This is a genomic window from Bradyrhizobium sp. B097 (assembly GCF_038957035.1).
Lineage (GTDB): Bacteria > Pseudomonadota > Alphaproteobacteria > Rhizobiales > Xanthobacteraceae > Bradyrhizobium.
Map to the genome: position 1 here is coordinate 2,356,875 of NZ_CP152412.1, position 56,547 is coordinate 2,413,421.

At 65.2% G+C, this 56,547-nt stretch carries 52 protein-coding genes (2 of these 52 running past the window's edge); 24 read left to right on the plus strand and 28 right to left on the minus strand.

Annotated features, from left to right (window positions below):
• Positions 1-513 carry the 3' portion of a phosphonate metabolism protein/1,5-bisphosphokinase (PRPP-forming) PhnN gene (phnN, locus tag AAFG07_RS10930; protein ID WP_342727274.1) on the plus strand. Its footprint begins 81 nt before the window's first position, so only the last 513 of its 594 coding nucleotides appear in the window; its start codon lies beyond the left edge, outside the window; its stop codon occupies positions 511-513.
• A gap of 35 nt (positions 514-548) precedes the next feature.
• A complete protein-coding gene (locus tag AAFG07_RS10935; RefSeq protein ID WP_212311518.1) occupies positions 549-1,160 on the plus strand; it encodes a pyridoxamine 5'-phosphate oxidase family protein in 612 nt (203 codons plus the stop codon).
• 188 nt (positions 1,161-1,348) lie between these two features.
• Here AAFG07_RS10935 and AAFG07_RS10940 read toward each other — a convergent pair whose 3' ends face one another.
• Entirely contained in the window at positions 1,349-1,948 is a 600-nt protein-coding gene (locus AAFG07_RS10940; protein WP_342727276.1) for a TetR/AcrR family transcriptional regulator, read from the minus strand.
• Between the two features lie 204 nt (positions 1,949-2,152).
• Here AAFG07_RS10940 and AAFG07_RS10945 point away from each other — a divergent pair, with 204 nt between their 5' ends.
• Positions 2,153-3,397, plus strand: a complete 1,245-nt coding sequence (locus tag AAFG07_RS10945) for an efflux RND transporter periplasmic adaptor subunit (protein WP_342727277.1) — start codon at positions 2,153-2,155, stop codon at positions 3,395-3,397.
• Positions 3,398-3,420: 23 nt separating this feature from the next.
• Positions 3,421-6,603, plus strand: a complete 3,183-nt coding sequence (locus AAFG07_RS10950; RefSeq protein ID WP_342727278.1) for a multidrug efflux RND transporter permease subunit — start codon at positions 3,421-3,423, stop codon at positions 6,601-6,603.
• Positions 6,604-6,642: 39 nt separating this feature from the next.
• On the opposite strand, the gene AAFG07_RS10955 is transcribed toward AAFG07_RS10950, so the two are convergent.
• From AAFG07_RS10955 to AAFG07_RS10970, 4 genes are all read right to left on the minus strand, one after another.
• Complete coding sequence (locus tag AAFG07_RS10955; protein WP_028334528.1) at positions 6,643-6,861, minus strand: hypothetical protein; 219 nt, start codon at positions 6,859-6,861, stop codon at positions 6,643-6,645.
• 243 nt (positions 6,862-7,104) lie between these two features.
• Positions 7,105-7,905: an SDR family NAD(P)-dependent oxidoreductase gene (locus tag AAFG07_RS10960; RefSeq protein WP_342727279.1), complete on the minus strand. Its 801-nt coding sequence runs from the start codon at positions 7,903-7,905 to the stop codon at positions 7,105-7,107.
• Position 7,906: 1 nt separating this feature from the next.
• A complete protein-coding gene (locus tag AAFG07_RS10965; protein ID WP_342727280.1) occupies positions 7,907-8,461 on the minus strand; it encodes a carboxymuconolactone decarboxylase family protein in 555 nt (184 codons plus the stop codon).
• 46 nt (positions 8,462-8,507) lie between these two features.
• On the minus strand, positions 8,508-9,458 hold the full coding sequence (locus tag AAFG07_RS10970; RefSeq protein WP_342727281.1) for a hypothetical protein: 951 nt from the start codon (positions 9,456-9,458) through the stop codon (positions 8,508-8,510).
• 220 nt (positions 9,459-9,678) lie between these two features.
• On the opposite strand from AAFG07_RS10970, the gene AAFG07_RS10975 reads away from it, so the two are divergent.
• The 4 genes from AAFG07_RS10975 (at position 9,679) to AAFG07_RS10990 (ending at position 16,709) form a co-directional block, all read left to right on the plus strand.
• Positions 9,679-13,152 (plus strand): indolepyruvate ferredoxin oxidoreductase family protein, encoded by a 3,474-nt coding sequence (locus tag AAFG07_RS10975; RefSeq protein ID WP_342727282.1) that lies wholly within the window; start codon positions 9,679-9,681, stop codon positions 13,150-13,152.
• Positions 13,153-13,389: 237 nt separating this feature from the next.
• Positions 13,390-13,821, plus strand: a complete 432-nt coding sequence (locus AAFG07_RS10980) for a hypothetical protein (protein ID WP_342727283.1) — start codon at positions 13,390-13,392, stop codon at positions 13,819-13,821.
• A gap of 324 nt (positions 13,822-14,145) precedes the next feature.
• Positions 14,146-15,726 (plus strand): alkaline phosphatase D family protein, encoded by a 1,581-nt coding sequence (locus AAFG07_RS10985; protein WP_342727284.1) that lies wholly within the window; start codon positions 14,146-14,148, stop codon positions 15,724-15,726.
• Between the two features lie 164 nt (positions 15,727-15,890).
• Positions 15,891-16,709, plus strand: coding sequence for an aldo/keto reductase (locus AAFG07_RS10990; RefSeq protein WP_342727285.1), 819 nt, complete (start codon positions 15,891-15,893; stop codon positions 16,707-16,709).
• A gap of 92 nt (positions 16,710-16,801) precedes the next feature.
• On the opposite strand, the gene AAFG07_RS10995 is transcribed toward AAFG07_RS10990, so the two are convergent.
• The gene (locus AAFG07_RS10995) at positions 16,802-17,017 is read right to left on the minus strand and encodes a hypothetical protein (RefSeq protein ID WP_342727286.1); all 216 of its coding nucleotides are present in this window, start codon (positions 17,015-17,017) and stop codon (positions 16,802-16,804) included.
• A gap of 232 nt (positions 17,018-17,249) precedes the next feature.
• Here AAFG07_RS10995 and AAFG07_RS11000 point away from each other — a divergent pair, with 232 nt between their 5' ends.
• On the plus strand, positions 17,250-18,530 hold the full coding sequence (locus AAFG07_RS11000; protein WP_342727287.1) for an amidohydrolase/deacetylase family metallohydrolase: 1,281 nt from the start codon (positions 17,250-17,252) through the stop codon (positions 18,528-18,530).
• A 179-nt stretch (positions 18,531-18,709) separates the two neighbouring features.
• Here AAFG07_RS11000 and AAFG07_RS11005 read toward each other — a convergent pair whose 3' ends face one another.
• On the minus strand, positions 18,710-19,948 hold the full coding sequence (locus tag AAFG07_RS11005; protein ID WP_342727288.1) for a PLP-dependent aminotransferase family protein: 1,239 nt from the start codon (positions 19,946-19,948) through the stop codon (positions 18,710-18,712).
• Positions 19,949-20,009: 61 nt separating this feature from the next.
• Complete coding sequence (locus tag AAFG07_RS11010) at positions 20,010-20,552, minus strand: DUF3124 domain-containing protein (RefSeq protein ID WP_342727289.1); 543 nt, start codon at positions 20,550-20,552, stop codon at positions 20,010-20,012.
• Between the two features lie 59 nt (positions 20,553-20,611).
• Here AAFG07_RS11010 and AAFG07_RS11015 point away from each other — a divergent pair, with 59 nt between their 5' ends.
• From AAFG07_RS11015 to AAFG07_RS11030, 4 genes are all read left to right on the plus strand, one after another.
• On the plus strand, positions 20,612-22,348 hold the full coding sequence (locus AAFG07_RS11015) for a cation:proton antiporter (RefSeq protein WP_342727290.1): 1,737 nt from the start codon (positions 20,612-20,614) through the stop codon (positions 22,346-22,348).
• 218 nt (positions 22,349-22,566) lie between these two features.
• The gene (gene ribB, locus AAFG07_RS11020; RefSeq protein ID WP_173641389.1) at positions 22,567-23,643 is read left to right on the plus strand and encodes a 3,4-dihydroxy-2-butanone-4-phosphate synthase; all 1,077 of its coding nucleotides are present in this window, start codon (positions 22,567-22,569) and stop codon (positions 23,641-23,643) included.
• 163 nt (positions 23,644-23,806) lie between these two features.
• Positions 23,807-25,021 (plus strand): acyl-CoA dehydrogenase, encoded by a 1,215-nt coding sequence (locus AAFG07_RS11025; RefSeq protein WP_097670230.1) that lies wholly within the window; start codon positions 23,807-23,809, stop codon positions 25,019-25,021.
• 131 nt (positions 25,022-25,152) lie between these two features.
• Positions 25,153-26,070 carry an MBL fold metallo-hydrolase gene (locus tag AAFG07_RS11030; protein WP_342729122.1) on the plus strand — a complete coding sequence of 306 codons (918 nt, stop codon included), beginning with the start codon at positions 25,153-25,155 and terminating at the stop codon, positions 26,068-26,070.
• Between the two features lie 106 nt (positions 26,071-26,176).
• On the opposite strand, the gene AAFG07_RS11035 is transcribed toward AAFG07_RS11030, so the two are convergent.
• Positions 26,177-27,034 carry a DUF1499 domain-containing protein gene (locus tag AAFG07_RS11035; RefSeq protein ID WP_342727291.1) on the minus strand — a complete coding sequence of 286 codons (858 nt, stop codon included), beginning with the start codon at positions 27,032-27,034 and terminating at the stop codon, positions 26,177-26,179.
• Positions 27,035-27,301: 267 nt separating this feature from the next.
• A complete protein-coding gene (locus AAFG07_RS11040; RefSeq protein WP_342727292.1) occupies positions 27,302-28,930 on the minus strand; it encodes a fatty-acid--CoA ligase in 1,629 nt (542 codons plus the stop codon).
• Positions 28,931-29,075: 145 nt separating this feature from the next.
• Between AAFG07_RS11040 and AAFG07_RS11045 the strand changes: the two genes are divergently transcribed.
• Positions 29,076-30,215 (plus strand): extensin family protein, encoded by a 1,140-nt coding sequence (locus AAFG07_RS11045; protein ID WP_342727293.1) that lies wholly within the window; start codon positions 29,076-29,078, stop codon positions 30,213-30,215.
• Positions 30,216-30,238: 23 nt separating this feature from the next.
• Here the strand turns inward: AAFG07_RS11045 and AAFG07_RS11050 are convergent, their stop codons facing one another.
• Positions 30,239-30,916, minus strand: coding sequence for a L,D-transpeptidase (locus tag AAFG07_RS11050; RefSeq protein ID WP_342727294.1), 678 nt, complete (start codon positions 30,914-30,916; stop codon positions 30,239-30,241).
• A gap of 365 nt (positions 30,917-31,281) precedes the next feature.
• Between AAFG07_RS11050 and AAFG07_RS11055 the strand changes: the two genes are divergently transcribed.
• Together AAFG07_RS11055 and AAFG07_RS11060 are read left to right on the plus strand one after the other, a co-directional pair.
• The gene (locus tag AAFG07_RS11055; RefSeq protein ID WP_342727295.1) at positions 31,282-32,259 is read left to right on the plus strand and encodes a magnesium transporter CorA family protein; all 978 of its coding nucleotides are present in this window, start codon (positions 31,282-31,284) and stop codon (positions 32,257-32,259) included.
• A 131-nt stretch (positions 32,260-32,390) separates the two neighbouring features.
• On the plus strand, positions 32,391-32,612 hold the full coding sequence (locus AAFG07_RS11060; RefSeq protein WP_176532935.1) for a hypothetical protein: 222 nt from the start codon (positions 32,391-32,393) through the stop codon (positions 32,610-32,612).
• Between the two features lie 136 nt (positions 32,613-32,748).
• Here AAFG07_RS11060 and AAFG07_RS11065 read toward each other — a convergent pair whose 3' ends face one another.
• Entirely contained in the window at positions 32,749-33,501 is a 753-nt protein-coding gene (locus AAFG07_RS11065) for an SDR family oxidoreductase (protein ID WP_092124720.1), read from the minus strand.
• A 37-nt stretch (positions 33,502-33,538) separates the two neighbouring features.
• Positions 33,539-34,180 (minus strand): pyridoxamine 5'-phosphate oxidase, encoded by a 642-nt coding sequence (gene pdxH, locus AAFG07_RS11070; protein WP_342727296.1) that lies wholly within the window; start codon positions 34,178-34,180, stop codon positions 33,539-33,541.
• A 108-nt stretch (positions 34,181-34,288) separates the two neighbouring features.
• Here pdxH and AAFG07_RS11075 point away from each other — a divergent pair, with 108 nt between their 5' ends.
• Together AAFG07_RS11075 and AAFG07_RS11080 are read left to right on the plus strand one after the other, a co-directional pair.
• On the plus strand, positions 34,289-34,696 hold the full coding sequence (locus AAFG07_RS11075) for an RT0821/Lpp0805 family surface protein (RefSeq protein ID WP_342727297.1): 408 nt from the start codon (positions 34,289-34,291) through the stop codon (positions 34,694-34,696).
• A 124-nt stretch (positions 34,697-34,820) separates the two neighbouring features.
• Positions 34,821-35,792: a J domain-containing protein gene (locus tag AAFG07_RS11080; protein WP_342727298.1), complete on the plus strand. Its 972-nt coding sequence runs from the start codon at positions 34,821-34,823 to the stop codon at positions 35,790-35,792.
• A 390-nt stretch (positions 35,793-36,182) separates the two neighbouring features.
• Here AAFG07_RS11080 and AAFG07_RS11085 read toward each other — a convergent pair whose 3' ends face one another.
• Together AAFG07_RS11085 and AAFG07_RS11090 are read right to left on the minus strand one after the other, a co-directional pair.
• Positions 36,183-36,947: an anti-sigma factor gene (locus AAFG07_RS11085; RefSeq protein ID WP_229166222.1), complete on the minus strand. Its 765-nt coding sequence runs from the start codon at positions 36,945-36,947 to the stop codon at positions 36,183-36,185.
• A 67-nt stretch (positions 36,948-37,014) separates the two neighbouring features.
• The gene (locus AAFG07_RS11090) at positions 37,015-37,503 is read right to left on the minus strand and encodes a sigma-70 family RNA polymerase sigma factor (protein WP_338831213.1); all 489 of its coding nucleotides are present in this window, start codon (positions 37,501-37,503) and stop codon (positions 37,015-37,017) included.
• A 174-nt stretch (positions 37,504-37,677) separates the two neighbouring features.
• Here AAFG07_RS11090 and AAFG07_RS11095 point away from each other — a divergent pair, with 174 nt between their 5' ends.
• The 4 genes from AAFG07_RS11095 (at position 37,678) to AAFG07_RS11110 (ending at position 41,704) form a co-directional block, all read left to right on the plus strand.
• A complete protein-coding gene (locus tag AAFG07_RS11095) occupies positions 37,678-38,277 on the plus strand; it encodes a histidine phosphatase family protein (protein ID WP_342727299.1) in 600 nt (199 codons plus the stop codon).
• 197 nt (positions 38,278-38,474) lie between these two features.
• Positions 38,475-39,563, plus strand: a complete 1,089-nt coding sequence (gene aroC / locus AAFG07_RS11100; protein WP_342727300.1) for a chorismate synthase — start codon at positions 38,475-38,477, stop codon at positions 39,561-39,563.
• Positions 39,564-39,610: 47 nt separating this feature from the next.
• Positions 39,611-40,804, plus strand: a complete 1,194-nt coding sequence (locus AAFG07_RS11105; RefSeq protein WP_342727301.1) for an adenylate/guanylate cyclase domain-containing protein — start codon at positions 39,611-39,613, stop codon at positions 40,802-40,804.
• Positions 40,805-40,816: 12 nt separating this feature from the next.
• Complete coding sequence (locus AAFG07_RS11110; protein WP_342727302.1) at positions 40,817-41,704, plus strand: DMT family transporter; 888 nt, start codon at positions 40,817-40,819, stop codon at positions 41,702-41,704.
• 6 nt (positions 41,705-41,710) lie between these two features.
• Here AAFG07_RS11110 and clpS read toward each other — a convergent pair whose 3' ends face one another.
• Complete coding sequence (gene clpS, locus AAFG07_RS11115; protein ID WP_021076758.1) at positions 41,711-42,016, minus strand: ATP-dependent Clp protease adapter ClpS; 306 nt, start codon at positions 42,014-42,016, stop codon at positions 41,711-41,713.
• Positions 42,017-42,279: 263 nt separating this feature from the next.
• Between clpS and AAFG07_RS11120 the strand changes: the two genes are divergently transcribed.
• On the plus strand, positions 42,280-43,128 hold the full coding sequence (locus AAFG07_RS11120; protein ID WP_173641407.1) for a DUF1194 domain-containing protein: 849 nt from the start codon (positions 42,280-42,282) through the stop codon (positions 43,126-43,128).
• A 61-nt stretch (positions 43,129-43,189) separates the two neighbouring features.
• Here the strand turns inward: AAFG07_RS11120 and AAFG07_RS11125 are convergent, their stop codons facing one another.
• From AAFG07_RS11125 to AAFG07_RS11180, 12 genes are all read right to left on the minus strand, one after another.
• Positions 43,190-44,035 carry a nucleotidyltransferase domain-containing protein gene (locus tag AAFG07_RS11125; protein ID WP_342727303.1) on the minus strand — a complete coding sequence of 282 codons (846 nt, stop codon included), beginning with the start codon at positions 44,033-44,035 and terminating at the stop codon, positions 43,190-43,192.
• A gap of 53 nt (positions 44,036-44,088) precedes the next feature.
• Positions 44,089-45,330, minus strand: coding sequence for a methyltransferase (locus AAFG07_RS11130; protein WP_342727304.1), 1,242 nt, complete (start codon positions 45,328-45,330; stop codon positions 44,089-44,091).
• The gene (locus AAFG07_RS11135) at positions 45,323-46,096 is read right to left on the minus strand and encodes a TlyA family RNA methyltransferase (protein WP_342727305.1); all 774 of its coding nucleotides are present in this window, start codon (positions 46,094-46,096) and stop codon (positions 45,323-45,325) included. Before AAFG07_RS11135 ends, AAFG07_RS11130 begins: the two co-directional genes overlap by 8 nt.
• Positions 46,093-46,656, minus strand: a complete 564-nt coding sequence (locus tag AAFG07_RS11140) for a nucleoside 2-deoxyribosyltransferase (protein WP_212311488.1) — start codon at positions 46,654-46,656, stop codon at positions 46,093-46,095. Before AAFG07_RS11140 ends, AAFG07_RS11135 begins: the two co-directional genes overlap by 4 nt.
• 136 nt (positions 46,657-46,792) lie before the next feature.
• Positions 46,793-48,721 carry a 1-deoxy-D-xylulose-5-phosphate synthase gene (gene dxs / locus AAFG07_RS11145; protein WP_342727306.1) on the minus strand — a complete coding sequence of 643 codons (1,929 nt, stop codon included), beginning with the start codon at positions 48,719-48,721 and terminating at the stop codon, positions 46,793-46,795.
• Positions 48,722-49,265: 544 nt separating this feature from the next.
• Positions 49,266-49,517, minus strand: coding sequence for an exodeoxyribonuclease VII small subunit (locus AAFG07_RS11150; RefSeq protein ID WP_092124735.1), 252 nt, complete (start codon positions 49,515-49,517; stop codon positions 49,266-49,268).
• A 125-nt stretch (positions 49,518-49,642) separates the two neighbouring features.
• On the minus strand, positions 49,643-50,569 hold the full coding sequence (locus tag AAFG07_RS11155) for a histone deacetylase family protein (RefSeq protein WP_342727307.1): 927 nt from the start codon (positions 50,567-50,569) through the stop codon (positions 49,643-49,645).
• A 108-nt stretch (positions 50,570-50,677) separates the two neighbouring features.
• On the minus strand, positions 50,678-52,363 hold the full coding sequence (locus AAFG07_RS11160; protein WP_342727308.1) for a bifunctional metallophosphatase/5'-nucleotidase: 1,686 nt from the start codon (positions 52,361-52,363) through the stop codon (positions 50,678-50,680).
• Positions 52,364-52,439: 76 nt separating this feature from the next.
• A complete protein-coding gene (locus AAFG07_RS11165; protein ID WP_342727309.1) occupies positions 52,440-53,201 on the minus strand; it encodes a crotonase/enoyl-CoA hydratase family protein in 762 nt (253 codons plus the stop codon).
• 240 nt (positions 53,202-53,441) lie between these two features.
• Positions 53,442-54,170, minus strand: coding sequence for an alpha/beta hydrolase (locus AAFG07_RS11170; protein WP_342727310.1), 729 nt, complete (start codon positions 54,168-54,170; stop codon positions 53,442-53,444).
• Positions 54,171-54,283: 113 nt separating this feature from the next.
• Positions 54,284-54,847: a DinB family protein gene (locus AAFG07_RS11175; protein WP_342727311.1), complete on the minus strand. Its 564-nt coding sequence runs from the start codon at positions 54,845-54,847 to the stop codon at positions 54,284-54,286.
• Between the two features lie 25 nt (positions 54,848-54,872).
• Positions 54,873-55,763 (minus strand): LysR substrate-binding domain-containing protein, encoded by an 891-nt coding sequence (locus tag AAFG07_RS11180; RefSeq protein ID WP_342727312.1) that lies wholly within the window; start codon positions 55,761-55,763, stop codon positions 54,873-54,875.
• 187 nt (positions 55,764-55,950) lie between these two features.
• Between AAFG07_RS11180 and AAFG07_RS11185 the strand changes: the two genes are divergently transcribed.
• On the plus strand, positions 55,951-56,547 hold the 5' portion of the coding sequence (locus AAFG07_RS11185) for a hypothetical protein (protein WP_342727313.1). 72 nt of this gene lie beyond the right edge of the window; 597 of the gene's 669 nt are visible here — the first part of the coding sequence; the start codon lies at positions 55,951-55,953; the stop codon falls past the right edge of the window.

Genomic DNA, 56,547 nt, shown 5'->3' on the forward strand with positions numbered 1-56,547 from the left:
GCCGGCAAGGATACGCTGCTGGGACTGGCGAAGGCGGCCTGCGCCGACGATCGCGACATCGTGTTTCCCCGCCGCCTGATCACACGTCAGGCCTCGGCCTCGGAAGATAATGAAGAGGTCAGTGCGGAGGCCTTCCAGCGCGCGGCCGCCGCCGGCGACTACGCCATGCATTGGGAAGCGCACGGCCATCGCTATGCGCTGTCGCGCGCGATCAATGATGAGATTCGCGCCGGGCGCACCGTGATCGCGAACGTCTCCCGCACGGTGATCGCAGCAGCGCGCCGCCACTACGCCAATGCCGTGGTTGTCTCGATCACGGCGCCGCCGGATGTGCTGGCCGCGCGGCTGGCTGCGCGGGCACGCAGCAGCGACGGCCTTCTCGCGCAGCGGCTGGCCCGCACCGTCGACGAAAGCACGTCGACGCCCGATTTCACCATCGTCAATTCCGGCACCGCCGAATATCACGCGCGACAGCTTGTCCGCATCATCAAGGGCGAGCGCTGGGACGAATAGCAAGAGACGAGTAGCCACAAAGGAGAACAGCACGAATGTCGGTGATCTCTACGATCGAGCAGCTTGAGGCGATCTACGGCTTCCCGAACGACGCGTCGACCGTGAAGGTCGCTGATCACGTGACGCCGCTCTACCGTGTGCTCATCGAGAAGTCGCCGTTCGTGTCGCTTGCGACGTCGGGGCCCGAGGGGCTCGATTGCTCGCCGCGCGGCGACTTGCCGGGCTTCGTGCGTATCCATGATGCGAAGACGCTGATGATGCCGGATCGCCGCGGCAACAATCGCTGCGACTCGCTGCGCAACATCGTTCGCGATCCTCGCGTGGGGCTGTTGTTCCTGATTCCGGGCTCGGGCAGCACGCTGCGCGTCAACGGCCGGGCCTACGTCACGGCCGAGCCGGAACTCCTGGCCTCCTTCAAGATGGAAGGCAAGGCGCCGCGCACGGTGATCGTGATGAATGTAGACGAGATCTACTTCCAGTGCGCCCGCGCGATCGTGCGCTCCGACCTCTGGAATCCGGACAAGCGGGTCGATCCGAAGGCCTTGCCGACACCGGGCCAGATCCTCGCCGAGATGAGCGAGCACACGGTCGGCGGCGAAAAATACGATCGCGAATGGCCAGAGCGCGCGCGGCAAACGATGTGGTGACGTCTCTTCTCCCTCGCCCCGCTCTTGCGGGGAGAGGGTTGGGGTGAGGGGGCGTCCCGCGATAATGCTGATAGTTGTGCACGCGGCAGCTCCCCCTCACCCGAATTCGAGCTTTGCTCGAATTCGACCTCTCCCCGCAAGCGGGGCGAGGTAACTTCCGATGGCTGCGTCGAAGTTGGTCTTGCGGCTCAGGCCTTCGCCTGCTCATCGAACGCCTTCAGCGACACCGCCGCGATCTCGCGGAGCGCGTTGCGGTCGGCGCCCGAGGAAGCCATCACGCACATGCCGGATGTGACCGCGGAGAGATAGCGGGCAAGCATGGCCGGATCGGCGTTTTCGTCCAAATCGCGTTCGGCCTTGGCGCGGACAAAGCGTTCGCGCAACTGATCTTCGGTGTGGGTGCGGCGCGCCGCCAGTTCGAATGGAACGTTTGCCGAGCCGGTGCCGCAGGCAAGGCCACCTTGGACCAGCAGACAGCCGGGCGGGTTGGCGGGATCGGTCTGGGCGTCCGCGTGCTCCATCAGAAATCGTTCGGCCACCTCGCGGGCGGTTGAGGCGCCCAAAACCTTTTCCATCCAGGCGTCGCGCTTTTCAGAGTAGCGGTCGAGCGCAGCCTTCAGCAGGCCTTCCTTGCTGCCAAAGGCGGCGTAGAGGCTCGGCGGATTGATGCTCATCGCCTCGGTGAGCTGCGCGATCGTGGTGCCCTCGTAACCGTGGCGCCAGAATACGTCCATGGCCCGGTCCAAAGCAGCATCCGCGTCGAAGGCGCGGGGGCGTCCCATTCCCATTTTCAGTTACTCCGTAAGCCCGGCGCCGTTTCTGTGACGGCTTGTCTCTGGCTTATCCTATTGTTGCACGTGATGTTTTTCCGCGTCTTCCCATTTCCCCACGAATGAGATAATAAATTCATAGTGCTCGATACATAAGTATCTTGCGAACCGGCGTCCAGCTCCACATCTGTAGCGAACACTACAGATATCTGGAGCGCGTGAATGCCCTCGTCAACCCAAAATCCCCGTTCCGGCCGTTTCCGACGAATCGTCGGCGGTGTCGTGATCCTTGGCGCCCTCGCGGTGGCCGGTTCGATCGCGACCGGCCACTATTTCCACGCTGCGCAGGCGACCGCGGCCGCCGCCGCCCCTGAACCGGCGGTGCCGGTGACCGTTTCTGTGATCCAGCCGCGGCCGACCACCCTGTTCGATGACTTCTCGGGCCGGCTCGAAGCCGTCGACCGCGTCCAGCTGCGGCCGCGGGTGGCCGGCGCGATCCTTTCGACCAACTTCACCGAGGGCGCGCTGGTGAAGTCCGGCGACATCCTGTTCAAGATCGACCCCGCGCCTTACGCGGCCGAGGTCGACCGGGCCCAGGCGCAGCTCGAGGCGGCCAAGGCCCGCGTCGTGTTCACCACGAGTGAAGTCGAGCGCGGTGCACAGCTGGTCGGCAACAACATCGTCACCAAGCGCGATTTCGATCAGCGCGACAACGCCAATCGCGAGGCGATCGCCAACGTCAAGGCCGCCGAAGCCGCGCTGCAGACCGCAAGGCTCAATCTCGACTACACCGAGGTCCGCGCACCGGTCGATGGCCGGGTCGGCCGGATCGAGATCACGGTCGGCAATCTCGTCGCGGCAGGTACATCATCGCCGGTCCTGACCTCGCTGGTCTCGGTCAATCCGATCTATGCGAGCTTCGATGCCGATGAGGAGGTCGTGCTGCGCGCGCTGAACTCGATCGCGGACGCGTCCGGCAAGCGCGGCAATCTCGATCAGATCCCGGTCGACATGGTGACGTCGGGCGGCCTCAGCGCCAAGGGGCACATCCAGCTGATCGACAACCAGGTCAATGGGCAGAGCGGCACCATCCGCGTCCGCGCCGTGTTCAAGAACGAAGACGGCCGGCTGATCCCGGGCCAGTTCGCCCGCGTGCGCATGGGCCAGCCCCAGCAGCAGACGCTGGTGCTGGTCGACGAGCGCGCCGTCGGCACCGACCAGGACAAGAAGTTCGTCATGCTGGTCGGCGACGACAGCCGCGCGGTCTATCGCTCCGTCACGCTCGGCGGCGCGGTCGACGGCCTGCGGATCGTGACCGCGGGCCTGAAATCCGGCGACCGCATCGTCGTCAACGGCCTGCAGCGCGTGCGTCCCGGCGCACTCCTGAAGATGGAAGTCGCCGAGATGGGCGCGCGCGGCATGCAACAGGCATCCTCTGAAATCAACCAGCACGTCGTGCAGCGCTAGGCGCTGCACGCGGGGGCGGAGCCATGAATCTCTCAAAATTCTTCATCGACCGGCCGATCTTCGCCGGCGTGCTATCGATCCTGATCTTCCTGGCCGGCCTGATCTCGCTGCTGGCAATGCCGATCTCGGAATATCCCGACGTGGTGCCGCCGTCGGTCGTGGTGCGGGCGACCTATCCCGGCGCCAATCCGAAGGTGATCGCCGAGACGGTGGCAACCCCGATCGAGGAGCAGATCAACGGCGTTGAGGGCATGCTCTATATGTCGAGCCAGGCGACCACCGACGGCGCGATGACGCTGACGGTGACGTTCCGGCTCGGCACCGACCCCGACAAGGCGACCCAGCTGGTGCAGAACCGCGTGCAGCAGGCCGAGCCGCGCCTGCCGGCCGTGGTGCGCCAGCTCGGCATCATCACCAAGAAGAGCTCGCCCGACCTCACCATGGTCGTGCATCTGCTGTCGCCGAACAACCGCTACGACATGACGTATCTGCGCAACTACGCAGTGCTCAACGTCAAGGACCGGCTGGCGCGGATCGACGGCGTCGGCGACGTCCAGCTCTATGGCGCCGGCGACTATTCGATGCGGGTCTGGGTCGATCCGCAGAAGGCCGCCGAACATGCGCTGACCGCAAGCGACGTGGTGCGCGCAATCCAGGCGCAGAACGTCGAGGCCGCGGCCGGCGTGGTCGGCTCCTCGCCCAGCGTCAAGGGCCTCGACCTCCAGCTCTCTGTCAACGCCGAGGGACGGCTGTCGACCGAGGAGCAGTTCGGCGACATCGTGGTGAAGACCGGTTCGGCCGGCGAGGTGGTGCGGCTGCGCGACGTCGCGCGGATCGAGCTCGGCGCCTCCGAATACGGCCTGCGCTCGCTGCTCGACAACAAGCAGGCGGTCGCGATCCCGATCTTCCAGGCGCCGGGTTCGAACGCGCTGGAGATCTCCGACCACGTCCGCGCCACCATGGCCGAGATCAAGAAGAACATGCCGGAAGGGGTGTCGTATCAGATCGTCTACGATCCGACGCAATTCGTGCGGTCGTCGATCGAGGCCGTCATCCACACGCTGCTCGAGGCGATCGCGCTCGTCGTGCTGGTGGTGATCCTCTTCCTGCAGACCTGGCGCGCTTCGATCATTCCCTTGATCGCAGTTCCTGTGTCGATCGTCGGCACCTTCGCGGTGATGCATGTGTTCGGCTTCTCGATCAACGCGCTCAGCCTGTTCGGCCTGGTGCTGGCGATCGGCATCGTGGTCGACGACGCCATCGTCGTGGTCGAGAATGTCGAGCGCAACATCGAATCCGGCCTGTCGCCGCGCGATGCCACCAACCAGGCGATGCGCGAGGTGTCGGGCCCGATCATCGCGATCGCGCTGGTGCTGATCGCGGTGTTCGTGCCGCTCGCGTTCATCTCCGGCCTCACCGGGCAGTGCTACAAGCAGTTTGCGCTGACGATTGCGATATCGACCGTGATCTCGGCGATCAACTCGCTGACGCTGTCGCCGGCGCTGTCGGCGCTGCTGCTGAAGGGACATGACGAGCCGAAGGATTGGCTGACGAGGGGTATGGAAAAGTCGCTGGGCTGGTTCTTCCGCGGCTTCAACAAGGTCTTCACGAAGTCTTCGGAGAACTACGGCCGTACCGTCACCAAGGTGATCTACGGCAAGGCCGTGGTGATCGGCCTCTACGTGCTGCTGATCGGCCTGACCGGCGTGCTGTTCAAGCAGGTGCCGAGCGGCTTCGTGCCGGGCCAGGACAAGCAGTATCTGGTCGGTTTCGCACGGCTGCCTGACGGCGCGACGCTCGACCGCACCGAGGAAGTCATCCGCAAGATGAGCGACATCGCGCTGACCCAGCCTGGTGTCGAAAGTTCGGTGGCGTTTCCCGGCCTGTCGATCTCCGGCTTCACCAACTCGTCCAACGCCGGCATCGTGTTCTCGACCCTGAAGCCGTTCGACGAGCGCAAGGATCCGTCGCTGAGCGGTCCGGCGATCGCGGCGGCGCTGAACAAGAAGTATGCCGGCATCCAGGATGCCTTCATCGCGATGTTCCCGCCGCCGCCGGTCAACGGCCTCGGCACCATCGGCGGCTTCAAGCTGCAGATCGAGGACCGCGCAGGCCTTGGCTATGAGGCGCTGAACGACGCGACCAAGGCGTTCATGGGCGCGCTCCAGAAGGCGCCGGAGATCGCCGGTGCGTTCTCGAGCTTCCAGGTCAATGTCCCACAGCTGTTCGCCGACATCGACCGCACCAAGGCGTTGCAGCTCGGCGTGCCGGTCACGGAGGTCTTCAATACGCTGCAGATCTATCTCGGCTCTTATTATGTCAACGACTTCAACAAATTCGGCCGCACCTATTCGGTCTATGTGCAGGCTGACGCACCGTTCCGCGCGCGCGCCGACGACATCAGGCAGCTCAAGGTGCGCTCGTCGTCGGGCGACATGGTGCCTTTGTCGGCCTTGCTGAAGGTCCGGCAGAGCGCAGGTCCGGAGCGTGCGATCCGCTACAACGGCTTCTTGTCGTCGGACATCAACGCCGCTGCGGCGCCGGGCTTTTCGTCCGGCCAGGCGCAAGAGGTGGCGACACGGATCGCGGCCGAAACGCTGCCGCCGGGCTTTGCCTTCGAATGGACCGACCTGACCTATCAGGAGTTCATCGCCGGCAACTCCGGAATCTGGGTGTTTCCGCTCGCGATCCTCCTGGTGTTCCTGGTGCTCGCCGCGCTCTATGAGAGCCTGGCGCTGCCGCTCTCGATCATCATGATCGTGCCGATGGGCCTCTTGGCCGCGATGTTCGGCGTCTGGCTGTCGAAGGGCGACAACAACGTCTTCACCCAGATCGGCCTGATCGTGCTGGTCGGATTGTCGGCCAAGAACGCCATCTTGATCGTCGAATTCGCGCGCGAGCTCGAATTCGCCGGGCGCTCCCCGATCCGCGCTGCGATCGAGGCCAGCCGATTGCGGCTGCGGCCGATCCTGATGACGTCGATGGCGTTCATCATGGGCGTGTTGCCGCTGGTGTTGTCGACCGGCGCGGGCTCGGAGATGCGGCGCGCGATGGGCGTCGCGGTGTTCTCCGGCATGATCGGCGTCACCGTCTTCGGCCTGTTCCTGACGCCGGTATTCTATGTGCTGCTGCGCACGCTCACCGGCATGAAGCCGCTGACGCAGCACGGCGAGGCGACCATCCCTGGAAAAGCACACGCGGCATGATGCCGCGTGTGTGTAAGCCTCGTGTCAGTTTGAAGAGGATCAAGCTGCGATATCGAGCAGCAGAAGTGACGAACCGCGGACCAGCACCTTGCGGCCCGCGGGCGTCAGTTCGAACGAATCTCCACGCACCGCAACATAACCGAGCGTGATCAGGCTTTCGACGGCGAACCGGTTCAGCCGTGAAGGGTTTGCTGCGGGAGCCCGCAACGCTTTCAGCGCATCCCACTGATCGGGTCTGAGTTCGAATTCTTCGCTCATTGGTCCAGGCACTCCAGAAGTTCTTGGGGTGCGAGATACAGAGCGCAGATGAATTTCGTGCGACCACAACGAGTCAGGATTTCGATTTATGTGGACGCGCCGTCACATCGCCGTGTCATTGGAATACTTCAAGTTTTTCGAATCATTGCGGCGCATTGACGCGTGATGCCGTCACAGTGATTAACCGCACATCGTCACACAGGTTAATCAGCAGGATTAACCTGCCGAATTCCTCGCTATTCGTTAACCGCGCCGCACGCTGGCGCCGCCATCGACCGGCAACGTCACACCGGTGACGAAATTCGCCTCATCCGAGGCGAGGAACAGCGCGGCATTGGCGACATCCCAGCCGGTGCCCATCTTGTGACGCAGCGGCACCTTGCTGTCTCGCTCGGCCTCGACTTCCGCGCGGCTCTTCTTGAATTCGCGTGCGCGCGTGTCCACCGCCATCGGCGTGTTCATCAACCCCGGCAGGATCACGTTGGCGCGAATGCCATATTGCGCATTCTGGTAGGCGAGCTGTTCGGTGAACGCGATCATCGCCGATTTGGTCGCCTTGTAGGCGACGTAAGGATAGGTCGTGATCGCGGCCATCGACGAGATGTTGATGATCGAGCCGCGTTGTTGCTGGCGCATGATCGGGATCACGTGCTTGGCGGCCAGGATGCAGCTCTTCAGGTTGATGGCGACGCAGCGGTCGAACGCTTCCTCGGTGATGTCGAGCAGCTCGGCATCGCCGCCGGAGAGGCTGACGCCGACATTGTTGTGCAGGATATCGATGCTGCCCCAGCGGCCATGCGCATCCGCCACCATCGCCTTGATGTCGGCATTCTTGGTGACGTCGCCCTTGAAGGCGACAGCAGTGCCGCCGTTGGCCGCGATCAGCTCGACGGTTTCCTGCGCCGACGCCAGATTGTGATCGACGCACAGCACCTTGGCGCCTTCGCGCGCGAAGGTCAGCGCGGTGGCGCGGCCGTTGCCGATGCCTTCGCCGGGGCTCTGGCCGGCGCCGACAACGATGGCGACGCGATCTTGCAGGCGCATGTCACTTCACTCCCGGGATCGGGTACTGCTGCAGTACCTCTTTGTAGGTTGGCTCGTTGTCGATCTGCATGGTGGCGAGCACGCGCACCACGGCGCAGTAGAACGCGATCGTCAGCACCAGATCGGTCATGTGCTCGTCGGAGAGATGCTGCTTGATCTCGGCGAAGGTCGCCTCCGACATCGCGAGCTCGCGCACCATTTCGCGGGCACCCTTGAGGATCGCCTTCGCCAGCGGTTCGAGCTTGGACGGCTTGCCCGCTGTCTCGGCGATCAGGCCCTGGATGTCCTCGTCGGTCACGCCGAACTCCTTGCCGATCTTCACGTGATGGGTGAACTCGTACTCGGATTTCTCGAGCCAGCCGACCTGCAGGATCGCGAGTTCGCGCAGCCGTGGGTCGAGCTTGCTCTTGAAGCGGATGTAGCCGCCGATGCCGTTGAAGGCGCGCGCCATGTCCGGCGAGTTCACCAAGAGCTTGTGCAGATTGGTGTTGCGCTTGAGCATGTCGCGATATTCGGGGGCGACCTGGTCGGCTTCGAGATAGGGCAGGCGGGCCATTGTTGTTGTCCTTGGTTCGGCGGCTTGCGAGGAGGCGGCTGTTGCTTCAGCCGTAGAGTGCTTTGTGCTCTTGCTCGTAGTTGGCGTAGGAGTCCTTCATGCTGGCGCCGTTGAGCAGCATGGTCGCGACCACGGCGTTGTCGGCATCGAACACGGTCGAGCGCACCCACATGCTCTCGGTGCGCTTGCTGCCCGAGAGCGCGACGACCTCGCGCTCGACCCAATAGGTCTCGCCCGGGAACAGCGGCCCGCGCAGCAGCCGGATCTCCTGATCGGCGAACAGCCCGACGGCCGGGCCGCGGACCGGCAGCCGGTCCTCGCGCGCGCGGTACTGGAACAGCACGCTCAGCATCTCCATCGGGATGATGGCGCGGCCCCAGGGATTGTACTCCAGCGAATAATAATCCGACGGCTCGGTGATCACCTTGAGCTTGTCGGCCAGCGAGAACGGATAGAGATCGCCCATGTTCTGGTCGAAATCCATCCTGATCGCCTGCCGCGGCGTCTTCATGCCGACCTTGATGTCGGCGAGGATCACGGGATCGGTCAGCGGCTTCAATTCGCCAAGCCGGTTGCTCAGCGCGGTCTCTGTGCCGTTGCCGTCGATCGATGCGGTGCCGCGCAGGATCTCGGTGCCGTCGGGCTTGATCATCCCGATCGTGCAAACGGTCTGGCCCGGCTTCGGCTTCTCGATCTGGGCCTGCACCTCTTCGCCCTCGAACACCGGATTGCGGTAATGCGCGGACAGGCACCCGGTCATGAACCAGGCGCGGCCCCAGATCCGCTCGCACAGCGGCGCGAACTGGCTGAAATGGGTCGGTCCCTCGATCGTGCCGCCGCGGAAGCCGAGCTTCTGCGCGGTTGCATCGTCGTGAATCGAAGCGTGGGCGTCGTAGGTCTGGGCCTGAAGCATCTGCTTCGGGCTGCGCCAGGGACCCACCAGCAGATTGCCGTTCTCCACGATTTCCGTCGTGAATGCGGATTCGACTTTAATCATCCTTGGTCTCCCTTTGCGCGCCACCGTTTCAAAGAAGCCGGGGTTCGGCAAGCCTCGCAGAGCGACAAGGCCTCGCATGCGCAACATGAGATATGTGCTGCGGCCATGGAACGGGGCTGTTCATGCATAGCAAAATCAGTTCATGCTGATGCATGATCAAGCGCAGAATAATGAGACCGGTTCGGACCGGCGCGACGTAACCGGCGGGGAGCCTTTACTGATGGCGTTGATGGAAGTTGGACTGGACGACAAGTACCGGTTGGATACCAAACGAATCTTCCTCTCCGGTACCCAGGCTCTGGTCCGATTGCCGATGTTGCAGCGCGAACGCGACCGCGCGCACGGGCTGAACACCGCAGGTTTCATCTCCGGTTACCGCGGTTCGCCGCTCGGCATGTACGACCATGCGCTGTGGCGGGCGAAGTCCTTTCTGAAAGAGCATGACATCGCCTTCGTTCCCGGCCTCAACGAGGACCTGGCGGCGACCGCGGTGTGGGGCAGCCAGCAGGTCGGCATGTTCCCCGGGGCCAAGGTCGATGGCGTGTTCGGCATCTGGTACGGCAAAGGCCCCGGCGTCGACCGCTCGCTCGACGCGCTCAAGCACGCCAATTCCGCCGGCACCTCGCCGAATGGCGGCGTGATTGCGCTGGCCGGCGACGACCATGGCTGCCAGTCCTCCACGCTCGCACACCAGAGCGAGCAGGTGTTCGCCTCGGCGCTGATGCCGGTGGTCAATCCGGCGACGCTGCAGGATTATCTCGATCTCGGCATCCTCGGCTTCGCGCTGTCGCGCTATTCCAGCTGCTGGGTCGGCTTCAAGGCGATCTCGGAGACCGTCGAAAGCTCGGCTTCGATCGTCAGCGATCCCGATCGCATCAAGATCATCATGCCGGATGATTTCGAGATGCCGCCGGGCGGGCTGTCGATCCGCTGGCCCGATCCGCCGCTCGAGGCCGAGCGCAGGCTGCACGGGCCCAAGATGGAGGCGGTCGCGGCCTTCGCCCGCGCCAACCGGTTCGACCGCATCGTGCTGGATTCGAAGCCGGCGCGGCTCGGCATCATGGCGACCGGCAAGGCCTATCTCGATCTGCGCCAGGCGCTCGCCGATCTCGGCCTCACCGATGCCGAGGCGCAGGCGCTGGGCCTGCGCATCTACAAGGTGGCGCTGACCTGGCCGCTCGAAGCGCGCGGCGCGCGCGACTTCGCCGAAGGTCTGCAGGATGTGCTCGTGGTCGAGGAGAAGCGCGGCTTCATCGAGGACCAGCTGGTCCGCATCCTCTACAACACGGACGCCTCCAGGCGCCCCTCGGTGGTCGGCAAGCGCGACGAGAGCGGCGCGCCGCTGCTGCCGAGCGAGGGCGAGCTGACGCCGACCATGGTGGCGGCCGCCGTCGTCGCGCGTCTGCGCAAGCTCGGCCACCGCAGCCCGCTGCTGGAGCAGAGGCTGGCAAAACTTGAGGCGTTCGATCGCCCGGCCGAGGGCACGGGCACCGCGAAGCTGCAGCGTACGCCGTATTTCTGCTCGGGCTGCCCGCACAACTCGTCGACCAAGATTCCGGAAGGCAGCCGCGCCATGGCCGGCATCGGCTGCCACGGCATGGCGCTGTCGGTGCCGAACCGCAACACCCAGACCATCTCGCATATGGGCGCCGAGGGCGTGAGCTGGATCGGGCAGGCGCCATTCACCAGCGAACAGCATGTGTTCCAGAATCTCGGTGACGGCACCTACACGCATTCCGGCTTGCTGGCGTTGCGCGCGGCGGCCGCGGCCGGCGTCAACATCACCTACAAGATCCTCTACAACGACGCGGTGGCGATGACCGGCGGCCAGCCGGCCGAAGGCGGCTTCACGGTGGCGCAAATCGCACACCAGGTGGCGGCCGAGGGCACCAAGCGGCTCGCGATCGTCTCCGACGATCCCGACAAATATCCCGCCAACTATTTCCCGTCCGGCGCCACCATCCATCATCGACGCGAGCTCGACGCCGTGCAGCGCACCTTGCGCGAGATCGAGGGCCTCACCGTCCTGATCTACGACCAGACCTGCGCCGCCGAGAAGCGTCGTCGCCGCAAGCGCGGACTGTTTCCCGATCCAGCCAAGCGCGTCTTCATCAATGAGCGGGTCTGCGAAGGCTGCGGCGACTGTTCGGTCGCGTCGAACTGCGTCTCGGTGCAGCCGCTGGAGACCGAGCTCGGCCGCAAGCGCCGCATCGACCAGTCGAACTGCAACAAGGATTTCTCCTGCATCGAGGGCTTCTGCCCGAGCTTCGTGATGGTGCAGGATCCCAAGCTGCGCAAGGCCGACCGCACTGCCGCCGATCCCAAGGCGCTGTTTGCGGACCTGCCGGCGCCGCCCGCGGCCGCGTTGAGCAGCCCCTACAACATCCTGATCACCGGCATCGGCGGCACGGGCGTCATCACCATCGGTGCGCTGCTCGGCATGGCGGCGCATGTCGAGGGGCTCGCCTGCTCGACGCTCGACTTCACCGGCCTGTCGCAGAAGAACGGCGCGGTCATGAGCCATGTCCGGCTCGCGCCCGCGTCCGACATGCTGACCACGGTCCGCATCGCGCCCGGCAATGCCAATTTGATCCTCGGCTGCGACCTGGTCGTGGCCACCAGTGTGCCGGCGCTGAGCCGCGCCGAGCGCGGCGTCACCCGCGCCGTCGTCAACGCCGACCTGCTGCCGACCGCGAGCTTCGTGATCGATCCCGATATCGACTTCGAGGCCAGCTCGATGCGCGATGCGCTGAACGGCGCGGTGAGACCTGACGATCTCGACATCCTCGATGCCACGGGCCTAGCCACCGCGCTGATGGGCGACAGCATCGCCACCAACGCCTTCATGCTCGGCTTCGCGTTCCAGCGTGGCGCGATCCCGCTGTCGCTCGAGGCCATCCTGAAGGCGATCGAGCTCAACGGCGCCGCGATCGAGATGAACAAGACCGCGTTCTCGTGGGGCCGGCTCGCCGCGCATGATCTACCGCGCGTGGTCAGCGCCGCGCGCTTCAAGAACGCAGGCGCAGCTCCTGCGAAGAAGACGCTCGACGAGGCGATTGCGTTCCGCACCAAATTTCTCACCGACTATCAGGACGCGGCCTATGCCAAGCGCTATCTCGACGACGTCGCGCGCGTCCGCTCCGCCGAAACTGCGGCAGCGCCGGGCTCGCAGGACCTGACCGAGGCCTTTGCAAAGGGCCTGTTCAAGCTGATGGCCTACAAGGACGAATACGAGGTCGCGCGGCTCTATTCCGATGGCGAGTTCAGCAAGGCCTTGAGGGAGCAGTTCGAGGGCAATTCCGGCTTGAAGGTCTTGCTGGCGCCGCCGTTGCTGGCGCAGCGCGATCCCGTCACCGGGCGTTTGCAGAAGCGCGAGTTCGGGCCGTGGATCTTCAAGGCGTTCGGCCTGCTGGCGGGGCTGAAGGGCCTGCGCGGCACCGCGTTCGACATCTTCGGCTACACCGCCGAGCGCAAGATGGAGCGCGCATTGCCGGTCGAGTATTCGTCGATGATCCTGCGTCACCTCGACGGCAAGAAGCCGCTCGATTTGCCGCGCCTGGTGGCGCTGGCGAAGGCCGCGGATCTCGTGCGCGGCTACGGCCACATCAAGGAAGGCAACGTCGCCCGCTACCGCACCGAATGCGCGCGGCTGGAGCGCGCGATCGGCCAGCCGTTGGCGCAGGCCGCCGAGTAGGCTGGAGCGTTTTCGAGCGAAGTGGCTAACGGTTCGCGTGAAGAAAACGCGTTCAAAACACCAACCTAGAAACCCGCTCCGATACCATCGGAACGGCGTTCCAGGTGGTAGGCAGCGGGAACTTTCCACGGCCGCATTGGTTGACCGGTAACCCTGCCCGCGAGCCGCGGCTGGATTCGCGCGGTCGGGCTCCTACATGATGGCTGTTCTGTTCGAGTGATTTCAGGAGGCCCATTTATGGTCCTGAAAACTGCTTTTGTTGCAACTGTTTGCACTGCGTGCCTGGCATTGGGTGGCGTGGCGTTGGCTGACGACTACCGCCCAAGCGAGTTCTTCAGCCTCGATCTCTCGCGGGCCGTGCTCTCGCCGAAGCCGCTCGGCCCGCCGGCGCAGTTCGAGCCGGTTCCGGTCGAGGCGAAGACCGACCACGGACCTGATCAGCGCGCCAACGTCGAACCGAAGGTCGAGCAGCCGAAAGTCGAGCCGCAGAAGGCCGTGCGGACCAGCAGGGCAACGGCACCGCGTGAACGCAAGCGCGCAGTGGCGCAGGTTCCCGCCCGCGCCAAGCTCGCGCGCCGGCATTCGAACCCGCTCGATGCGGAAGCCCGCGATACCAGGATCCAGACCTGGCCGTGCCGCACCGGCGGCATCTGCAACTGGCAGCGGTGAGGGCGGTTCGGCGGTTTCACGCCGGCTTGCGCGCGTTCGCACCAATACCAAACCCGTCATCCTGAGGAGCGCGCTCTTGCGCGCGTCTCGAAGGATCGACGGCCCGTCTGTGGCCGATTCATCCTTCGAGACGGCGCTACGCGCCTTCTCAGGATGACGGGTGTGGCGATTGAGCGCTTGGCGCCTGACGACACAGTTCCGATCTAGATCTCCCCCCGAGTCACACCGCCGTCGCAAAACCGTCGGCGCAGAGTCAAGAAACCGTAAGGGCGGAGTCAAACAGCGCAGGCAAAACCTTCGTTGCGATTCGACGAAGGTTATTCGATGCCGACAGCGATCTCCGCGAGGGGGCGAGGCCTCACCAGGCGTCAGCTTCTGGTGCGCTCGGCATCGACGGCCGCGCTGGCAGGATTGGGCTCGCTGGCAAGGCCCTATCTGAGCCGCGCTGCGGATCGGCCCGCGATCGCGGGCATCCAGTCCGGCGACGTCGCCAGCGATTCCGCGGTCATCTGGGCCCGCGCCAATCGCGCCGCGCGGATGCAGATCGAATGCGCCGCGGTCGAAAGCTTCGCCACTATCCTGCGCACCGCGTTCGCCGACGCGCTGCCCGAGCGCGACTTCACCGCAAAGCTGCTGCTCGATGGGCTGCCGCCGGGACAGGACCTGTTCTACCGGATCCACTTCGAGGATCGGGACGGCGTCGCCGGTGAAAGCCGCATTGGGCACTTCCGCACCGCGCCGGTCGACCGCCGCTCGGTCTCCTTCGTCTGGTCCGGCGACGTCGTCGGGCAGGGCTGGGGCATCGACCCCGCGCGCGGCGGCCTGCGCAGTTACCGCACCATGCTGAACGAACGCCCGGATTTCTTCATCCACTCCGGCGATCACATCTATGCGGATTGCACCGTGCCGTCGGAGCAGACCCTGCCGAACGGCGAGGTCTGGCGCAACATCGTCACCGAAGAGAAATCGGTCGTCGCGCACAGCCTCGACGAGTTTCGCGGCAACTACAAATACAACTGGCTCGACGAGAATTTTCGCGCCTTCCACGCCGAGGTGCCTGTCTTCGCGCAGTGGGACGACCACGAGGTGGCCGACGACTGGTCGCCGATCGGCACCGCCGATGCGACCGGCTACGATACGGACGGCACCTCGCGCCTGGTGGCGCGGGCGCGCCGCGCCTTCCATGAATTCATGCCGATGCGGCTGATGCCGGAGCGCGACGGCCGGGTCTATCGCAAGATCGCCTACGGGCCGTTGCTCGACGTCTTCATCATCGACATGCGCTCCTACCGCGATTCCAGCTGGAACAAGCAGGGCGATCCGGACCAGGCGTTCATCCTCGGTCGGGATCAGCTCGCCTGGCTGAAGCGGGAGCTGGTGGCCTCGGATGCCACCTGGAAGGTGATCGCCGCAGATCTGCCGATCGGCCTCGTCAGCCTGGACGCCGTCGCGCTCGGCGACGGCCCGCCGCAGCGGCGCGAGCACGAGATCGCCGATCTCTTGTCCTTCATGAGGCGCGCCGGCATCCGCAACACGGTGTGGCTCACCGCCGACATGCACTACACCGCCGCGCATCATTATGATCCGAACCGCGCCGTGTTTCAGGAGTTCGAGCCGTTCTGGGAATTCGTCTCCGGCCCGCTGCATGCCGGCACGTGGTCGCCGGGCGAGCTCGACAACACCTTTGGCCCGAAGGCGATGTACCAGAAGGGCTGCTCGGCCGAGCAGGGCGACAATCTCGCGCCGTGCTTCGGCCTGCAATTCTTCGGCCGCGTCGACATCGACGGCAGGACCAGCGTGATGAGAGTGACGTTGAAGGACGTCGACAACCACGATCTCTGGTCGGTCGACATCGAGCCGCGGCCGGACGCGCGGCCCGGCCAGATCATGGCGCAACACATCTAGGCTCGCGAAAGCCGTCGCGACATCTTGATTGCGGGCGCCTTGCCCGAAGGGCCGGTTTGCGGGCAGACTGCGTGCTGGCATTTCTGCCAATTTCATTCCCACCAGACGATTTGCTGGCGTGACGTCGTCGATGACATCGGCGTCCCACGCGTCAGGAGCTATCCATGGACAATCTGCAGACACAGGGCATCAGCCTGCCGCAGCTCGGGCTCGGCACCTTCCGCATGCAGGGCGATGACTGCCGCGCGGCGGTCGAGAGCGCGCTTGGGCTCGGTTACCGGCATATCGACACCGCCGAGATGTACGGCAATGAGGAGGCGATCGGGGCGGCGATCGCAGACGCGAAGGTCGCGCGCACGGACCTGCACGTGACCACCAAGGTTTGGCACGAGAATTTGGCGCCGGATGCGATCCGGAGATCGTTCGACACCAGCCTGGAGAAGCTGCGGCTCGATCACGTCGACCTCTATCTGGTGCACTGGCCGTCGCGGAACATGAAGCTGTCTGCCGTCTTCGAGACGCTGATGCGGCTGAAGCAGGAAGGCCGCACCCGCGCGATCGGCGTCGCCAATTTCACCACCGCGCTGCTCAAGACCGTGGTCGAGGACATCAAGGCGCCGATCGCCTGCAACCAGATCGAATATCACGCCATGCTGGACCAGACGCCGTTGCGGAAATATCTCGCGGCGAAATCGATCCCGCTGGTGGCCTATTGCCCGCTCGCCCAGGGCCGTTTCGCGACCGACGAGACGCTGGCGAAAATCGGCAGCAAGCATGATGCGACCGCAGCGCAGGTGGCGCTGAAATGGTTGCTCGACCAGGAGGGCGTTGCGGCGATCCCGAAGGCCTCGCGCGCCGAAAGCCAAAAGGCCAATCTCGACGCGCTGAAGGTCAGGCTCGACGATGATGACCGCAAGGCGATCGCTGCGCTGCGCAAGGACATGCGCTGCGTCAACCCGGGCTTTGCTCCGGCGTGGGACTGAGTCCTGCGAGCACCCGATGAGGACGTAGAACAAAAAAATGGCTCCGCGAGGAGCCATTTTCCGTTGTGTCGGTCTATCGTATGTGTCGGCGCTTAATAGCGGTCCCGCCTGATCACCACCGTGCGGTCATGGTCGTGATGCCAGCCGCGATGCCAACCACGGTCGTGGCGCATTTCGGCCCGCGAGCCCCAGCCACGATCCCAGTGATGATGGCCGCGCTTGATCACGACGGTCTCGGCGCTCGCGATCGACGGAATGGCCACTGCAAGGGCACCAATCGCCGCAAGAACAAAACCAATCTTTTTCATCTCATCCTCCTCAAATGATGCGTGGGGGCAACCGTGCAGGCATCGGAACGTTCCTCTGGAACCGGAGGAGCTTTCTGAACACCTGTTCAGCAACGGTCCCAGCGCAACGTTCGCCGCGCGTTCGCTGCACATCCGATGCGTGAGCGTGGCTGCATCTTTCGGTGGCCTTGCCTAACCCCGGCGTCCGACGCATCATCGCGCCATAAATATCAATGTTCGGGGGGACGTTGCCGTGGGTGAATTTTCACGCCGGGATTTTTTGAAAGGTACGGGATCGGCCGCTGCTGCTGTGATCGCAGGGCCGGCCGCTGCGGCGATGGGGCCGGACGACAAATTCGACCTCGTGATCAAGAGCGGCGACGTGATCGATCCCAGCCAGTCGCTGCGCGGCAAGCGCGACATCGGCATCCGCTGGGGTCTGATCGAGGCGATCGAGGACGAGATCCCGGCCGCGCGCGCCAGCAAGACCATCGACGCCTCGGGCAAGCTCGTGATGCCGGGCCTCGTCGATCTGCACTGCCACGTCTACCCCTATGGATCGGCGATCGGCATTCCCGCCGACGAGCTGGTGCAATTCCAGGGCACCACGACGGTGGTCTCGGCCGGCGATGCCGGCGTCAACAATCTCGCGGCGCTGCGGCGCTTCATCGTGGCGCAGTCGCGGGCGCGGATCTACGCCTTCGTCCATATCGCCAATAACGGCCTGTCGGCCTTCCCGGTGGCCGAGCTCTACAACATCGACAACGCCCAGGTCGAAGCCTGCGCCATGGCGCTCGCCGAGAACCCGGACTTCCTGATCGGGGTCAAGGTGCGGATGTCGGAGAACATCATCTTCAAGCATGGCATCGAGCCGCTGAAGCGCGGCATCCAGGCCTGCGAGATGTGCGGCTGGCCGGCGCGGATGATGGTGCATATCGGCGGCGTCGAGACCAGGGAGTTGATGTCAGACATCCTCGATCTGCTGCGGCCGGGCGATATCCTCACCCATGCTTATTCCGGCGCGCCGAACATGTCCGGCGCCTTCACCAACATCGTGCAGGACGGCAAGCTGCTGCCGGCGGCGCTCGCGGCCAAGCAGCGCGGCGTGCTGTTCGATGTCGGCCATGGCGGCGGCAGCTTCGATTTCACGGTGGCCGAGATCGCGATCCCCGCCGGCTGCACGCCCGATACGATCTCCTCCGACATCCACGTCTTCTCCGGCAATTCGCCCGGCATCCCGTTCCTGCCGAATGTGATGAGCAAGTTCCTGGCGATGGGCTCCTCGCTGGATCAGGTGGTGGCGATGGCGACCTCGGTGCCGGCGCGGATCATCAACCGCGCCCCCAAGATCGGCACGCTGCAGCGCGGCGCCCCCGCAGACGTCGCGATCATGGACCTGATCGAAGGCCCGGTCTCCTTCGTCGACACTCGCAACAACAAGCGCGACGGCAATCTGCAACTGAAGCCGGCGCAGACCGTGGTCAACGGCGTGCCGTTCGGCCGGCCCTATCAGGCGCCGTTTTCGGTGCGGTGACTCAGTCTCACGATCACCTCTCCCCACCGGGGAGAGGTCGGCGCGGAGCGCCGGGTGAGGGGGGCAGGTTCCACGAGAGAGCGCAACCCCTCACCCGGATTGTATCTGATGATACAATCCGACCTCTCGCACAAGGGGAGAGGTGGATTGCCAATGCCGCGGGAGCCGCAAGCGGGCGCTTACGCCCGCTTCTCCACATTGCTGCTGCGCGCCGGCACGCCGAACTCCTTGCGGCACACTTCGGCCAGCACCGCGACGCCTTCGCGGATCTGCTGGTGCGAGGGGCTGGCGAAGCAGAGGCGCAGCCGGCTGCCGGAATGCGCCTTGCTGGTCGACCATTCCGGTCCCGGATTGATCGAGACCCCGGCGGCGAGCGCCGCCTGATAGAGCTTCATGGTGTCGACATGATCGGGCAGCTTGACCCAGAGGAAGATGCCGCCCTTCGGCGCCTCGAATTCGGCCGACGTGCCGAACTGCTCGTTCAGCGCCTCCATCAGCGTGTCGAGCTTGGCGCGCAGGCCACGGGTCAGCCGCGGCACATGGGTCGCAAAATGCGGCGCGCAATATTCCGACAGCACCATCTGCTCCAGCGCGCCGGAGCCGGCGTCGGTCTTCAGCGGCAGCATCCGCGACATGATTGCCCAGGGCGCGACGATGAAGCCGACCCGCAGCGCCGGCGCGATCGACTTCGAGAACGAGCCGATATGGATCACGCCGCCATGCTGGCTCATGGCGTAGATCGCGGGCGGCCGCTCGCCGCTCCAGATCAGATCGGCATAGCAATCGTCCTCGAAGATCGGCACGCCGTATTCCCTGGACAGCTTCAGCATTTCGGCGCGGCGGGTTTCGGGGAGGATCGAGCCGGTCGGGTTCTGCACCGTCGGGATGGTGTAGATGTATTTCGGCGTGATGCCGCGCCGCTTGTGATCGGCGAGCGCTGCGGCCAGCGCATCGATCCTGATGCCGTCACCGTCGAGCGGAATGCCGACCGCGTTGACGCCGAGCCGGGTTAGCCGGTTCAGCGAGCCCTGATAGGTCTCCTGTTCGATCAGCACGGTGTCGCCCTTGGCGAGCAGCGTGTGATTGACGAGGTCGAGCGCCTGCAGCGAGCCGGAGACGATCATGATCTCGTCCGGCGTGCAGGCAATCCCGGCATCGCGCTTCAGCTTCTCGGTCAGGAACTGGCGCAGCGGCAAATAGCCCTGCGGTCCGTGCGCGAGGTTATAGGTCGCGAGATTCCTGCCCTCGCGCTTCAGCACCGCATTGACCGCCTCCAGCAGTCCGTCGACCGGGACCTGGTCCGGGTCATTGTTGCCGCCGACGAAGCTGTATTTGGCAAGCCCGGTCCAGCGCGCGGCCGGCGCAGGCAGGCCGGCAGGAAGCAGCGGTGCAAAGTCGAACTGGGCTGAGGTGGACATGGACGTTTCGCTCCGTGTTGTTGTCGTTGAGAAGGCCTGTGGGAGGCGGCCTTCCATGAAGTCAGTTCTTGCTGGTCAGCCTGATCGGGCGGCCCTGGCTGATGAAGGCATAGTGCCCGGCGCCGACGCTGCCGACCATCAATGCCTCGACCGCCGGTTCCGCGATCTCGCCGGCCGCCGCCCAATCGACCACGAAATTCGCACCGGTGCCGCCGCGGGTATCGGTCGTGGCGATCGAGACCTCGACGGTCGCAAACGGTTTTAGCGCGACCGGCGACTTGAGGTAGCTCTCCACCATCCTGCCTGATGTGTCGAAATAGGCGATCCGCTTCAGCACCAGCGGCCTCGTCTCGGAGGCATTGTGCACGCTCAGCGTCACCGAGAAATCGGCCCTCAGCTTGCCCTGGCTCATCGACACGCTGGAATAGACCGGCACGTAGAATGCACCGGAGGCCGTGAGGCCTTCCGATGGCACCGCGGTCAGCGAGTTCGCAAAATTTTGTTCAATACTTGCCGAGGATTGTGCTAGCGCGTCAGCCATGCGCACGGTGAGCAGGCAGAGCAAAACTGCCAGAAAAATGCCGCCTGCGCGGATGTGACACATTGCTCGGTTGATCCTCACGCCCGGCCCTCTAGGTTGCGGCAACAGGAAGTCTTTGACGCATGCATGAACTCATTCGCGATATCACGCTCTGTATCCTGTTTGCCTGGGGAATTGGGCTGCTCGCCCATTTCTCCCGGCAACCGCTGATACTGGCCTACCTTATCGCCGGCTTTTTCATTGGTCCATTCGGCATGGGCTGGGTCAAGTCCCAGGAGTCGATCAGCGTCATCTCCGAGCTTGGCCTGATCTTCATGCTGTTCATGATCGGGCTGGAAATCGACCTCAAGAAGATCATCCGTGCCGGCAAGGTCATCCTGTTCGCCGGCGCCGGCGAGCTGATCGGCGGCTGCCTGATCGGCGTGGCGTTCTTTGCCGGGATCGGGCTTGCGATCGGCGGCGGCAAGTTCGATGCGGTCTATCTCTGCGTCGCCTGCGCGTTGTCCTCGACCGTGATCATCGTCAAGGTGCTCTACGAGAAGCGCGAGCTGGACACGCTGCCGGGCCGCATCACGCTCGGCGTGCTGGTGCTGCAGGACATCTTCGCGATCCTGTTCCTGGCGGTGCAGCCGAGCCTCGACAACCTGCAGATCAGCGTCGTGCTGCTGTCGATCGCCCGCGTTGCGGTGCTGGTCGCGACCGCGCTGGTGCTGAGCCGCTACGTGCTGCCGCGGCTGTTCCACCAGATCGCGCGCCGGCCCGAGCTCGTGCTGCTCGGCGCGCTCGCCTGGTGCTTTCTGATCGGCGAGATCGCCGAGCGGCTGCATCTGTCGCGCGAGATGGGCTCGCTGGTCGCCGGCGTCTCGATCTCGACCTTTCCCTACGCGCTCGACGTCACCGCCAAGGTCACGACGCTGCGGGATTTCTTCATCACGCTGTTCTTCGTCGCGCTCGGCATGACGATCCCGATCCCGGGCTTACAGGTGATCTGGCTCGCGCTTGTGATCGCGGCCTTCACGGTGGTGAGCCGCCTGGTCACGACATTCACGCCGCTCTATCTGATGAAGCAGGGCCTGCGCGCCAGCCTGCTGCCGGCGATCAATCTGGCGCAGATTTCCGAGTTCTCGCTGGTGGTGATCCAGACCGGGGTCGCCGCCAACCATATCGGGACCGAAACCGCGAATGCGGTCTCGTTCGCCTTCGTGGTGCTGGCGGTGCTCTCCACCTTCGCGATGGCCCGCAGCGATCAGATCGTGCGCGGCCTGATCGGTCCGTTGAAGCGGATCGGGCTGCGTGATCTCGACCATCGACGCGCGGGCGGCGGCGCATCCGGGCAGGAGGCGGAGGAACATGGCGAAATCCGGCGCATCGTGATCCTCGGCTTTTTCCGTGCCGCGAGCGCGCTGATCAGCCAGATCGAGCGGCAGAACCAGTCGCTGCTCGAGCAGATCAGCGTCATCGACTTCAACCCGCTGGTGTTCCGCACGCTGACCGACCGCGGCATGCACGTGATCTATGGCGATATCAGCAATGTCGATACGCTGGTTCATGCCGGCATCGGCAAGGCCGAGATCATCATTCTGAGCGTGCCGGATTTTCTCTTGGTCGGTGCCGACAATGAGAAGCTGGTGCGCCACGTCCGCGCCCTGAATCCGACCGCGAAGGTGGTTGCCACCGCCGATCTCCTGACCGGTGTCGACGACCTCTACGACGCCGGCGCCGACTACGTGACGGTGACCCGGCTTAGCGACGCCGGCGAGCTCTATTCGGTGATCGAGGCCGCCGACGCCGGCCTGCTCGACGACAAGCGCGCGGAGCTGGACGTCCAGCTCAGCGACCGGCGCGAGGTGCTGCCGTAAGCGAGATCCGGCTCAAACAAGGCAGCCTTGTAGCCCGGATGGAGCGAAGCGAAATCCGGGGACTTTGCCTGCGGGGATGCCCCGGATTTCGCTTCGCTTCATCCGGGCTACGGGCCGCTGGTATGCCTGCCGGACGCATGGCGGGTTGCATAATGATACTGGCGCTGACATCGGAACCCGGCTAATCCACTGCCTGCATAAAGCGAGATGTCAGGACAATGGCCGATACGATCCAGGAAGTGCTGCAAGCCTTTGCGAAGGGTGAACTCGTCGTCGTCACCGACGATGACGATCGGGAAGGCGAGGGCGATTTGATCGTCGCGGCGTCGTTCTGCACGGCGGAAAAGATGGCCTTCATCATCCGCCACACCTCCGGCATCGTGTGCGCGCCGATCACCACCGAGGACGCCCGCCGGCTGCGGCTCGACCCGATGGTGGCGCATAACGAGTCCAACCACACCACGGCCTTCACCGTCTCGATCGACTACAAGCCCGATGGCGGCACCGGCATCTCCGCCGACGAACGCGCCTCCTGCTGCCGCGCGCTCGCCAATCCCAACGCCGGCGCCAACGATTTCGCACGCCCCGGACACATCTTCCCGCTGATCGCGCGCGACGGCGGCGTGCTGCTGCGCTCCGGTCACACCGAAGCCGCGGTCGATCTGTGCCGGCTCTCCGGCCTGCCGCCAGTCGGCGTCATCAGCGAGCTGATGAACGACGATGGAACCGTGATGAAGGGCGAGCAGGTCGCGAAATTCGCTGCTGCCCACAAGCTCAAGCATGTCACGATCGCGGACATGATCGCCTATCGCCAGGCACGCGAGAAGCTGATCGAGCGGGTCGCGACCTTCACCACCGAAAGCCCGATCGGCCCCCTGCAGGGCTATGCCTATCGCTCGCCCTTCGACGAGATCATGCATGCCGCGTTCGTCTATAACGGCATCGGCGATGGCCGGGACGTGCTGACCCGGCTGCACAAGCCCAATATCGTGACGGACCTCTTCACCGGTCCGGCGCGCATGGAAGCCGTGTTGCGGCACTTCAAGGCTGCCGGCCGCGGCGTGCTGGTCTATCTGCGCGACGGTGCCGCCGGTGTTCCGGTCCAGCCGGTGAGCGAGCAGAAGTCGGCGGAGGCCGATCGCAACAAGCAATGGCGCGAGGTCGGCGTCGGCGCGCAGATCCTGCGCGATCTCGGCATCACCTCGATCCGCCACCTGACCTCTTCGGTGCACGACTACAAGGGTTTGTCCGGTTTCGGCATCGAGATCGTGTCGAACGAGAGGCTGGAGTGCTAGCACCCGTCATTCCGGGGCGATGCGTTAGCATCGAACCCGGAATCTCGAGATTTTACGCTCTCGCGTGCCCCGGAATGACAATGGTCCCAATTCAATTGCGCTTCGCAGCATAGCGCTTTAATTTATCCGCCAATTTCCGAGAGACGATGCGAAAGGATGTTTCATGAGCGTGCGCCCCCAGTCCAAGGACAAGCCGGCTGCCGCCAGCTTCCAGTGGGATGATCCGTTCCTGCTCGACGACCAGCTCACCGAAGACGAGCGCCTGATCCGCGACACCGCGCGGGCCTATGCGCAGGACAAGCTGTTGCCGCGGGTCACCAAGGCCTATCTGGAAGAGAAGACCGACCGCGAGATCTTCAACGAGATGGGCGAACTCGGCCTGATCGGCGTGACGCTGCCCGAGGAATATGGCTGCGCCAACGCGAGCTACGTCGCTTACGGCCTGGTGGCGCGCGAGATCGAGCGGGTCGATAGCGGCTATCGCTCGATGAATTCGGTGCAGTCGTCGCTGGTGATGTATCCGATCTACGCCTATGGCGACGAGAACCAGCGCAAGAAATATCTGCCCAAGCTCGCGACCGGCGAATGGGTCGGCTGCTTCGGCCTGACCGAGCCGGATGCCGGTTCCGATCCCGGCGGCATGAAGACCCGCGCTGAGAAGGTGGCCGACGGCTACAAGCTGAACGGCTCCAAGATGTGGATCTCGAATGCGCCGATCGCCGACGTGTTCGTGGTGTGGGCCAAGTCGGCCGCGCATGACAACCAGATCCGCGGCTTCATCCTCGAGAAGGGCATGAAGGGCCTGTCGGCGCCGAAGGTCGGCGGCAAGCTCTCGCTGCGTGCCTCGATCACCGGCGAGATCGTGCTCGACAACGTCGTGGTGCCGGAAAGCGCGCTGCTGCCCAACGTCTCCGGCCTCAAGGGCCCGTTCGGCTGCCTCAACCGCGCCCGCTACGGCATCTCCTGGGGAGCGCTCGGCGCCGCCGAGGACTGCATGCACCGCGCGCGGCAATACACGCTCGACCGCAAGCAGTTTGGCCGGCCGCTCGCCGCCACCCAGCTGGTGCAGAAGAAGCTCGCCGACATGGAGACCGAGATCGCGCTCGGCCTGCAGGCCTCGTTGCGCGTCGGCCGCCTGATGGACGAGGGCAAGATGGCGCCCGAGATGATCTCGATCGTCAAGCGCAACAATTGCGGCAAGTCGCTCGACATCGCCCGCATGGCGCGCGACATGCACGGCGGCAACGGCATCCAGATCGAGTATCACGTGATGCGTCACGCCGCCAATCTCGAGACTGTCAACACCTATGAGGGCACGCACGACGTCCATGCGCTGATCCTCGGCCGCGCGATCACCGGCATCCAGGCGTTCTCGTAAGGGGCGCCATCCCCGACAGCGTAGGATAGGTAGAGCGAAGCGAAACCCATCCTACTGCCCACCATGCGGCTCGCATGATGGGTTTCGCTGCGCTCTACCCATCCTACAAGATCGCATTCGGGGCACCTCCCATGGTCGACAACGACGACATCCCGTTCAACCGCGATTTTCCGCTGAAGCCCGGCGTGGTCGAGCAGGTCCGGCCCGGCGTGCGCCGCGTCCTCTGCAACAATCCGAGCCCGTTCACCTTCACCGGCACGGTCAGCTACATCGTAGGGCAGGGCAAGGTCGCGATCATCGACCCCGGTCCCGACGACGAGGCGCACGCGAAAGCGCTGCTCGATGCGGTCAAGGGCGAAACGGTGACCCACATCCTGGTCACCCATACCCATCGCGACCATTCGCCGAACACGCCGCGGATCAAGGCCGCGACCGGCGCGCCTGTTTATGCTGAGGGGCCGCACCGCGCCTCGCGCCCGCGCTTCGAGAGCGAGAAGCACAATCCGGAATCCGGCGCCGACCGCGATTTCCGGCCCGACATCGAGGTCAAGCACGGCGACGTCATCGAGGGCAGTGGCTTCGCGCTGGAGGCGGTGGCCACCCCCGGCCACACCGCCAACCACCTGGCGTTCGCGTGGGCCGAGCGCAGCATCAATTTCGTCGGCGACCATGTGATGGGCTGGTCGACCTCGATCGTGGCGCCGCCGGACGGTTCGATGATCGACTACATGGCCTCGCTGGAGCGGCTGGAGCAGCGGCCCGAGCAGCTCTATTTGTCCGGCCACGGCCCGGAGATTCCGGAAGGCCCACGCTATGTCCGTTTCCTGGCGCGGCATCGCCGGGCACGCGAGGCGTCGATCCTGCATCGTCTCGGCAAGGGCGAGGCCGACATCCCGACCATGGTGCGGGCGATCTATATCGGGCTCGACCCGCGCCTCGCCAATGCCGCCGGCTATTCGGTGCTGGCGCATCTGGAGGATCTCGTCGCGCGCGGCATCGTGGCGACGGATGGCGATCCCGTGATCGGCGGCACGTACCGGATGGCCTGATTGTCATTCCGGGGCGTGCGAAGCACGAGCCCGGAATCCATCGCACAGCTAACTCTGAGGTTCAATGGATTCCGGGTTCTCGCTTCGCGAGCCCCGGAATGACGAGCTATTTCTTCACCGACTTCGCCGGCGGCGCCTTCGGTGCGACCGGGACCGCCTTCTTCGCCGGCTTGGCGTTCTCGTTGTCGGCGGCGGTGTTGAGGTCCTCGATCAGCTTCTTAACCCGCGCGGCGTTACTGCCGAGGTCGGCGTCGAAATAGCGCGAGGCGGAGCGGATATCGACGCGCGAGTCCTCGTCGTCAGGCGTGACCCGGATCGAGACGTCCTCGCGGAAGCCCATGATCGGCGTGCGGGCCACCGCCTCGATGCGGCCGATCCGGCGCGGCGGCTGCGGCGCGCGTGCGTCGATGACGAGCCATTTGCGGCGGTTCACCAGCCGCAAGGTCATCTCATAGGCACGGTCGACCGGGGTTTCCAGTTCGACGGTTTCGATATCGGGATAGGCGGCGCGCTGCTTCTCGGCCGAATAGAGGCCGGCATAGGCGGCCGGGTTGGTGCCTTCGCCGGTGCGCAGCCGTGCCAGCGCCTCGAATTTCGGCGGGTCGATCGCGTCGGTGGTGACGTCGTAGATCCGCGGCAGCTTGCGGTACTGATAGGTGAGATAGGCCGGGTAGCCGAGGATCGCGGCGTCGATCAGGAACGCGAGCAGGATCCGGCCCATGCCGCGGGTGCCGTTCTGCCAGATCGCGGCGAAGGCGGCCAGCCCGAGCAGGATCGACAGGCCGGCCAGGCCCAGCGCGCCGAAGAAGGTCGCCAGCGCCGGCTTGACCTCCAGGAACCCGAACCGGACGATGATGATCGAAACCACCACCGCGACGACGGAGAAGATGGCGAGGTTGCGCGACCAGGTGGCGAGACCGGACACGGGCTCCTGCTGGTAGGGAGCGGAAAACCTGCGCGCCATCGTCGAAAAATCTGCCGGTTGAGATGTCCTTGGGCGACCTCAGCCGCCGCCAATGTTCGTGTGAGACCACGGACCTGCGGCGAATTCAAGGGTCTTACCCTCCCCTGGAGGGGGAGGGTCGACGCGAATGAAATGAGCGGCGGGGCGGGGTGATCCCTCAGCACGGGCACCTGTCTCAGTGGAGGGACTGTCATCCCACCTCGATTCGCATTTCGCTGCGCTTCATGCGAACCGATCCTCCCCCTCCAGGGGAGGATGACAGCTCGCCTACGCCGCGGCGGTCGGGAACGTGTAATCCTTGAACTGGTCGCGCAGCGCTGTCTTCAAGATCTTGCCGGTCGCGGTGTGGGGAATGCCGTCGACGAAGGCGACGTCGTCGGGCATCCACCATTTGGCGATCTTGCCATCCATGAATTTCAGGATGTCCTCGCGCGTGGCGCTCTCGCCCTGCTTGAGCTGCACGATCAGCAGCGGCCGCTCGTCCCATTTGGGGTGATGGACGCCGATCACGGCCGCTTCCGCCACCGCCGGGTGGCCGACCGCGAGGTTCTCGAGATCGATCGAGGAGATCCATTCGCCGCCGGACTTGATCACGTCCTTGGAGCGGTCGGTGATCCGCATGTAGCCGTGCTCGTCCATCGTCGAGACGTCGCCGGTGTCGAAAAAGCCGGCCTCGTCGAGGATGTTGCTATCGATCCGGAAGTAGGCCTTGGCGATCGCGGGGCCGGAGACCTTGAGACGGCCGAAGGTCTTGCCGTCCCACGGCAGCTCCTTGCCGGCATCGTCGGTGATCTTCATCTCGACGCCGAACGGCGGGTAGCCCTGGGTCTGCAGGATGTCGAGCCGCTCCTCGCCACTGCGATCGGTGAACGGCGGCTTCAGCGTGGCGAGCGTGCCGAGCGGGCTCATCTCGGTCATGCCCCAAGCGTGGCGCACCTGGCTGCCCATGTCGAGGAACGCCTTGATCATCGAGCGCGGCATCGCCGAGCCGCCGCAGATCACCATCTGCAGATCCGGCAGCTTGACGTTGTTGGCCGCCATGTATTGCAGCAGCATCAGCCACACCGTCGGGACGCCCGCGGTATGGGTGACCTTCTCGGTCGACAGCAGCTCGTACACCGAGGCGCCGTCGAGCTTCGGGCCGGGCATCACCAGCTTGGTGCCCATCGACGGTGCGGAGAACGCGATGCCCCAGCTGTTGGCATGGAACAAGGGCACCACCGGGAGCATTGTGTCCGCGGCGGAGGTGCCGAGCGCGTCCTTCGAGTTGGCCATCAGCGCGTGCAACACGTTGGACCGGTGCGAATACAGGACACCCTTGGGATCGCCCGTCGTGCCGGACGTGTAGCACATCGCCGCAGCGGTGTTCTCGTCGAAGGTCTTCCACTCGAATTTGCCGTCGGATGCCGCGATCCAGTCCTCATAGGCGACCGCGTTCTTCAGCGTGGTCTGCGGCATGTGCGCTTTGTCGGTCAGCACCACGTAGCGCTCGACGCTCGGCAGCTGGCTGGCGATCTTCTCCAGCACCGGGACGAAGGTGAGGTCGGTGATGACGATGCGGTCCTGGGCGTGGTTGACGATCCAGGCGATCTGCTCCGGAAACAGTCGTGGATTGACCGTATGGCAGATCGCGCCGATCCCCATGATGCCGTACCAGACCTCGAGGTGGCGCCAGGTGTTCCAGGCGATGGTGGCGACGCGGTCGCCGAGCTTGATGCCGTCGCGTTCGAGGCTCTGCGAGACCTTCAGCGCGCGGGCGTGGATTTGGGCGTAGTTGGTGCGATGAATGGGGCCTTCGACCGACCGGGTCACGACTTCCCGCGTGCCGTGATATTTGGCGGCGTGCTCAATAATCTTGTGACATAGCAAGGGCCAATCTTGCATCAAGCCAAGCATACGCAAATCCCTCCTCGATCCTCACGCATGATCCGCCGGCATCTTGGACGGCCGGCAGTAAGATCATGGAACTGACATGAACTGTAGCGCGGAGAAAGCAAGCCGAAAATGGCCTGATGGCGCGTTTCGTCGCGGTGGCGCGGCAATGGTTACCGCTGCCGCCGCGCTGCTTTGCCTTGGCATGCAAGCGGGGCCCGTGCAGGCCGCCCGCGGCGCGCCTGGCTTTCCATGGGACGATCTGTTCGGCACCCGGCCGCACAGGGCGCACAAGGCGGTCCGCCGCTCAGCGGTGCCGCTGCCGAAGCCACGCCCCGCCGAGGCGCCAGCAGCAGCTGACGCGCCTGCGGCAGCTCGCGCGCCTGTGGCCGCGGAGCCCGAGCCGCCGGCGGCTGCGGCACGGCCACAGGCTGCGCCTGCCGAGGCTGCCAGGGCCGGCGAGACGGCGAGGCCAGCCGAAGCAGCCAAGCCCGCCGAGCCGCCCAGGCCGCAGCTCTCGGCCTGCCGGCAGGCGCTGACCGAGGAGATCGCGATCGCGCCGAGCATTCCGGATATCCACGGCGCCGGCGGCTGCGGCGGCGAGGATCTGGTGCGGCTCGAGGCCATCGTGCTGCCGGACAAGCGCAAGGTCGCGGTCAAGCCCGCGGCGATCCTCCGCTGCAAGATGGCAAGTGCGGTCGCCGGCTGGGTGCGCACCGATATCGCGCCGCTGGCGCAGAGCCTCGGGGGCGGGATCAGCAATCTCGACAATTTCGACTCGTTCGAATGCCGTGGCCGCAACCGCATCGCCGGCGCACAGCTCTCCGAACATGGCCGCGCCAATGCGCTCGACGTGCGCGCCTTCGGTCTTGCCAACGGCAAGTCGATCTCGCTGACCGACCGCAGCGTGCCGCGCGATCTGCGCGAGACCGTGCTGCATTCGGTCTGCGCCCGGTTCTCCACCGTGCTCGGCCCGGGCTCGGATTGGTACCACGAGGACCACATCCATCTCGACCTGACGGAGCGTCGCAACAATTACCGGATCTGCCAGTGGAACGTTTACGATCCGCTGCCGCATGTCGCGCCGCTGTTGCCGGCCGAGCGTCCCGAAGAGGCGCCGCCGCGCGAGGTCGCCGCAAAATCGGACGCGTCCAAGCCGGACTCATCCAAGCCGGACCGATCCGAAGCCGACCGCGGCAAGGCCGATGAGCCGGATGCGGCGAAATCGGATGATGCGGCCGCGCCCGACGGCGCTGCCGAGACCAAGCCGCAGCCAACAAAAAAGCGCCGGCAGAGCCGGCGCCTTTGATCGCGATTGCGACGTGTTTGGGATCAGTAGGGGACGTTGCCGCCGCCCTGCAGCGCCATCTGCGGCTTGTAGGGCGAGTCGCCGTGCTTCGGCTCCAGCACGACGACGATGGTGCCGAGCTTGACGCGGTTGTAGAGGTCGATGACGTCCTCGTTGGTCATGCGGATGCAGCCCGAGGAGATCGACGAGCCGATATATTCCGGCTGGTTGGTGCCGTGGATGCGGAACAGCGTGTCCTTGCCGCCCGAGTAGAGATACATCGCGCGCGAGCCCATCGGATTGTCCGGGCCCGGTGCCACGAAGGTCGGAACGCCGAGGCGCGAGATTTCGCCGGGGGTGGGATGCCAGGCCGGCCATTCGGTCATGCTGCCGACCTTGGCAATGCCGGACCAGGCCATGGCTTCTTCGCCGACGGTGATGCCGTAGCGGATCGCTTTGCCGTCGTTCAGCACGTAATAGAGGTAATGGTTGTCGGAATCGACCACGATCGAGCCGGCGGCTTCCTTGCGGTGATACTCGACGATGGCGCGGCGGAACGGTTCGGCCACCGGCGTCTTGACGTAGGTGGTCTTGGCCAGCAGTTCCTTGTCATGCGGCTTGAAGGCGGCGGTGTTGGTGGCCTCATAGGTTGTGGCCTGCATGCAACCGGACAACATCAGGCCCGCGGCCAGGATCCCAAAGGTAACTTTGAACGACGACATGATTACAAGTTCCAATCGAAAATCCGCGTCTCAAAGCGCCACGATTGCGCCCCAAAACGCCACGATTCCATGACGGGCATTATTGCCGAAACGTGCCATTATTCCCAGAGTTTAGATGCCTTTCCCGCATCGCGGGACGTCGCCTGTGGCTTTTTTGCCGCAAGTCTTCTGGTGTGGGGCCAGTTTTTGTGCAAACAGGCAACGGTTGTTCAATCGAAGCTGCTTCAACGTCACATTCACCGCCGCCTTGCCGCCACAAAGGTGGATGTCCGGTTAATCGCCCGGTCATGAAGCGCCAGCCAGAATCGCGCTAGATCGACGGGTCTTGCCAGCCCTGTTTCCAATCCTGTGTCTCGGAGTTCGTGATGCTGTCGGTGTTCGTTCCCTCCGATTTCTCCCTCAAGAAGGCCGCCGTCACCGACCTCGGCGTGCTGCCGGAGGGCGCGGTCTGGGTCGACCTGGTGAACCCGACCGTCGAGGAGGACCGGGCGGTCGAGAAGCTCGCGGGGATCGCGGTTCCGACCCGGGAAGACATGCAGGAGATCGAGATCTCCAGCCGGCTCTATATCGAGAACAGCGCGCGCTACATGACCGCGACGCTGATGTGCCAGTCTGACACCGATATGCCGCGCACCACGGCGGTCACCTTCATCCTGACCAGCCATCGGCTGGTCACGGTGCGGTACGACCTGCCGAAGCCGTTTGCGCTGGTCGAGAACAAGCTGGCGCGCTCCTGTGCGCCCGGCATCACCGGCGAGCAGGTGCTGATGGAACTGCTGGATGCGGTGATCGACCGCTGCGCCGACCTCCTGGAGCGCTGCGGCGCCGACATCGACCAGGTCTCCCACGACATCTTCGAGCCGGAGAGCCAGCGCCACGGCCACGCCAAGCAATATTCGCAAATCCTGATCGCGATCGGGCGCAAGGGCGACCTGACCTCGAAGGTCCGCGAAAGCCTGGTCTCGATCGGCCGCCTCGTCACGTTCCTTTCGGCGATCGTGGAGGGCGTCAAATGGTCCAAGGACATGCGCGAGCAGCTCAAGACCATGCAGCGTGACGTGGCTTCACTGACCGACCACGCTTCCTATCTCTCCAACAAGATCACCTTCGTGCTCGACGCCATGCTCGGCGTGGTCAATCTGGAACAGAACAACATCATCAAGCTGTTCTCGGTGATGGCGGTGGTGCTGATGCCGCCGACGCTGATTGCCTCGATCTACGGCATGAATTTCAAGATCATGCCGGAACTCGAGTGGGCGCACGGCTATCCGTATGCGCTGGTGCTGATGCTGATCGCGGCTGTTGTGCCGTACTGGATCTTCAAGTGGAAAAAGTGGCTGTAGCACCAGTTCCACACGTCGCGTTTTGGGACGCGTTTTCTGCCTTATTTCCTCTGCTAAAATTTGAGCGTTGCGCTGAACGTTTGGGCGAAACTTGTCTGCGATAACGCCCGCCTCGAAGCCGGAGGACAGCAATGGTTGAGAAGATCATAACGCCACGGCGTAACGTCATCGACTTTGCGCGCTATCAACACGACCGCGCAGCAGGCAAGGTGCAGGCGATCTCGCCGAGACTTTGCCGTTACTGTGGCGCTGCGTTGCTTGATGGTGAAGACGAAGACGATTGCTCCAGCGCGTTGAATGACATCGCGCTGCAGCCGCTTGAGAAGAAATCTCGTCGGTTTTATGCGGACTAGAGGCTGAGGCCTTTTGGAGGCAGAAGCCTCGTCTGCGTCGTTACGCCTGCAATCGAAGCAATCCTTGGAGTACGGCCGCGGCGGCGGCCGGGATCGCCTCGAACCTCTCTCCCCTAATTCCCATCCAAGCCAAAGCTCAGACGTGCTGGCCACCGTTGATGTGGATCTCGGCGCCGTTCACATAGGAGCTGGTTTCCGTGCACAGCACGTAGATGATCTTGGCGACCTCGTCCGGGGTGCCCAGGCGATGCATCGGGATCTGCTGGTCGACGATCTTCTCGGTGCCCGGCGACAGGATCGATGTATCGATCTCGCCCGGTGCGATCGAATTGACGCGCACGCCGACGCGGCCGAAGTCGGATGCCATTTCCCGCGTCAGTGACGCCAGCGCGGCTTTCGAGGTCGCATAGGCAACGCCGGCGAACGGATGCACGCGCGAGCCGGCGATCGAGGTGACATTCACCACCGCGCCCTTGGCGTGCCTGAGCTCGTCGATCAGTCCGCGGGCCAGCATGATGGGCGCGAAGAAGTTGACGCGGAACACGTGCAGCCACGTCTCGATATCGGTGTCCATGGTCCCGAGCCGCGCGCCGCCGGCACCCTTCGGCGAGATGGCGGCATTGTTGACCAGCGCGTGCAACTCGTCGTTCACCAACCGCTTGCGGATCTCGCTGATCGCGCGAACCGTGTCGTCATGGTCGCCGAAATCGACCTCGATGTGATCTTCCGGTCCAGCGCCCCAGGGGCAGACTTCCGGGAATGCATGCCGCGAGCAGGTGATGACGCGCCAGCCCGCGGAAGCAAACCGGATCGCGGTGGCGTGACCGATGCCGCGGCTGGCACCGGTCAGGAGCAGGGTACGGCGCGGCGCGTTGGAAGGAGGGGACATGGTGTCTTTCAGGTTGGCGTCTTTTAAGCTGTCGTCATCACGGATAGAGCCGCACCTTCGACCATGCGCTGCCGGCGCCGTCGCGGCGGAATTCGATGCGGTCGTGCAGGCGGTACGGGCGGTCGTGCCAGAACTCGAAGCGCTGCGGCGCGATCCGCCAGCCGCTCCAGCCCGGCGGACGCGGCACCTCGCCGATGACGTATTTCGCGCCGGCCTTGGCGATCGCCTGCTCGAAGGCGAAGCGGCTCTCCAGCGGCTGCGATTGCTTGCTGGCCCAGGCGCCGATCTGCGCCTGCTTCGGCCGTGTGGCGAAATAGGCGTCGGCCTCGGCGTCCGCGACCTGCGTCACCGCCCCGCGGATGCGCACCTGACGGCGCAGCGATTTCCAGTGAAACAGTAAAGCGGCCTTAGGGTTTGCGGCCAATTCGCGGCCCTTGGCGCTGGCAATGTGGCTGTAGAACACGAAGCCGTCGGCATCGAAGCCCTTCATCAGCACCATCCGGACGTCGGGCAGCCCGTCGGCATCGACGGTTGCGAGCGCCATCGCGTTCGGATCGTTCGGCTCGGACTTGACCGCTTCCGCAAACCATTCGCCGAACAGGGCGAATGGTTCCTCCGCCGCGGTGAAATCACCCGATGTTAACGGTGTCGGGTGTTTGATGGAGGTCGTGTCGGTCATGTCAGGAGTCCCGATTTGCATTCGCCCGCGTCCGAGAGCGCGTTTCTAGCCCTATATAGGGCATGGGGGCGCGTTGGCCTATCGGCGATCCACCCCGCGGGCGCGGTGGTGACCTTGATCCTGATCGGCGTCGGCGCGAGCGGCTGCAGCCTGTCGCGCACCGATGCTTTCGCCAGGATGGACGACAAGGATGTGACGGGCTCGATCAACCCGACCCAGGTCAGCGCGGTGATGCCGACCGACAGCGATCTCGCGTTTGCCCGCAACGCTGCCTCCGACGTGCTGACCAAGGGCGACAAGGATTCCAGCCAACCCTGGGAAAATCCCCGGACCGGCGCGCGCGGCTCGGTGACGCCGCTGGCCCAAGCCTATTCGGGCGAGGACGGCAAGACGTGTCGGGATTTTCTCGCCAGCTATGTGAATGGAGCCACCGAGACCTGGCTGCAAGGCGCCGCCTGCAAGGCTGGACAAGGCAGGTGGCAAATCCATAGCCTGAAGCCCTGGAGTAAGTCCTGATAGTCCCGGCCGATGCCGGCACCAAGCTAGTTGCAAAAATGCCACTGAGCCCCCACATGAAGGCAAAGTGGGCCCGGATGGGTTCCCGGCCACAACTGATTTTCCCGTGAAGGAGACGTGACGGATGCGCGACCCCTATGAGGTCTTGGGGGTGCAGCGGAGCGCCAGCGCTGCGACGATCAAGAGCGCCTATCGCAAGCTCGCCAAGAAGCATCACCCTGATAACAACAAGAACGACCCGAAGGCGGCTGCCCGCTTTGCGGAGATCAACACGGCCAACGAGATCGTCGGCGACGAGGACAAGCGCAAGCAGTTCGACCGCGGCGAGATCGATGCCGACGGCAAGCCGCGCTTCCAGGGCTTCCCGGGCGGCGGCGCCGGTGCCGGCGGCCGTGCCGGTCCCGGTGGCTTCGAGTACAGTTTCCGTGGCGGCCCCGGCCCCGGCGGCGGCGTGGGCGGCGGCAGCTTCGAGGACATCCTCAACAGCATGTTCGGCAACGCCGCGCGTGGCGGCGGTGGCGCGCGCGGGGGGCGGGCCAGCCCGTTTGAATTCGAAGGCGGCGGGGTCGGCGTCGACCTCGATCTTTCGGTCGCCATGACGGTGTCGCTGGAGGAATCGGCTGGGGGCGGCGACAAGCGCGTGCGCCTGCCGACCGGCCGTGAGCTCAACGTCAAGATTCCGCCCGGTGTCACCGCAGGCCAGCAGATCCGGCTGAAGGGGCAGGGCGACACCGCGCAAGGCCACCCGCCCGGTGACCTCCTGATCACGATCTCGATCGCGCCGCATCCGTTCTTCAAGGTCGACGGCAACGATCTGCGGATCGATCTGCCCATTACCCTCTACGAGGCGGTGCTGGGCGGCAAGGTCCGGGTGCCGACGCTCGGCAGCGCCGTCGAACTGTCGATCCCGAAGAACACCTCGAGCGGCCGCACCTTCCGCCTCAAGGGCAAGGGGCTGTCGAAGGCGGGCGCCGTCGGCGACCTCTATGTCACGACCCGCATCGTCCTTCCCGACGGGAACGATGCCGAGCTTGAGGCATTGATGCAGACGTGGCGGGAGCGAAATTCCTACAATCCGCGCAGCGATCTCGGCTGACCGCCGAGATCGCGCCCCAAAAGACGCGAAAGACGCGAAACTGCAACTACCCCGGACTCTATCGGGGTAGACGCGGGCGTTGCGAGGGCGTCAAAGGATGACCGGCCGTCCGAAGTCCAAAATCTGCGGCGTGCAGATCGGATCCGGAAAAAGAGTGCGGCCTCGAGAGGGGGACCAGCGCGGTACACAAAACCCCAATCGAGGCCGCGTGCGCCGATCGGCGGATCGGGCGCAGATCATCTTCGCGTGAGCATCCGGTACGACAATGAGACGCGTCCATGACGCGAATCGAAATTTTCAATGTCGGAATTGGGACACTGAGTGAGGCTGGATTCACTTACTCGAAACGGCACAATGGCGGCAGCTGATCTCCCGTAAATCTACGGGAAATCAGCCGCCGTTCTTCTCCATCTGATCGTAGACCGCCTGCGCGACCTGGGTCAGGCGCGTCCGGTCGGTGCCGCCGCTGACGACATAGGCGACGCCGCGATCGGCCCAGAACAGCGCGCCGTCGCTGCCCTGGACGGCATAGCGCATCTGGGTCGCCTCGGTTTTCGCCTTGGCGGTGTAGACCGTGAAGCGCTCGCCGGACGTGCTCTCATACATCAGGAACGACGCCGGCCCGCTCGGCCCCGGCAGCAGGCGGCCGCCGACCAGCTTCAGCCCGGTGAGGTCGGGCGCGCGGACGTCCCAGCCGCAGCGCTTGGTCAGCCATTGCTGCAGATGATCGCGCTCGCTGCCGGGCACCTCGACGGGATGACGGACCTCGACCACGTAGAGCCGATGCGCATCCAGCGCATCCAGCGTAAAGCTCTGGAAGGCCGACGGCGTCGCCGCGGCGCCGCGCGCGATCCAGCCGACGCCGCCGCCGGCGATGAAGGCCATCAGCGTCGCCGCCACCGCGCCATAGACCCAGCGGCGCGGCTGGCGCACCAGCCGCTCGAGTTCGAGCCGCTTCGGCACCGCCTCGTCGAGCACCGTGTCGTAGCGCGCATGCAGCGTCTCGGCCATCGCGCGCCATGACTGCACCCGCGCCGCGTCGTCAGGATGCGTGGCGAGCCACGCCTCGACATCGCCGCGGCGTTCGGCCGGCAGCTCGTTGTCGACGTAAGCGTGCAGCTCGTCTTCGGTGACGGGGATATTCGGGTCGGTCATATCAATGGTCTCTGCCAAATCTTGTTCGAAAAACGTTCATGCGTAACGCCTGTCTTCGCGCACATTATCATTTCACCCGCCTCAGGGTTGGGCGCTGGCCCTCGATCGAGGCCCGCACATGGGCGCGCGCGCGGGCGAGGCGGGACATCACCGTGCCGATCGGCACGCCCTGGATGTCGGCGACCTCCCGGTAGCTCATGCCCTCCAGCATCACGAGCAGCAGCACCGAACGCTGCTCCTCGACCAGCGTCGACAATGCGCGCTCGATGTCGCGTCCCTCGGCCTCGGTGCCGCTGGCGTCGGCATTGTTGTCGAGCAGCGGCATGAAGGCCGGCCGCCGCGCCAGCGAGCGCCTGCGGTTCTTGTTCAGATTGGTCAGGATCGTGTACAGCCAGCTCCTGACGTCGCCGCCGAGAAACAGCCGCTCCGAGCGCAGCGCGCGTACCAGCGTGTCCTGCACCAAATCATCGGCGATATCCGAGTCACGCACCAGCGCGCGCGCATAGCGGCGGAGCGCTGGAATCATGGCTTCGACACTTTGACGAAACGCGGTCATGCATCCCAGTCTTCGATGGTTGCGGCGATAGCCGCCTTGCTCAACATAACACCCTAACGGCGTGGCTATTCCGGTTGCGCCAAGCTGCGCGCATAGCGCCTCGGCTGCGACCGATTTGGGCTTGTCGCCTGCCAAAGTGCTGGTGTACCTCCGGGCCAGAAAAATTCGAAGCGAATGCCGGTGCCAACGATCTACTACATCCGCCACGGCGAGACCTCATGGAACGCCGAAGGCCGGCTTCAGGGCGTGCAGGATATTGCTCTCAACGAGCGCGGCCGCGCCCAGGCGGCACATGCCGGCCGCATCCTCGCCGATCTCCTGGCGCGCGACGGCCGTGACAAGGCGACGCTGCCGTTCGTCGCAAGTCCGCTGCTCCGGGCGCGCGCGACCATGGAGCTGGTGCGCACCGAGCTTGGCCTGCCGCCGGGCGACTACGCCCTCGACGCGCGGCTGCGCGAGATCGCCTACGGGTCGTGGGAAGGCTCGACGCTGGCAGAGGCGCAGGCCGCCGACCCCGCCGTCTATGCCCGCCGCCTGGCTGAGAAGTGGACGGTGTCGCCGGAGGGCGGCGAGAGCTATGTCGACGTGCAGGCGCGGATGACCGAGTGGTACGGCTCGGTGACGTCGGACACCGTCGCCGTCGCACATGGCGGCACGGCGCGGGCGCTGATGGTGGCGCTCGGCTTCGAGACCCCGGCCTCCGCCGCCGACCTCGCCATCGAGCAGGGCGCGGTCTACGTGTTCGGCGCGGCGGGCCTGCGGAAATATAGTTAAGGCCCGTAACTCTCTCCATCGTCATTCCGGGGCGACGCGTAAGCGTCGAGCCCGGAATCCATCAGGCCGCGTGTCCCGTGGACCAATGGATTCCGGGCTCTCGCTTCGCGAGCCCCGGAATAACGAGTTGGATGGCTATGCCCGGGCGTGACGAAGTCGAGGTTTGACCCCGCTGCCTGCGCGCGTTACGACACGCCATGTCCTTCAATACTTTCGGCCATATGTTCCGCGTCACGACCTTCGGCGAGAGCCATGGGGTCGCGATCGGCTGCGTGGTGGACGGCTGCCCGCCGCTGATCCCTCTGACGGTGGAGGAGATCCAGCACGACCTCGACCGCCGCCGGCCCGGCCAGTCGCGCTTCACCACCCAGCGCCAGGAGCCGGATGCGGTGAAGATCCTGTCCGGCGTGATGGCGCATCCGGAAAGCGGTGTGCAGGTGACGACCGGCACGCCAATCGCGCTCCTGATCGAGAACACCGACCAGCGCTCGAAGGATTATTCCGAGATCAAGGACAAGTTCCGCCCCGGCCATGCCGACTTCACCTATGAGGCGAAATACGGCCTGCGCGACTATCGCGGCGGTGGGCGTTCCTCCGCGCGCGAGACCGCGACCCGCGTCGCGGCCGGCGCGATCGCGCGAAAAGTCCTGCCCGAGGTGAAGGTGCGCGGCGCGCTGGTGCAGATGGGCCCGCACAAGATCGACCGCGAGAAGTGGGACTGGGACGAGATCGCAAACAACCCGTTCTTCTGTCCCGACAAGGACAAGGCGACGTTCTTCGAGAGCTATCTCGACGGCATCAGGAAGAGCGGTTCCTCGATCGGCGCTGTCATCGAGGTCGTCGCCGAGGGCGTGCCGGCCGGGCTCGGCGCGCCGATCTACGCCAAACTCGACAGCGATCTCGCTTCCGCGATGATGAGCATCAACGCGGTCAAGGGCGTCGAGATCGGCGCCGGCTTCGGCGCCGCCGAGCTCACCGGCGAGGAGAACGCCGACGAGATGCGGACCGGCAACAACGGAACGCGTTTCCTGTCCAACCATGCCGGCGGCGTGCTCGGCGGCATCTCGACCGGCCAGCCGGTGGTGGTGCGCTTTGCGGTCAAGCCGACGTCCTCGATCCTGACCACGCGCCGCACCGTCGATCGCAAGGGCGCCGATACCGACATCCTGACCAAGGGCCGCCACGACCCCTGCGTCGGCATCCGCGCGGTGCCGGTCGGGGAGGCCATGATGGCCTGCGTGCTGGCCGACCATTTTCTGCGCGACCGCGGGCAGACCGGGCGCTGATCCCCTATATAGTGATCACCGGATCGGGTGCTCACCTGGGGAATGCCATGAACGCGTCGGAGCTTCGGGACATCATCGCATGGATGATCGGCGGCGCGCGGTCGGCGCCGACCCCGGCGCAGATGATGGCGGAATGCTGCGAACGCCTGGTACGGGCCGGGCTGCCGCTGTGGCGCGTCGGCGTCTTCGTGCGCACGCTGCATCCCGAAATCTACGGCCGCCATTTCATCTGGAAGCCCGGCGCCGAGGTCGAGACCGGCACGGTCGATCACAACATCCTGGACGCCCCGGAATTTGCCGTCAGCCCGCTAGCGATCGTCCTCAAGCAGGGCGTTGAGGTGCGTGCGCGGCACGACGACCCCGCCAGCTCCCGCTTTCCGATTGTCGTGGATCTGCAGGCGGAGGGCGTCACCGACTACATCGCGGTGCCGCTGATCAACACCGCCGGCCCCCCGAACGCGTCGAGCTGGACCACCAGGCAGCCGGGCGGCTTCACCGACGAGCAGCTGGATGCGATCCGCTCGATCACCATCCCGCTGTCGCGCTACATCGAGATCGTCACGCTGCGCCGCACCGCGACGCTGCTGCTCGACACTTACGTCGGCAACCGTGCCGGCGAGCGCATCCTGGGCGGGCAGATCAGGCGCGGTAGCGCCGACACCATGGATGCGGCTATCTGGCTGTCCGACCTGCGCGGCTTCACCGCGCTGTCCGACCGCTTGCCGTCGGAAACCGTCGTGGAGATCCTCAACCTCTACTTCGATTGCCAGGTCACCGCGATCCGCGACCATGGCGGCGAGGTGCTCAAGTTCATGGGCGATGGCCTGCTCGCGGTGTTCCCGGTCGACGAGTATCTCGGCGACGAGGTGCAGGTCTGCTCGCGGGTGCTGGAGGCGGCGCGCGCATCCCGCGCCGGGGTCGAGGCGCTGCAATTCCCCAATGGCGACGCGGTCGAGCGCTTCCGCTTCGGCGTCGCGCTGCATCTCGGGCGCGTGCTCTACGGCAATATCGGCGGCGGCAACCGGCTCGACTTCACCTGCATCGGTCCGGCGGTCAATCTCGCCGCGCGGCTCGAGAAGATCGCTGGCCGCCTCGGCCGCACCGTCGTGGCCTCCGAGCGTTTCGCCGGCATTCACGACGGCGGCTGGAGCGATCTCGGCGAGTTTCCGATCGCGGGATTTGCCAAGGCCGAACGGGTCTACGGCCTGTTCGACGAGGCGCCGGTCGCCGCTGCGAGCTAGTGTCGGTGCGACGTGACTGACACGAACGCGCAGCATCGCATCGGGATCGCGCTGGTCGTCGCGGCTGCCGCGGCCTGGAGCACTGCGCCGTTTTTCACCCGGCTGCTGCACTTCGATTCCTGGACCATCCTGTTCTGGCGCGGGCTGTTCGGTGGCGGCGCGATCGCGCTGTTCCTGGTCGCCACGCAGGGCTGGCGCGGCGCGCGCGATCTCGTCGTGATGCCTTTGAGCGGATGGCTGGTGGCCGGCCTCTCGACCTTCGGCATGGTGACGTTCATTCCGGCGCTGCAACTGACCAGCGTCGCCAATGTCGCCATTCTCATCGCGATGCAGCCGTTCGTGGCGGCCGCGATTGCCTGGCTTTGGCTCAGTGAGCGGGCGGGGCCCGGCACATTGCTGGCAAGCCTTGTCGCGCTCGCGGGTGTGGCGATCACCGTCAGCGGCGCCGGCGGCATCACGGATTACCGGGGCATCGGCCTTGCCTGTGTGATGGTGCTGGCGATTTCGCTGATGACGGTGGTGATCCGGCGGCACAAGGGGACGCCGATGATCGCCGCCGCGGCGCTCTCGAACTTTCTCGGCAGTGCCGTGAGCTTGCCGTTGGGGCAGGGCATCGGCGCGGTCACCGGCGCCGATCTCGGCGTGCTCGCGATGTTCGGCGCGTGCCAGGTCGGTCTCGGTCTCACCTTGTTCACGGTCGGCTCGAGGTTGCTGCCGTCCGCGCAGGCCTCGCTGATCGCCACGCTCGAGACGCCGCTGATGCCGTTCTGGGTGTGGCTGGCGTTTGCCGAGGTGCCGTCGCCGCGCGCCCTGATCGGCGGCGCGCTGGTGATGGGGGCGGTCGTCGTCGACATTGCGCTGAGTCAGCGGGCGCAGCTCGCACGGCCCGAGGGCGGGTGATGGCCGTTATTCCTCGGGCTCGGTGGTGAACAGCAGCGGATAGCCCTTGGCGCGGCCGGCGTCGGTGGCGCGCGTCGCCTTGGTCTCGGCGACATCCCTGGTGAACACCGCGACCACGCAGACGCCGCGCTGATGCGCGGTCAGCATCACCTTGTAGGCCTGGTCGTCGGTCATGCGGAATTCGCCCTTCAGCACGGTGACGACGAATTCGCGCGGCGTGTAATCGTCGTTGACCAGGATCACCTTGTGCAGGCGTGGCCGTTCGACCTTGGTCTTCGTCCTGGTTTTCGGTTTGACGACGGTATCGGGCATTGCCCGGCACTCCCAAGCGATTGCCCCGTAAGAATACCGTCTTCTCGTGCGTGTTGGAACCGTTCGGTTCGCACGGCGTCATTGCGGCAACCGCACGGCGCGTGTTGCCGCATTCGCGGCAAGCGACGTCCAACCTGCAAGCGTCTAACTTGCAGGCCTCTAGCTTGCAGGCCTCTAACTTGAATGTGAAGGACAGATGATATCTGCGCTTTTCGCCGCCCGATTTGCGTGTCACCATGACAGGACACGACGGGAGGGCCGCAATGCGCTGGTATGTCTCGATCGGAGCGGTGCTTGTCGCGGGCATGTTGGCCAGCGGCGATGTGGCCGGTGTTGCCGCGCCCGGCCCGGGAACACAGACAGGCCGGCTGGCCGAAAAGGAATCCACGCCGAGCGTCGACATCGAGCTCATCATTGCGGTCGACGTCTCCTATTCGATGGACATGGACGAGCTCGCGATCCAGCGCGAGGGCTATGCGCAAGCGATCGTTTCCAAGGAGTTCCTGCAGGCGCTGAAGGCCGGCCCGAACGGCAAGATCTCGATCACCTATTTCGAATGGGCCGCCTCCAACGACCAGAAGGTCATCATTCCCTGGCGGGTGATCGACGGCCCCGAATCCGCCGACGCGGTCTCCGCCGAGATCATGAAGACGCCGGTGCGCCGCGCCTCGCGCACCTCGATCTCGGGCGCGATCTATTTCGCGATCCCGATGTTCGACGAGAATCCGCATCGCGGCCTGCGCCGCGTGATCGATATTTCCGGCGACGGCCCCAACAACAACGGCACGCCGATCACGCCGGCGCGCGATGCTGCGCTCGACAAGGGCATCGTCATCAACGGCCTGCCGATCATGGTGAAGGAGCCGTCCTACTCGACGATGGATATCGAAAATCTCGACTATTACTACGAGGACTGCGTGATCGGCGGGCCCGGCTCCTTCGTGGTGTCGATCAAGGATCGCGAGAAGTTCAAGGAAGCGATCCGCACCAAGTTGCTGCTTGAGGTCGCCGGCCGCACCCCCGAGCGCCCGATCGTGCGGACTGCCGAGAAGGAGCCACGGGTCAGTTGCACGATCGGCGAGAAGATCTGGCAGGATCGCTGGGGGCGGTAGCCTTGTAGGAACCCATCGTCGTGCCGTGAGATGTGATGGGTTTCGCTGCGCTCTACCCATCCTACGGTTGTTCGCGAACCCCCGAGGAAATATCTCGAACGTCGCTTTCGAGTTCGCGGAGCGTCTGCATCGCGGCGGCGTGCTCGGCGGCGCCGATCTGCCGCCAGACCTCGGCAACGCGCCCGGTGAGGTCGCGAACCGTCACCGGAAAATTCGCCGCCTGCGTCAGCGCGCCCTTTTCGTTGATCAGATACTGCCCGTTCAGTGCAAACAGCACCTGTGCGATGCAGGCCAGCGCGCGATAGGCGCAGCCGGCGATATGCGTGCTGTCGCCGCGCGGCACGGCAAGCTCGGCATTCTCGATCGCGAACAGGGCTTCCCATTGAAAGCGCCGCACCAGCGCATCGCGCAGGGCGGGCGGGTAGGGCGCGGTCTTTGCCTTCAATGCGGCGACGAGGCCGTCGGGATCATGCAGGGCACGGCACAACGCCACCTCGCCCATCCAGATCGCCGAGCAGAAGCCGTGCGGATGGCCCGGCTGGTAGTGCACGCTGATCTCGCCGTTCCGGCAGGCATCGATGACGTCAGTGACCTGGTCGATGCTGCGGTAGAGCAGGTCGACCTTGTGGCCGCCGATCGTGAGCCAAGCGCCGCCGACGATCCACCGGCCCCATTCGCCGACCGCCGTCACATGGGCAGCGGTGGGATCATCGACCAGGCCGGTCACCACCGCGCGCAGCCGATCGATATCCGGAGCGGCGTTATCCCGATAGTAGAGGCCGAGATCGGTGTCGGAGGCGTCATGCGCCGTGCCGCGCGCCCGGGAGCCGCCGAGCACGATGGCGGCGACGCCCGGGACGCCAGCAAGGACGGGAATGATGCGCGCGAGCAGCGGATCGTGGGACATGCGATGCGAATTATAGCGAGAGCGCCGCGGGCTGCGATAGTCGCAGCAATGTCTCAGCGCGCAAACCGCGCCACCAGCTCGACATGCGCCGTGTGGCGGAACTGATCGACCGGGGTGACGCCAGCGATCTTGTAGCCGCCATCGATCAGGATCTTTGCGTCGCGCGCAAACGTTGCGGCGTTGCAGGACACCGCGACGACCACCGGCACCTTGCTCGCCGCAAGCTGGGTGACCAGCGCCTGCGCGCCTTGCCGGGGCGGATCGAACACGACGGCGTCGTAGTCGCGCAACTCCTGCGGCATCAGCGGGCGTCGGAACAGATCGCGCGCCTCGGCCTTGAGCGGCTTCAGCCCCGGCGTCGATTGCGCAGCCTTTTGCAGCGCCGCGATCGCGCCGGCGTCGCTGTCGAAGGCCGTGACCCGCGCCTTCTCGGCGAGGCGGAGCGCAAACGGCCCGACGCCGCAAAACAGATCGGCGATGTGCTTGGCGCGTCCGCAATGCTCGCGAACCAGCGCCGCAAGCGTCTCCTCGCCCTTGACGGTCGCCTGCAGGAACGAGCCCGGCGGCAGCACGACCTTCACCTTTCCGATCGCAATTTCGGGAGAGCCGCGCTGCAGCACCAGCTCGCCATGCCGTGTCAGGCGTGTCAGCCGGTGCTTCTCGGCGACCCGCGACAGAGTGGTGATCAGGCTGGTCGGCAGCGCACCGGAGCCACGCACATCGATGTCGAGACCATTGAGGGTCGCGGTCACCTGGATGTCGAGCGGCTTGCCGATCGAGATCAGCGGTTCGGCTGTGGCCCAGGCCGCCTCGAGCGCGCCGTCGAGCGCCGGATCGAGGATCGGACAGCGGTCGACCGGGATGATGTCGTGCGAACCGGCCGCAGCGAAGCCGACCTTGAGCACCTCATGGGTCCCCATGCGTCCGTGCAGCGTGATGCGGCGGCGGCCCGCGCCATGGGCGTCGAGCAGCGGTGCGACTTCGGCCGCGACCTTTGCCTGCGCTAGCGTCTCGACCACGATGTTGCGTTTCCAGGCGCGGTAGGGCGCGTCATTCCAATGCTGGATCGCGCAGCCGCCGCAGACGCCGAAATGCGGGCAGAACGGGGCGATCCGCTCGGGGCTTTCCTGCGTCACCCGCACCAGCCGCCGCCGGTCGGGATGATTGCCCGGAACGTCGTCGACCTCGACCGTTTCACCGGCCAGCGTGGTGGGCACGAAGATCGACTGCGCGCCATCGATCGCGACGCCGTCGCCGCGATGGCCGACATGGTCGATGGTGAGAAGCTCAGCCACGGCGCGCGCCGAGGAAGAATTCGATGTTGCCGTCGCCACCGGTGATCGATGACGGGAACACCTGAATGTCGGTGCAACCGAGCGAGGCGACGAAGGCGGCGATATCGTCGCAGATCTCCTGGTGCACCATCGCGTTGCGGATGACGCCGCGCTTGGCGTGTTTCCGGGCCGCCTCGAACTGCGGCTTGATCAGCGCCAACAGATGCATCGGCGCCGCCGCCAGCGACAGCGCCACCGGCAGCACCAGCTTCAGCGAGATGAAGCTGACGTCGATCACGACGACGTCCGGCCGCGCCGGCAGGCGTTTGCCCTCGAAATTCCTGATGTCGGTCTCCTCCATGGACACGATCTTCGGATGCCCCTGCAGCGAGGGATGCAGCTGGCCGTGGCCGACATCGATGGCGAACACGAGGCTCGCACCATTGGCGAGCAGCACTTCGGTGAAGCCGCCGGTCGAGGCGCCGACATCGAGGCAGACATGGCCCTCGACGTCGATCGGATAATGTTCGAGTGCGCCGGCGAGCTTGACGCCGCCGCGCGAGACATAGGGATGCGCCGGCTCGGCCGTGAGTGCGGCGCCGGGCGCCACGAGCTCGGATGCCTTCGCGATTGGCTTGCCGTCGGCGGTGACGAGGCCGGCGTCGATTGCGGCGCGGGCCCGGGCCCGGCTTTCGAACAGGCCGCGCTCGACCAGCAGCACGTCGATGCGCTTGCCGGCGGATGCGTCGTTGTCGTTGTCGCCCGGCCTGGTCACTTGCTTGGTCACTTGGCGGCCTGCCGGCGCTGCGCGGCGGCGAGCCGCACGCAGGTCTCGAAGGAGGTGAGGTCGTGCCAGAGGTCGGCCGCAGGCTCCCTCGGCGTCACCAGCGGACTGCCGTGCAGCTCGAGCGCATGCATCATCATCAGATTGTCCGGCAAGCCAAACTCTTCCACCGTCAGTCCCTCCGCGTCGATCAGGCGTCCGTCGGATGCCGGCACGACCTGCTGCAGCCGCGCCACCCGATTGGCGTAGGACGTGGGATCGTTCGAATAGGCGAGGCACAGCTTGCCGCGTCCCGCCATGTAGCCGAGTTCGTAGACGGTGCCTGCGTCGGCACTGGGGCCGCGAAACGGCGTCAAATTGGCGATGACGGCGTCGGCCGACTCCATCATCGCCTCGTTGCTTTTGAAGATGGTGAGTGAGGCGCCGGCGGCTGTGGGATTGATGCTGTTGTCTAGCGGATAGAGCCCGGTCAGCCCGTGATAGGCGCACACCTCCGCCTTGCGGCGGCCGATCTCCACGGCATCCGGCAGGAACACGTCAGGACCTGCCAGATAGATTTTCATGGACTTGCCGGCACCAGGGGTACCGCCCGAGCAATGAGAGCGTTTTCAAGCGAAGTGGGTATCGACTTCGCGTGAAGAAAGCGCGTCAAAACAAAAATCCAGAGCTCCGTTCCGATTCAATCGGAACGGAAAGGCTCTAGGCGAGCTTGACGGTCTCGGTCTTGTAGTCCTTGCCGAGGGTTTCGAAGACCTTGGTAACGATGCTCTTGGCGTCGAGACCCGCGCGGGCATACATCGCCGCCGGCGAGTCGTGGTCGAGGAACACGTCGGGCAGGATCATCGAGCGGAACTTGAGCATGCCGCTGTCCAGCATGGCGTTGTCGGACAGGAACTGCATGACATGCGAGCCAAAGCCGCCGATCGAGCCTTCCTCGATGGTGATCAGAATCTCGTGGTCGCGGGCGAGCTTCATGATCATCTCCTCGTCGAGCGGCTTCATGAAGCGCGCGTCGGCGATCGTGGCGGAGAGGCCGTGGGCGGCGAGCTCGTCGGCGGCCTTCTCGCACTCGGCGAGGCGGGTGCCGAACGACAGCAGCGCGACCTGCTTGCCCTCGCGGACGATGCGGCCCTTGCCGATCTCCAGGGGAATGCCGACTTCCGGCATCTCGACTCCGCGGCCCTCGCCGCGCGGATAGCGCAGTGCGCTCGGACGATCGTTGATCGCAACCTGCGTCGCCACCATGTGAACCATTTCCGCCTCGTCGGAGGCCGCCATGATCACGAAGTTCGGCAGGCAGCCGAGATAGGCGTTGTCGAACGAACCGGCATGGGTCGCGCCGTCGGCGCCGACCAGGCCGGCACGGTCGATCGCGAAGCGGACCGGAAGGCTCTGGATCGCGACGTCATGGACCACCTGGTCATAGCCGCGCTGCAGGAAGGTCGAATAGATCGCGCAGAACGGCTTGTAGCCTTCGGTGGCGAGGCCGGCGGCGAACGTCACCGCGTGCTGCTCGGCGATGCCGACGTCGAAGGTGCGGTCCGGGAACGCCTTATTGAAGATGTCGACGCCGGTGCCCGACGGCATCGCCGCGGTGATGGCGACGATCTTGTCGTCCTTCTGCGCTTCCTTGACGAGGCTCTGGCCGAACACGTTCTGGTAGGCCGGCGCATTCGGCTTGGCCTTGGCCTGGGTGCCGGTCGCGACGTCGAACTTGACCACGGCGTGGTACTTGTCGGCGGAGGCCTCGGCCGGGCCGTAGCCCTTGCCCTTCTGGGTCACGACGTGAACCAGGATCGGCCCGGTCTCCATGTCGCGGACGTTCTTCAGCACCGGCAGCAGATGGTCGAGATTGTGGCCGTCGATCGGGCCGACATAATAGAAGCCGAGCTCCTCGAACAGCGTGCCGCCGTCCATCATGAAGCCGCGGGAATATTCCTCGACGCGGTTGGCGCGGTTGGCGAGGATCTTCGGCAGGCGCTTGTTGATCTGCTTGGCCGCCTCGCGCAGCGAACGGTAGGTCTTGCCGGAGTAGAGGCGCGACAGGTAGGCGCTCATCGCGCCGACCGGCGGGGCGATCGACATGTCGTTGTCGTTGAGGATCACGATCAGGCGCGAGTTCATCGCGCCGGCGTTGTTCATCGCCTCATAGGCCATGCCCGCCGACATCGCGCCGTCACCGATCACGGCGATAACGTTGTTCTTGCCGCCGGAGAGGTCGCGCGCCACGGCCATGCCGAGGCCGGCCGAAATCGAGGTCGAGGAGTGCGCGGCGCCGAACGGATCGTAGTCGCTCTCGGTGCGCTTGGTGAAGCCGGAGAGGCCGCCGCCGGTGCGCAGGGTGCGGATGCGGTCGCGGCGACCGGTCAGGATCTTGTGCGGATAGGCCTGGTGGCCAACGTCCCAGATCAGGCGGTCGCGCGGGGTATCGAAGATGTAGTGGATGGCGGTGGTCAGTTCGACCACGCCGAGGCCGGCGCCGAAATGGCCGCCGGTCACCGACACGGCGTCGATGGTTTCCTGGCGGAGCTCGTCGGCAACCTGCCGCACCTGCTCGACCTTCAGCTTGCGCAGGTCATCCGGCGTGTGAATGGTGTCAAGAAGCGGCGTTTTACTAAATGTGGTCACAGCGAATTTCCAATTTTTGCCTGTCGGAACGAACGGCCCGACGCGAGATGGGTTGGCGCGCTCACCGCGCAGCGAATTCCAGACACTGGGTGCCGTCCCGGCAGGCCCTGCCTGGTTGTAAGCCTAGATTCACTCCGGATTGGACCACGTGATATGCATCACCTTGGTCGCTCTTCACCCGTCCCGGTTCAGTTTTGTCGAACCATTTGAGATGCATGCCGCCCGAATAATTCGGGCCGCCCGCCACCCTCAAATGCCCATAGAACTGGAAGCATTACACCAAAGCCGTAGTCAAAGCCAACCCGATAGGGGGTGCAGGGTTCCTATGCGCTGTCCTGAAAAGCCTAGACTTTTCAATGCTTGGTCTGGGGACGGGTTCCATTTTTGCTAATTTAACGGGAGCCGGGAGGGTCCGGATCGGCCCGATTCGCAGCTGCACCCGATCGCGGCGGTCGCCGCGCGGCATGGTCGACCAACGGAAATGCACAGCAATAATCGCCCGCCGGTGGCGGACATCGTGTCGCGTGATCGCGGCGTATCGGCGCTATTGCACGTCGAGCGGCTCGGTGCCGGTCGGCTGGCCCGAGGCGTCGGTGGTGATCTTGTCGACGCGGGCTTCGGCCTGGCGGAGCAATTCCTCGCAGCGCCGCTTCAGCGCCTCGCCGCGCTCATAGATCGCGACCGATTCCTCAAGCGGGACCTTGCCGTCCTCGAGCCGCTTGACGATCGATTCGAGTTCCTCGATCGCGCGTTCAAAGGAGAGCTTCTTGACGTCGGCTTGAGCGTTTTCGGCCATTATGTGTTCCCGGTGCGCCGATCAGACCGTGATCGGATCTTGTCGTCCAAACATGACCTGCCGCAGGCCATGCTTGCCCCGGCGCAGAATCAATCGAATTTTTGCGGGGGTATTGTGGCGGGGATTTACCTGCCCATCAATGCGGTGACGTGAGATGCCACCGACTCTTTCAGGCCCTCGAGGTCGTAGCCGCCCTCCAGCACGGAGACGACGCGGCCGCCGGCGCTCTTGTCGGCGAGGTCCATCAGCTTGCGCGTGACCCAGCCGAAATCCTCGCCGGTCAGGTTGATCGAGGCCAGCGGATCGCGGTGATGCGCGTCGAAGCCCGCCGAGATGACGACGAGCTCGGGGGAAAACTTCTCGAGTTGCGGCAGGATCAGGTTTTCGAAGGCGGAGCGGAATTTGGCGCTGCCGTCGCCGGGCGCCAGCGGCGCGTTGACGACAGTGTCATGCTCGCCGCGCTCGCCGACCGCGCCGGTGCCGGGGAACAGCGGCATCTGATGCGTCGAGCAGTACATCACGGTCGGATCGGCCCAGAAGATATCCTGCGTGCCGTTGCCGTGATGGACGTCGAAATCGATGATCGCAGCGCGCTTGATGCCGTATTTGCGCTGCGCGTGGCGTGCGGCGATCGCGACATTGTCGAAGAAGCAGAAGCCCATCGGCGTCGACTTCTCGGCGTGATGCCCGGGCGGGCGGACCGCGACGAAGGCGTTTTGGTGCTTGCCCTCCATCACCGCATCGGTCGCCGCCACCGCGCCGCCGACGCCGCGCATCACGGCCTCCCAGGTGCCCGGCGACATCGAGGTGTCGCCGTCGATATAGATCATGCCGGAGGTCGGCGCGATGTGGCGCAGCTCGCCGACATAGTGCTCGCCGTGACAGAGCAGCACGCTGTCGAGGTCGCCTTCCGGCGCCAGGTCGCGCACCAGCGCCTTGAAGCGGTCTTCGCCGAGCACCTCGGCAACCGCGCGCAGCCGGTCGGGGCGTTCGGGATGTCCGGGTGGGGTCAGATGGTCGAGGCAGGCGGTGTGCGTCAGAAGCAGTGTCATGCAAATTCCCGGCGCATTGGGGGCGCGTGCGAGGAGCGTCTAATTTAGGCCGTTACCGGCCCGCCGGAAAGGCCTGTCTCCGCCCCACGGATGTTCCATGCCCGCACTTCAATTGATCCGCTCGATCCGCTTTCCGGCCGCCGGGCCGACCGGGCTGTTGGCCTTGAAGTAGGCATAGAGCGCATCGACATCGTAGATGCCGAATTGCTGCGCCGTGCCTTCCTTGAACACCGTGAAGCCGTCGCCGCCCTCGGCGAGATAATGGTTTACCGTAACGCGATAGCCCGCGGCCGGGTCGATCGGCCTGCCGTCGAGCGACATCCGCGCGGCGATGATGCGCGCGCCGTCGGGCTTGCTCGCATCCCACGCATAGGCAAAGCCCTTCGAGACCTGCAGGGCGCGCGGCCGTTTCGGGTCGGCCCATTGCTGCTCCAGCACGTCCTTGAGCTGCTTGCCGGTCAGCGTCATCGTTACCAGCTGGTTGCGGAACGGCTGGCTGGCGAAGATGTCGGCATAGGTGACGGCGCGGTCCTCGCGCTTGACGATGTCGGTGCGCACGCCGCCGGGATTGGTGAAGGCGATTACCGCGCCGCCATTCGGCTCCGAGCTGGTCGCAAGCAGCTGCGCGTCGGCGACGATATCGCCGAGCGGGCTTTCGCCGGTCTCGGCCGGCGTGCGCGACAGCGTTTCCGCGACTGAGCCGGCCGCGCGGTTGGCGATCGGCGCTGCCAGCCGGTCGTAGGATTCCAGGAGCGCGCTCTGCTCCGGGTCCTTGGCTGTACTGCTGATCTTCACGATGGTGTTGTCGGCCTTGGCGCTGATCACGTCATGGCTGTTCGGATCGAGCTGAAGATCGATCGCGGTGACCAGCGTGCCGTATTTGTCGCCTGATGTGACGAGCCGTCCGTCGATCTCGCAGACATAGGCCTGGTGGGTGTGGCCGGAGATCACGACGTCGACCGCGTGATCGAACTTCTTGACGATATCGACGATCGGCCCGGAGATCCCTGGGCATTCATTATAGTCGCCGGTCGGAAAGCCGCCTTCGTGGATCAAGACCACGATCGCCTCGACGCCTTTCGCCTTCAACTCGGGGATCAGCGCATTGACGGTCTCGGCCTCGTCGCGGAAGTCGAGGCTGGCGACGCCGGCCGGCGACACCAGGTTCGGCGTGTTCTTCAGCGTCAGCCCGATGAACCCGATCGGTATGCCGTCGAATTCCTTGATCTCGTAGGGCGGAAACACCGGCTTGCCGGAGGTCTTGTCGATCGTGGAGGCGGCGAGATAGCGGAATTTGGCCCCCAGGAAGGGATGCGGCCCCTGGCACTTGTCGACCGGGTGGCAGCCGCCGTTCTGCATCCGCAGGAGCTCGTCCTTGCCCTCGTCGAATTCGTGGTTGCCGACCGACGAGATCGCAAGCCCCATCATCGAGAGCGATTCGATGGTCGGCTCGTCGTGGAACATCGCCGACAAAAACGGGCTCGCGCCGATCAGGTCGCCGGCCGCGACGAAGATGTTGTTGTTGTGGCCTTCACGCAGCTGCTTGACGACCGTGGCCAATCGCTCGGCGCCGCCGACGGGCACCATGATCTTCTTGCTCGCGTCAGCGGGATCGGTGATGCGGATGCCGCCCGGCGGCGGCCGCAGATAGCCGTGGAAATCGTTGATCGCGAGAATGCGCAGGTTCACCGGCGCTGCGGTCTGCGCCAGACAGGGACCTGCCGCGGCCAGTCCGAGTGCGCAGAGCGCGGTGAGGGGCGCAAGAGGCTTAAAGCGGGGGCGGAGCTGTCTCATGACCTGTCCATGGCGTGCGCGATCATGGAACACACGATCATGGCGCGACGCCACTACAATTTTGCGACGCTTCGTTTCAATCCTTCGTGCGCGCCATGAAGGCCTTGAAGGCGCTGACCGCCTCGTTGGAGCGCATCCGCTCGCTGAACAGATGGTTCTCCTGCTCGATGCGGCGGGTGACATCCTCGGGCGGCAGCCGGATCAGGCGTCGCGAGATCGCCACCGCCTCGGCCGGCAGCGCGCAGATCTCGCGCGCCACCTTGTGCGCCTCGACCTCGGCATGTCCCGGTGCCACCACGGTGTTGACGAAACCGGCGACGCGGGCGTCGTCGGCCGACATGGTGCGGCCCATCACCAGCATCGCAAAGGCGCGCTGATGGCCCATCGTCCGCGGCATCAGCAGGCTGGAGGCGCCTTCCGGCACCAGGCCGAAATTGGAGAACGGCGTCGAGAACAGCGCGGCCTTGCTCGCCAGCACATAGTCGCAGTGAAACAACATCGTGGTGCCGATGCCCATCGCGACGCCGTCGACGGCGGCGATGATCGGCTTCACATTGTGGGCCAGTGAATACAGGAACTTGACCAGGTCGGAGGCGGGCGGCGTCTCGCCGGTCGAGGTGCCCTGCGCGAGCAGGTCCTCGATGTCGTTGCCCGCGGTGAACACGCCGGAGCCGCCGGTGATGATCAGGCAGCGGATCTTCGGATTGTTCTGCGCCTTGTCGATCGCATCGCTGATCGCGCGAAACATCTCCTGGGTGATCGCGTTCTTCTTCTCGGGCCTGCGCAGCCGGATCACGCGTGTGGCGGCTTCGTCGGTGACTATGACATGCGCGGTCATCAAGCAGTCCCAGAGTAAGCGGTCCGAGTGTCGGCCGGCAGCGTCGCCGGCGGAGGTCGCGACCGCTATCCTACATGATCCCGTGCAAGCCCCAAGGGCTCCAGCGTGTTCTGCTCTGCTTTTCCCCGTGGGCGAGCATGAGAACGGCGCAATGCAGTTAACCGGATTTCGCGATTTCCGGGGCGCCGGCTGCGCAAGCCGAACCGGCGCCGTCGCACGTAACCCTGCATCGTGCTCCGCTCAGCCGCGCCCGACGAACGAGCCGATGCCGCGGCCGACCTCCACGCCGTGATGAAGCAGGGCGCCGAGATGATCGCCGGGGACCGACATCGCGTCCAGGCCGTTCTCCGCGGCAAAGCGCTGCATTGGCACATGCGGTGCGTCGTCCTGTCCGTTCCAGAGCAGCACCGGCACGCGTGAAGACAGCACGGCGTCCCTGGCGCCGTCGATCTGGCCCAGCGCATCGAAGCAGGCGCGCACGCCGCCCTCGAGCTCGGACGTCACCCATCCCGTGAGCTGCGGCGCGGTACGGCGCGCAAACGTCATGAAGGCGCCATACGTCAGCGGGCCGGCATTGCCGCGCGGCAGCCCGGTGAGGAAGTCCCAGCCGCCGATCGCCAGTGACGCCAGCCGCGCCGGGAAGAACCGGGCGACGCCGACCGCGACCCAGCCGCCCATCGAATGTCCGACCACATGGGCGCGCTCGTGGCCGAGATCGTCGATCACGGCGATGATATCACCGGCACGTTGCTCCTGATCGTAGAATTCGGGATCGGCGGGCTTGTCGCTCAGGCCGTGTCCGAGCGAATCGACGCAGACGACGCGGAAGCGATCGGCGAGCGCGTCGACCACGCCGCACTGCTTCCAGCTGGCGGCGTCGAGCAGCAGGCCGTGCTGCAGCACGATCAGCGGCCCGGACCCTTCAACGGTGTAATGGATGCGCTGGCCCCGATGATTGGCGAATGGCATGTCTGGAATTCCCCACGTTTCACCTGAGGTGAGCGCGGAGGCGTCGGGATTCAAGACCTTGTTCCGGATCGGGAACCGATCCGCGCCGCCCGATCGCGTGCGGAACCTGGCGTTCAGCCGCCCCAGACGGTGGCTTCGCTCCAGCCAAGGTCCTTGAACTCGGCCGCCCGGAGCGGCGCCTCGCCGGCGGCGAAGAATTCGTCGAGCTGCGGCGGCTTGACCGTGGTTTCGGAGAGCATGGCGTGGGCCTGGCCGCGATGGTGGATCTGGTGCTGAAACAGATGCATCAGAAGGCGGTCGCGCCGCTCGGTCTGCACCGAGCTGTCGCGATTGACCTTGACCACATCGTCGAGCCGTTCAGGCGTCAGCGCATCGCAGTGAGCGATCAGGCGCTGGTCGATCGCGCCTTGCGCGGCTTGCAGCGCCGCGACCAACGGGTAGGGCACCTCGTTCGCCCAAGCCTTCGGCCCGAGCCAGCCACCTTCGAGCGCGTCGACGTAGAACAGATCGATGACATGGATGTGGTTCAGCGTCGCCTGAAGGCTCGGGAAGAATCCGGTCCGCGCGGCGGCGAACTCCGTCTGGCCGAGACTGCCGCATGCTGAGAGCAGGCGATGATTGGCCCAGGCGTTGTTGTAAGCAAAGGCGCGAAAGGTCTGAACGAGGCCTGCGGGCATTTCGGTCCTCACTGGATTGAAGGGATCAGGCCGGCGCCGCGGCCAGCCGGCCGACCCGCGACAGCAACAGTTTCAGGATCGGCGATTTGTTGGCCTTGTGATAGGCGATCACGAGATCCAGCGTCGGCGCCTCGCCCTGCACCGGCCGCGTCGTGATGCTATCGGGCAGATAGCGCGCCGTGTAGGCCGGCAGCAGCATCACGCCATGCGTCGAGGTGATCATCGATATCGCGTGCACGACATTGTGCACCTCGTGCTCCGGCCTCGGATCGATCCCGGCGCGGTTGAAATAGTCCAGCACGACGCGGCGCACCGCCGGCGCGGATTTGGACGGCAGATAGAAGGTCTCGCCCGCGATGTCTTCCGGCGCGACGGCTGACTGCGCCGCCAGCCGATGGTTGCTCGGAAACACGAACACCAGCGGATCGGTGCGCACGCGCTTGTGCGCCAGATCCTCCATGCTCTCGTCGGCGCGCATGAAGGCCGCATCGAGCTTGCGCCGCATCAGGGCCTTGGCGAGCAGGGGCGAGTAGTCGCTCGACAGGCGGATGTCGATGCCGGGAAATTCCTCGCGCAACACGCGGGTCACCTCGGGCAGCAGATCGATTTCGGCGCCCGACAGGAAGCCGAGCGAGAAGACAGGCTTCGGCGGCTGGGCTGCGCGCAGCGCCGCTTCCTTGGCGGCCTCGGCCTGCAACAGCGCCATGCGGGCATGGTCGAGAAACGCCCTGCCTGCCGCGGTCAGCTCGATGCCCTGCGCGCCGCGATTCAACAGTTGCACGCCGACCTCCTCCTCGAGATCGCGGATCTGCCGGCTGAGCGAAGGCTGCGAGGTGTGGAGCTTCTGCTCGGCGGCAACCGTCAGGCTGCCGGCATCGGCCACGGCAACGAAGTAGCGGAGATGCCGGAGCTCCATCGCAATCTCCCAATCACGGCCTGCCAAGTCTCGTTGCCATCTCTCATAGGCATCTCTCGCAGGCATGGGGCCAGCTTACAAAGTCTTTTTCAAGCCGGCCAGCGCCCTCTATAGCGAAGCGTATTCCCAGTGCGCGCTCTGCCTCGCAGGCAGAGGGCCCGCGCGAAAACCAGGCCGGAGCTTGCGCATGCGGATGAGCCTCGGAGCATTGCTGTTGCCGCTGCTGGTGTTGACCGGGTTCGGCAGCGCCGTCGCGCAATCTTCCGGCAATCAAACGAGGGCAAGTGCCATGGATGCGGACGTCGCAACGATCAAGCAGGCACTCGCCGGAAACTGGGAGAGCATCGCGCCCGAGATCCGGCCGAGCAAGAATCCGGACGGCTCGATCAAGCCGTTCTATCTCAAGCGCGCCTTTACCTATCAGTCCTCCGACTGGTTCGAGCTCGTGGTCGTCAACTCGGCCGATCCGTACGGCAAGGTGCCGCTGGCGCGGATCAGGATCGTCGGGCACATGCAGTGGCAGGGCGCGCATCCGATCGCACCGGGCGCGCAGAAGGTCGATTTCGTCGCCGACGAGGCCTACGAGGTCACGCCGCTGGCGCAGGGTTTTGCCGATGTGCTCAACAAAATCGCCTCTGCCGGCTACGCGCCGTGGGTGGTCGACGCGCCGCAGAGCATCTTCGGCAAATCCTTCGCGCCGTTTGCGCTGAAGGAAGGCACCGACTTCATGGAATACGACCTGGTCTATCTCAGGGGCGACCTGCTGTTCTGGGGCGCCCGCAAT

Bases quoted from the DNA above. Each gene is read 5' to 3' on its own strand.
- AAFG07_RS11055 (WP_342727295.1), top strand. From the start codon at position 31,282: ATGCTGTCGGTGTTCGTTCCCTCCGATTTCTCCCTCAAGAAGGCCGCC.
- AAFG07_RS11125 (WP_342727303.1), bottom strand. From the start codon at position 44,035: ATGTCCCACGATCCGCTGCTCGCGCGCATCATTCCCGTCCTTGCTGGC.
- AAFG07_RS11140 (WP_212311488.1), bottom strand. From the start codon at position 46,656: ATGAAAATCTATCTGGCAGGTCCTGACGTGTTCCTGCCGGATGCCGTG.
- AAFG07_RS11010 (WP_342727289.1), bottom strand. From the start codon at position 20,552: ATGTGTCACATCCGCGCAGGCGGCATTTTTCTGGCAGTTTTGCTCTGC.
- AAFG07_RS10990 (WP_342727285.1), top strand. From the start codon at position 15,891: ATGGACAATCTGCAGACACAGGGCATCAGCCTGCCGCAGCTCGGGCTC.
- AAFG07_RS10950 (WP_342727278.1), top strand. From the start codon at position 3,421: ATGAATCTCTCAAAATTCTTCATCGACCGGCCGATCTTCGCCGGCGTG.
- AAFG07_RS10935 (WP_212311518.1), top strand. From the start codon at position 549: ATGTCGGTGATCTCTACGATCGAGCAGCTTGAGGCGATCTACGGCTTC.
- AAFG07_RS11155 (WP_342727307.1), bottom strand. From the start codon at position 50,569: ATGACACTGCTTCTGACGCACACCGCCTGCCTCGACCATCTGACCCCA.
- clpS (WP_021076758.1), bottom strand. From the start codon at position 42,016: ATGCCCGATACCGTCGTCAAACCGAAAACCAGGACGAAGACCAAGGTC.
- pdxH (WP_342727296.1), bottom strand. From the start codon at position 34,180: ATGACCGACACGACCTCCATCAAACACCCGACACCGTTAACATCGGGT.
- AAFG07_RS10975 (WP_342727282.1), top strand. From the start codon at position 9,679: ATGGCGTTGATGGAAGTTGGACTGGACGACAAGTACCGGTTGGATACC.
- AAFG07_RS11150 (WP_092124735.1), bottom strand. From the start codon at position 49,517: ATGGCCGAAAACGCTCAAGCCGACGTCAAGAAGCTCTCCTTTGAACGC.
- AAFG07_RS11015 (WP_342727290.1), top strand. From the start codon at position 20,612: ATGCATGAACTCATTCGCGATATCACGCTCTGTATCCTGTTTGCCTGG.
- AAFG07_RS11050 (WP_342727294.1), bottom strand. From the start codon at position 30,916: ATGTCGTCGTTCAAAGTTACCTTTGGGATCCTGGCCGCGGGCCTGATG.
- AAFG07_RS10980 (WP_342727283.1), top strand. From the start codon at position 13,390: ATGGTCCTGAAAACTGCTTTTGTTGCAACTGTTTGCACTGCGTGCCTG.
- AAFG07_RS10965 (WP_342727280.1), bottom strand. From the start codon at position 8,461: ATGGCCCGCCTGCCCTATCTCGAAGCCGACCAGGTCGCCCCCGAATAT.
- AAFG07_RS11090 (WP_338831213.1), bottom strand. From the start codon at position 37,503: ATGACCGCGTTTCGTCAAAGTGTCGAAGCCATGATTCCAGCGCTCCGC.
- AAFG07_RS11065 (WP_092124720.1), bottom strand. From the start codon at position 33,501: ATGTCCCCTCCTTCCAACGCGCCGCGCCGTACCCTGCTCCTGACCGGT.
- AAFG07_RS11095 (WP_342727299.1), top strand. From the start codon at position 37,678: ATGCCGGTGCCAACGATCTACTACATCCGCCACGGCGAGACCTCATGG.
- AAFG07_RS11035 (WP_342727291.1), bottom strand. From the start codon at position 27,034: ATGGCGCGCAGGTTTTCCGCTCCCTACCAGCAGGAGCCCGTGTCCGGT.
- AAFG07_RS11045 (WP_342727293.1), top strand. From the start codon at position 29,076: ATGGTTACCGCTGCCGCCGCGCTGCTTTGCCTTGGCATGCAAGCGGGG.
- AAFG07_RS11005 (WP_342727288.1), bottom strand. From the start codon at position 19,948: ATGTCCACCTCAGCCCAGTTCGACTTTGCACCGCTGCTTCCTGCCGGC.
- aroC (WP_342727300.1), top strand. From the start codon at position 38,475: ATGTCCTTCAATACTTTCGGCCATATGTTCCGCGTCACGACCTTCGGC.
- AAFG07_RS11040 (WP_342727292.1), bottom strand. From the start codon at position 28,930: ATGCTTGGCTTGATGCAAGATTGGCCCTTGCTATGTCACAAGATTATT.
- ribB (WP_173641389.1), top strand. From the start codon at position 22,567: ATGGCCGATACGATCCAGGAAGTGCTGCAAGCCTTTGCGAAGGGTGAA.
- AAFG07_RS11165 (WP_342727309.1), bottom strand. From the start codon at position 53,201: ATGACCGCGCATGTCATAGTCACCGACGAAGCCGCCACACGCGTGATC.
- AAFG07_RS10970 (WP_342727281.1), bottom strand. From the start codon at position 9,458: ATGATTAAAGTCGAATCCGCATTCACGACGGAAATCGTGGAGAACGGC.
- AAFG07_RS10945 (WP_342727277.1), top strand. From the start codon at position 2,153: ATGCCCTCGTCAACCCAAAATCCCCGTTCCGGCCGTTTCCGACGAATC.
- AAFG07_RS10995 (WP_342727286.1), bottom strand. From the start codon at position 17,017: ATGAAAAAGATTGGTTTTGTTCTTGCGGCGATTGGTGCCCTTGCAGTG.
- AAFG07_RS10955 (WP_028334528.1), bottom strand. From the start codon at position 6,861: ATGAGCGAAGAATTCGAACTCAGACCCGATCAGTGGGATGCGCTGAAA.
- AAFG07_RS10985 (WP_342727284.1), top strand. From the start codon at position 14,146: ATGCCGACAGCGATCTCCGCGAGGGGGCGAGGCCTCACCAGGCGTCAG.
- AAFG07_RS10960 (WP_342727279.1), bottom strand. From the start codon at position 7,905: ATGCGCCTGCAAGATCGCGTCGCCATCGTTGTCGGCGCCGGCCAGAGC.
- AAFG07_RS11180 (WP_342727312.1), bottom strand. From the start codon at position 55,763: ATGGAGCTCCGGCATCTCCGCTACTTCGTTGCCGTGGCCGATGCCGGC.
- AAFG07_RS11085 (WP_229166222.1), bottom strand. From the start codon at position 36,947: ATGACCGACCCGAATATCCCCGTCACCGAAGACGAGCTGCACGCTTAC.
- AAFG07_RS11120 (WP_173641407.1), top strand. From the start codon at position 42,280: ATGCGCTGGTATGTCTCGATCGGAGCGGTGCTTGTCGCGGGCATGTTG.
- AAFG07_RS11170 (WP_342727310.1), bottom strand. From the start codon at position 54,170: ATGCCATTCGCCAATCATCGGGGCCAGCGCATCCATTACACCGTTGAA.
- AAFG07_RS10940 (WP_342727276.1), bottom strand. From the start codon at position 1,948: ATGGGAATGGGACGCCCCCGCGCCTTCGACGCGGATGCTGCTTTGGAC.
- AAFG07_RS11030 (WP_342729122.1), top strand. From the start codon at position 25,153: ATGGTCGACAACGACGACATCCCGTTCAACCGCGATTTTCCGCTGAAG.
- AAFG07_RS11175 (WP_342727311.1), bottom strand. From the start codon at position 54,847: ATGCCCGCAGGCCTCGTTCAGACCTTTCGCGCCTTTGCTTACAACAAC.
- AAFG07_RS11025 (WP_097670230.1), top strand. From the start codon at position 23,807: ATGAGCGTGCGCCCCCAGTCCAAGGACAAGCCGGCTGCCGCCAGCTTC.
- AAFG07_RS11160 (WP_342727308.1), bottom strand. From the start codon at position 52,363: ATGAGACAGCTCCGCCCCCGCTTTAAGCCTCTTGCGCCCCTCACCGCG.
- AAFG07_RS11080 (WP_342727298.1), top strand. From the start codon at position 34,821: ATGCGCGACCCCTATGAGGTCTTGGGGGTGCAGCGGAGCGCCAGCGCT.
- AAFG07_RS11060 (WP_176532935.1), top strand. From the start codon at position 32,391: ATGGTTGAGAAGATCATAACGCCACGGCGTAACGTCATCGACTTTGCG.
- AAFG07_RS11105 (WP_342727301.1), top strand. From the start codon at position 39,611: ATGAACGCGTCGGAGCTTCGGGACATCATCGCATGGATGATCGGCGGC.